The following is a 44,697-nucleotide window of genomic DNA, read 5'->3' on the forward strand; positions in this document are numbered from 1 at the left end:
GTGGGTAACCAGACTAAATCTTCCCAAGAAAACCCCGATAAACGTCACCGTGGCGAACATTCTACAGCCTGTAAATGTCCGTTACCGCTCTACGTGCGTCCGGCGCATTATAAGCCCCTCAGTAAACAGCATGGTCGAGCCTTACGTAACCTTATGAGCCAGGACAAAACTTCTGGTGCCTGGGTTATTCGTCGTCGTGTTTCTGCCGATCCAATCTTCACTTTTTTGCGACCTGTCGCGGACAGAAAAAGAGCTTTCCGTGAAGTACGCCGACGTTTGCTCGATGCGTTGTTTGTGCTTTTCGTCAACAAAGCCGATCTTGCTACCGGTATTGTCACTATCAACATCACTAAGCTGGCTGAAGAACTCAGCCCACGGGAAGAAGATGGCCACATCATTCCGGAAACCGCTGTAACGGTATCCAGGGTGTCACGTCTGATAGACGAACTGGCGAGGTTTGGTATAGTCCTTGCGCCTGAAACTGAGTGGGATTATGTGAACGGGTGCCGTTTTCCTAAGCATATAATCATTACAGAAGAAGGCTGGCGTCTTACCGGTGTGGATATGGACAAGCTACGTGCCGAGCAGGAGGAACGCCTCCGCGCTATTGAGGACGGCATTCTACAACCCGGCGAGGCTATGACAGTAAAAGAAGCCCGTAAGCGCTGGTATGAACGTTGCCGCCATCAGACGATACTTAGCCGCCGTACACGCGCTATTGAGGGCAAACAACGGCGTAAGCTGGCCGAATTACCGTTCGATGAGCGAAAGCGTCAGGTGGCCGAGCGTATTTTCCGCGATATGAATGGTGATATACACCACCTAACCCCTCGCCAATTCCCAAACGAAATGCAACAAAGTGACCCACCGGTCAGGTACGGATAAAATAGCCGTATTGACCCTGTCGGAGACCCTGTTGCATGAAGGGAAAACATTTGACTCAGCATGAGCGCTTTTACATCGAAAAACGAAAAGCTGAAGGCGTTAATCAGTCCTGCATTGCCAGAGAACTGGATGTCTCTCGCTCTACCCTGAGCCGGGAGCTCAGGCGTAATACGGACCCCGCTTTCAACGGACTTTACTCCTCCAGACGCGCTGATGCCTTAGCCAGACAACGGCGGGGCGCCACCTCGGCACACAATGCCTGTGTCCCTCTGGGCCAGCAGACACAAGACTTTCTCCGGCAGGCGCTGGCTGTACATACCTCCCCTGAGGTTATCTGTGGGAGACTGAAAATCCAGTTTGATATCGCCGTCAGCAAAAATACCCTCTACCGCTATATCCGTTCGGACAGACAGGCTGGCGGTAAGCTTTACCTTCAGCTCCCTCACCGGGGTAAACGCTATCGCTATGATACGGGTGAGCCCGGACGCACGCCCATCCCGGACAGGGTTGGCATTGAGCACAGGCCTGCTGAGGCTGAACTCAAACAGGTTCCCGGGCATGTTGAAATCGATACGATTTTTGGCAAAGACCAGAAGTCATTCCTGCTGACGGTCGTGGACAAAGCCACAAAGCAGGTCATTATCCGTAAACTCCCCAATAAGTGCGCTGAGAGCGTCGTGGAAGCGTTCAGGGACATCGTGGCGAATACTTTCTGCGAGTTTAAAACCCTGACGGCAGATAACGGACCCGAGTTTGCGAAACATAAGGACATCACTCAGGTAACGGGCGCAAAGGTTTACTTTGCCCGGCCTTATCATTCCTGGGAGCGGGGGTTGAATGAGCATACCAACGGTCTGATACGGCGGTTTTATCCGAAAGGAACCGATTTTAATGGCGTCAGCGATGAAGATATTGCGAGACTGGAGCACATCCTCAACACTCGGGGGCGCAAATCTCTGGAATACAGCTCACCGAATGAGGTATTTTTAGAGTATCTACTCGCTGCATAACGCATGATGGTTTGTTGCGTTTCGTTCGGGAATGGGGCCCTCAGCAGTTTGAAAAAATGGTCTGGACTCAGCTTTACCAGCTTGAGCTGGTAAATATGGAGCAGCCAGGCACTGCCCCGCCTCACTAACCACCCTCTTTTTACTAATCCGTTTCCCTGCGGAGGCCGTTCTTCGTCCATCGGTTGGAATGGCTTGTTTTTTAACCGCACCTATCGTGATTATCTCAACGGAACATGCAGAAAACCCCCATCAACACTGATGCTATATCTTTTATGCACACTTACCTGCAAATAGATAAATGGGATTATCTGCAATCAACCAATAGTTAGCTGCAAAACAATCAGGTCTTCGCCCCATTCCCGAACGAAACGCAACAAACCATCATGCGTTATGCAGCGAGTAGATACTCTAAAAATACCTCATTCGGTGAGCTGTATTCCAGAGATTTGCGCCCCCGAGTGTTGAGGATGTGCTCCAGTCTCGCAATATCTTCATCGCTGACGCCATTAAAATCGGTTCCTTTCGGGTAAAACCGCCGTATCAGACCGTTGGTATGCTCATTCAACCCCCGCTCCCAGGAATGATAAGGCCGGGCAAAGTAAACCTTTGCGCCCGTTACCTGAGTGATGTCCTTATGTTTCGCAAACTCGGGTCCGTTATCTGCCGTCAGGGTTTTAAACTCGCAGAAAGTATTCGCCACGATGTCCCTGAACGCTTCCACGACGCTCTCAGCGCACTTATTGGGGAGTTTACGGATAATGACCTGCTTTGTGGCTTTGTCCACGACCGTCAGCAGGAATGACTTCTGGTCTTTGCCAAAAATCGTATCGATTTCAACATGCCCGGGAACCTGTTTGAGTTCAGCCTCAGCAGGCCTGTGCTCAATGCCAACCCTGTCCGGGATGGGCGTGCGTCCGGGCTCACCAGTATCATAGCGATAGCGTTTACCCCGGTGAGGGAGCTGAAGGTAAAGCTTACCGCCAGCCTGTCTGTCCGAACGGATATAGCGGTAGAGGGTATTTTTGCTGACGGCGATATCAAACTGGATTTTCAGTCTCCCAGAGATAACCTCAGGGGAGGTATGTACAGCCAGCGCCTGCCGGAGAAAGTCTTGTGTCTGCTGGCCCAGAGGGAAACAGGCATTGTGTGCCGAGGTGGCGCCCCGCCGTTGTCTGGCTAAGGCATCAGCGCGTCTGGAGGAGTAAAGTCCGTTGAAGGCGGGGTCCGTATTACGTCTGAGCTCCCGGCTCAGGGTAGAGCGAGAGACGCCGAGCTCTCTGGCAATGCAGGACTGATTAACGCCTTCAGCTTTTCGTTTTTCGATGTAAAAGCGCTCATGCTGAGTCAAATGTTTTCCCTTCATGCAACAGGGTCTCCGACAGGGTCAATACGGCTATTTTATCCGTACCTGACCGGTGGGTCACTTTGTTGCATTTCGTTTGGGAATTGGCGCTTCAGCTTTTCGTTTTTCGATGTAAAAGCGCTCATGCTGAGTCAAATGTTTTCCCTTCATGCAACAGGGTCTCCGACAGGGTCAATACGGCTATTTTATCCGTACCTGACCGGTGGGTCACTTTGTTGCATTTCGTTTGGGAATTGGCGGATGACGTACTGATTACGAACCTTCAGTAGAGTCGGGCTCGATGATTAATGTGAAATAAATGTAAATTAAATGTGACTCGCAACTCAGAATCATACCGATCTCATGCTGATTTTTCTAAGTAATTCATGTTAAAAAACTATTAGGGGAGTTTTTCATAAAAGCGAATGATCTTAACCGTATAATTAATATGATTTTTTATTTTAATTTTTCTTTTCTGAGTAAAGGAAAACCCATAGAGACCTAAAGTTGTCACCTCCTGTATATACGGGTATATGTTAACAAACGATAATCATAAACTATCAAGTTAACTCATCGGTTATCGCGTTCTCTGACTCAAACTATTGAAGCCGAAGCAGTATCAACTTTGTCGTGTTGCCATTATCCGTATCCGATTAATGAAAAGGACCTTGTTATATGTATAAATCAAACACCTTCGCGCGGTCTCAAGTACAAGCTCTTGGCAGATATAATGCGGGATTGTCGATTGAAAGCGTCCAGGAGCGATATGGCGTTTTACGGGTTGCCAAGCTTGGCAGCAATGAAAATCCATTGGGGGTTTCACCTAAAGCATTAGCCGCATTGGCTGCGGCAGCCCACCAGAGTGCCCTTTATCCGGACCCGTCTTGTAGCCTGTTGCGTAAAGCACTGGCACAAAAACTGGTTATTGATGAAAAAAAACTGGTTTTTGGCAATGGATCTGAAGATTTGCTCAGTATTATTTGCCGGGTATTTCTCGATCACGGCGATCAGGTAGTCACGGTGCTCCCATCATTCGGTTTGCATATTATCTATCCACAAGCAGCAGGTGCTGAAGTCATAGGCGTTCCCATGGGTCAGGACATGCGTATTGATGTTCATGCTCTTATGGCAGCGATGACACCACGTACACGTCTACTCATGTTTTCATCGCCGTCAAACCCCGTCGGTTCGGCGCTTAATGGTGATGAGCTGCAATATGTTATTGATAACTTACCACCACATACTTTGCTGGTATTTGACGAAGCTTATTTCGAATATGCGAACGGTGAAACCGACTATCCAGACTGTCTGGAAATGCTGCAAAAAAGCAAATGTCATTATGTGGTTTTAAGAACGTTTTCCAAAGCCTATGCTTTAGCCGGACTACGCATCGGTTACGGGATCGCCAGCGACTCGGCTTTGGCTGAATCGATTGATCGTCTACGGACACCCTTCAATGTCAACCGCTGTGCACAGGCGGCAGCCGTTGCTGCACTGGCAGACAGTGAACACCTGATTGCCAGTATTGAACATATTCGCACCGAACGGCAGCGGATGGATAAAGTCTTGCGGCAAGATTTAGGGCTGCAGCCAATTCCCTCGGTAGCTAACTTTATTTTTTTCCCCAGCCCACTCGCTGTGGATAGGGTTAATACATCACTATTACAGCAGGGGGTTATTATCAAGCCTTGGGCTGAGGAGGGATATCGTCAATTCATGCGCGTTTCGGTTGGAAGCTATGAGGATAATAATCAGTTTCTTGATGCTCTGGGAAATGCATTACGACAATAAGATATCTGCCGATTAATAAAAATAACGATATACTCGTCATATTTCAAGTTGCATTTGCGTTGGCTTTCCTCACTCAACCCAGCCACTGACTTGAGTAAGCTCCTGGGGATTATGAGTCTCATTAATGATACTCACCCTAGGGGCCAGCGCACGCACTGTTCAAAAACGCGTTGCGTTTTTGTCATGCAACTCGAATGATTTAGAGTATAGATAATATATATAAGCATCCTGTTTTTAATCCCCTTGAAATTAGTGAGGATCGTGATGACTACGCCAAAAATACCACCATTGATCGAAGCTCGGGTCATTGACTTTATTCCAGAAAATGAGAGACATGGCAAACCATTCAGCCAATTCACCCTGTGGTTTGGTGCTAACCTGCAAATTACGGCCATTGTTACGGGGGCGCTTGCCGTTGTTCTGGGTGGAGACGTCTTTTGGTCAATTATAGGCTTAATGATTGGCCAGTTAATCGGTGGGGCCATTATGGCTCTACACGGTATGCAGGGGCCAAAGCTTGGTTTACCGCAAATGGTCACCAGCCGGGCACAATTTGGTGTGCTCGGTGCGTCGATCCCCATTGTATTGGTTTGTACACTCTATATGGGTTTCAATACCACCGGGCTGATCCTGGCTGGCCAAGCGATCTCACAGTTGGCTCATGTCAGCAGTGCCACGGGTATCCTGACCTTTGCCATAATCATAATTATCTCTGCAATGATAGGTTATCGCTTTATTCACCGTTTAGGCCGGGTTGCTACGGTGCTGGGCATACTCGCTTTTACCTATCTTTTTATTCGCTTGCTGACGGTAAATGACATCTCTTTGCTGTTCGAAAATCGTTTTTTTTATTGGGATAAATTCTTAATTGCCGTTTCACTCTCTGCCTCATGGCAAATTTCATTTTCTCCCTATGCGTCTGACTATTCACGCTACTTGCCCAGTAAAACCCCATCAGCAAAAATTTTCTTTTCTATCTGGTCCGGTTCCGTGATTGGTTCACAAATATCTATGGTATTAGGGGTATTTGCGGCAGCGCTTGCCGGTAGCCAGTTTTCTGGTAATGAAGTTGGTTATATTGTCAGTCTGGGAGCCAATGGATTAATGGCTGCGCTCCTCTATTTCAGTATTGCTTTTGGCAAGGTGACGATTTCCACCTTGAACGCCTATGGCAGCTTAATGTGCCTTACCACGATTATCAGTGGTTTCAAGGGAAATATTAAACACAATAAATATCAGCGACTGGCTGTTGTCATTTTTATTGTTGGTGTATCTACCTGCCTGGCTTTCTTGGCTAAAGATGATTTCTTGAGAGCATTTAGAGCATTTCTACTCTTCTTATTGACTTTTTTCACCCCTTGGGCGGCCATTAATATAGCTAGCTTCTATTTTGTCTCAAAGGGGCACTATGATAATGCTTCACTCATGGACCCGAATGGATGTTACGGGCGCTGGAATTTTTTCGGCATCAGTATTTATTTTCTGGGTGTGTTGATCCAAATCCCATTTATTTCGACCACATTATATACCGGGCCAATCTATAATTGGTTGGGTACGGATATTTCATGGGTAGTCGGATTAATCATTCCCGCAATGCTCTACTCTGTGTTCGGTAGTCAGAAGGCTAGGGTGTTTAACTCGCTGGAGAAGAGTAATCAGAGCTGAAACAAGCTTATCGTCAGTGAGGGGTAGAGAAGCTATCAGAGGCTTATTGCTGTGTAACTTGCGAGAAAAGAGAGTGGGTTCGCCAATTCCCAAACGAAATGCAACAAAGTGACCCACCGGTCAGGTACGGATAAAATAGCCGTATTGACCCTGTCGGAGACCCTGTTGCATGAAGGGAAAACATTTGACTCAGCATGAGCGCTTTTACATCGAAAAACGAAAAGCTGAAGGCCCCATTCCCGAACGAAACGCAACAAACCATCATGCGTTATGCAGCGAGTAGATACTCTAAAAATACCTCATTCGGTGAGCTGTATTCCAGAGATTTGCGCCCCCGAGTGTTGAGGATGTGCTCCAGTCTCGCAATATCTTCATCGCTGACGCCATTAAAATCGGTTCCTTTCGGATAAAACCGCCGTATCAGACCGTTGGTATGCTCATTCAACCCCCGCTCCCAGGAATGATAAGGCCGGGCAAAGTAAACCTTTGCGCCCGTTACCTGAGTGATGTCCTTATGTTTCGCAAACTCGGGTCCGTTATCTGCCGTCAGGGTTTTAAACTCACAGAAAGTATTCGCCACGATGTCCCTGAACGCTTCCACGACGCTCTCAGCGCACTTATTGGGGAGTTTACGGATAATGACCTGCTTTGTGGCTTTGTCCACGACCGTCAGCAGGAATGACTTCTGGTCTTTGCCAAAAATCGTATCGATTTCAACATGCCCGGGAACCTGTTTGAGTTCAGCCTCAGCAGGCCTGTGCTCAATGCCAACCCTGTCCGGGATGGGCGTGCGTCCGGGCTCACCCGTATCATAGCGATAGCGTTTACCCCGGTGAGGGAGCTGAAGGTAAAGCTTACCGCCAGCCTGTCTGTCCGAACGGATATAGCGGTAGAGGGTATTTTTGCTGACGGCGATATCAAACTGGATTTTCAGTCTCCCACAGATAACCTCAGGGGAGGTATGTACAGCCAGCGCCTGCCGGAGAAAGTCTTGTGTCTGCTGGCCCAGAGGGAAACAGGCATTGTGTGCCGAGGTGGCGCCCCGCCGTTGTCTGGCTAAGGCATCAGCGCGTCTGGAGGAGTAAAGTCCGTTGAAGGCGGGGTCCGTATTACGTCTGAGCTCCCGGCTCAGGGTAGAGCGAGAGACATCCAGTTCTCTGGCAATGCAGGACTGATTAACGCCTTCAGCTTTTCGTTTTTCGATGTAAAAGCGCTCATGCTGAGTCAAATGTTTTCCCTTCATGCAACAGGGTCTCCGACAGGGTCAATACGGCTATTTTATCCGTACCTGACCGGTGGGTCACTTTGTTGCATTTCGTTTGGGAATTGGCGGTTTGTATAAATTTAGCAGTTTCGATCCGTGCTAAAAAAATCAACCTAACCGTTTCTGGGGTCAGTTTGGATATCGAAAATTATTGTACGTTAAGACTAATTTTTAACCTCTCCTACCCATTCACCTGTGTGTGATAGCATGTGCCATCTGCAACCATCAGGGAAAGGTAATGAGACCCAGTATCCGAGCGAAGATTGTGAAAGTATGTGAAGCTAAGATTGCGGCGAAAGGGGATGATGTTGGCGTGTCATTTTATGCTTTCTTTGCCAACAAGAATGATGACCCGGAATTACTCATGGAAGTAGCCCAATGGTGGATCATGGAAATGAAACTGGACCACTTTGAGAAAGCCAGAAAAATCATATCTCTCGTATAGATCACTCACCCCACTTCTGATTGACTTTCTCGGTGCAGTGCCTGAATTCGACATATTTGAGAGGGACTGTAGCCCGTAGCATCGGCTGTTTCACGGATACTCAGCTTTTTCACCTGGCGGCAGTACAGGGCTCCGTTTGGGAAACGGAAATTATTGTACGTTAAGGTTTATTTTTGGCCACCATAGAAAAGAAGAGCCTTAACTTGAGCAGGCTCTCATATCTTTATGCCCCGAAATGATACATTTATAGGTTAAATTATGTGCTATTTAGCAACATTCATGGAGCTTTTTTGTTGTTACATCAAGAACCTGTTTTAGCAGGCTTTTAGCCATAGATGTGTATTCATTCGTGTTATCTACCTCATTGCTCATAAAGTCGTCATAAATAACTTTGCGAACAGATTGAGGTATCTGAGGGTCACATACTTTTTGAAGTATTAATTGTAATTTTTCAAGTCGTTCAGTTCTGCGTTCAATCAACGCACTTCTATTTAGTTTTAGTATTCTTTGTGTGGAATCACCTTTCATGGTGATTCCAAAGGCAATGGGGCCGGTAAAAATCAATTCATTCTCTGGATCTCCGGAATATGGATCTTGAATATTTTCAGCAAATGGGTCTATGTCGGATTTATTTTGATTGCAAATCTCACAGGATAGCGTTAAATTTTCCCATTCAAATCTTTTAGATTCGTCGAGCGATTTTGGATAAATATGCTCAATATCTCCATGATGTATATGTCGTAGTTTACTTTCACAATAAGCACATTTTCCTGACGTCTCTTTAATCAGTTGTTCTTTAATTTCTTTATGATTATATTTTGATTTTAAATAGTGAGTTGACTCTATCCCCTTAGATATACTCATCAAGTGCAAGTCAGTCCATTGCTTGCTATTTTTAATAAGGACTTTAGGTTCAGGAAATTTAGTCAATTTAATCATAGTATTTCCTCCCCATGACATTATCAATAGCCTCTGGATAAAACTCTGACAGCCCAGAAGACTCTAATTCACTTCTGAGATTTTTTAGAGTTTCAGTTGTTATATTTTCTCTCGTAAACTTTGCGCAGATCCGCTGCAACTCATCATCAGCCCATTGCGGCATGGTAATAGATACACCTAATACATCTCTAAGTATTTTATTTGCTGTTGCTGCTTTTTGCTGTAAATCTAATTTAAATGATATTACTTTTTTGGGGCCTGTTTCTGGAGTTGATATATGTTCATACTTTAAGGCATATACATTAGACTCTTTCATTGAAGAAACCATAAATGGACTATGAGTAACAACAATGAATTGAATTTTCGGAAACGCTTCGGATAGATTATTCAGCAAAGTACGCTGCATGGCTGGATGAAGGTGGTTTTCAGGTTCATCAATTATCACGGTAAATGATTCATTTTCTTGAGAAAATAAGAGAATTTGCCATGCGATATCAATTATTGACATAATCCCACCAGATGTGGAATCCAATATAAAATCTCCTGACTTTGTTTCAAGCACAACATCGGGAATTTCAATTCTTATATTTTCAAAACCAATGTCTACAGGCAATACAATTCTCAATACATCTATAAATGAAAGAAATGTTTTTTCTGACCTTGTGCTTTTTTTCACATATTCGTTGCCAATGCCTAAAGCAGCCATAGATATTAAAGATTCTTTCATTTCTACTGTTGGGCTTGCATTAAAAGACGTATCCTCGATATGCCTCTTATATGCCGCCAAGTGTTTTTTATATGATTCATTTGCGTCGATGATTTTTGTGGGTATTTTGTCAACTTGTTTATAACTATTTGCAACTCTATGCGAGTGTATAAACAACCCTTTTATTTTGTTGTTTTTGTTTTCAATTAATACGTCATAATCAACCTTCGATAGCTCATTTTCTATCAATAAATTTGCCATCACTCCATCTGAATATTGAATAAATCCTATTTTATAATTTCCCTTATTTAAGGGTGTGTTTTCTTCGCAATTTTTGAATAATAATCTCTCTTGAGATTCATCATAATAAGGTACTGCCAAAAACTTATAGTCCCATTGAAAGTGCTTGGCTAATATCCTCAGAATTGTTGATTTACCAGACCCATTAGCTCCAGTTATTATTGTCATCTTGTCATGAATGTCAATATCAACATTTCCGAACTGTCGCCAGTTTGATATGCTTATTTTCTGTAATCTCATACAAATCCCTTATATAATCTAGTGCGTTATAATTGAAATCAATTTCATTTTAAAGCGACATTCTATTTTAAGGCTGCTGTTTATCATATTTTTTATAAATTGATTGTATACGACAAACCTGTGAAACACTGTACCCCGTAGCATCTGCAGTTTCACTGATACTCAGTTTCTTAACCTGTCGGTAGTACAGAACTTTCTGATGCCGTTCATGATCGGCCTGCTTCCCACGGTATTTACCAAGCGTGTGGGCTCGGTCAATTCCCTGTTTTTGCCGCTGGCGACGACTCAGCCAGTCCTTATGCGACATCGCGGCCATCAGGTCGATAAGCATGTTATTGATGGCGGTTATCACGGCACGGGTGATTGGATCAACCTGCGAAGGATCTTTATCTGACAACGCCTGCCATGAGGTGGGGACATCCAAGCTGACAATTCGCAGCTCATGTTGTTCTATCTGCTTTTTCAGCGTCATCCAGTCGCTGTTGCTCAGGCGGGTCAGACGGTCTATCTGCTCGACCAGCAAAATATCATTACGGTGGCTGTCCATCAGCAAGCGTCCCAGCTCCGGGCGGTCAAGTTTTGTCCCGCTGATATTCTCCCGGTAATAGCTAGCGATTTTATGCCCTCGTTCCTGAACGAACTGCTCCAGCATCTCTTTTGCCCGATCGGCGAACTGATCTTCCGTCGATGCCCTCAAATAAGCTCTGATGAACATTTTTCCACCGCATTATCTCATTTAGGTTATTGCATTTACTCTATCGCATATAGGTTATGTCATTCATCGTGTGCCGTCACGTTTTGATTATGGTGTCAGGGTGTACCCTTATGCGATAACCATTTTCGTTAAAAACACCACACTGAATAATTTACGAGGGAAACTATATGGCAAGGAGGCAGATTCTTTCGCTGTCGGAAAGAGAATCATTACGGGCATTACCAGACGATGAGTTAACGCTGACCCGAATGGCGTATTTCAGTGAACATGATCTGGCGCTTATCAGGGCTCACCGTAAACCCGCCAGCCGTTTTGGTTTCGCCGTCCTTCTTTGCTATCTGAAAAATGTCGGCTTTTCCCCAGATAAAAAAACTCCACCATCTGACGCGCTGCTGAAGCATATCGCCAGCAGGCTAAAACTCACCGGGGATCTCTGGCCTGCTTACCTTTCCGGCAGGGATACAACCCGGCGTGAGCATTTAACCGAACTGTACCGATATCTTGACGTAAAAGCGTTCACCAGCAAAATACAACAGGACTGTCTTACACACCTGCTGTCGATGGCGACGCGCACTGATAAAGGTATTCTCCTGGCCGAAGAGTTACTGGTCTATCTCCGGCAGAACAACGTGATAATCCCTGCGATTGATGTTGTGGAGCGTACCTGCGCGGAAGCCATGGCAGGCGGAGATAAAATTGTATTTCAGACCCTGAATGCCCCGTTAACTCCGGCTCACAGGGATGCCCTGGATCGTTTACTTGAGTCATCAGATAATCAGCCTTCCAGGCTGACATGGCTTCTGCAACCGCCGGGTAAAATCAATGGTAAGAACGTGCTGCAACATCTTGATCGGCTCAGTAGCATTGAATCGCTGGCATTACCGGAAGGTATAGATCGTACCATTCACCAGAACCGGTTGCTGAAACTGGCGCGGGAAGGCCGAAAGATGAGCAGCCGGGATTTGACCAGATTTTCAGCAGCCCGGCGTCATGCGATCCTGGTGTGTGTGCTGGAAGAAGCCAGAGCCACACTGACAGACGAAGTGATTGAGCTGCATGAGCGAATGCTGAACAGCCTTTTCAGCAAAGCCAAAAGAACACAGGCTGAGCGCCTTCAGCAGGCTGGAAAGCTGATCCAGTCAAAACTGAGGCAATACATCGATGTCGGTCAGGCTCTGTCTGAAGCCCGTGATTCCGGTGGCGATCCATGGCTCGCAATAGAAAACATACTGCCATGGCCTGAATTTGTCGCCAGTCTGGAGGAAACTCGCCATCTCGCCAGAAAAAATAATTTTGACCCGCTGCATATTATTACCGAGAAATACAGCACATTACGGAAATATGCCCCTCGCATGTTGTCCGCTTTACAGTTAGTCGCAACCCCGGCAGCGCAACCTCTGGCTGATGCGCTGGTTGTGATCAAAGATATGTACCGGAAACAGTCACGTAAAGTACCGGTGACAGCGCCTCTTGAGTTTGTCCCTGAAAGCTGGCGCAAGGTGGTGATTACACCTGCGGGTATTGACCGGCAGTACTATGAATTTTGTGCGCTCAGCGAGCTTAAGGGAGCGTTGCGCTCCGGGGATATCTGGGTTAAAGGCTCACGCCGCTACAAAAACTTTGATGATTACCTCATTCCCGAAAAGGACTTTGACAAACTCACACCGGCGCTGCCACTGCCCGTATCTGCTGATTATCATGAGTACATTACCAGCCGTATGACTCTGCTTCAGTCTAAACTTGAAGAGGTCAATGCCATGGCTGCCCTTGGTGAACTGCCCGATGTGGAAATATCTGACAGGGGCGTAAAAGTCTCTCCGCTGGATAACTGCGTTCCGGTGCAGGTTTCACCGCTGGCAGAGCTGGTTTACAGCATGTTACCGCGCCCTAAAATCACGGAAATTCTCGACGAGGTAAATAGCTGGACGACGTTTACCCGACATTTTTCGCATATAAAAAATGACATTACCCGTCCCGATACCCGCCTGCTTCTCACCACCATTCTTGCGGATGGCATCAATCTTGGTTTGACCAAAATGGCAGAAGCCTGCCCCGGGAGCACCAAATCATCACTCGAAGATATTCAGGCATGGTACATCCGTGACGAAACCTATTCAGCCGCCCTTGCAGAGCTGGTAAATGCGCAGGGGAAACGGCCGTTGGCGGCATTCTGGGGAGACGGGACAACGTCATCATCAGATGGACAGAATTTCAGAACAGGCAGCTCAGGCCGCTACGCAGGGCAGGTTAACCCGAAATATGGGCAGGAGCCTGGACGTCAGTTTTATACCCATATTTCGGATCAATACAGCCCGTTTTACACCTGCATAATTAGTCGGGTCAGGGATTCAACCCATGTGCTCGATGGCTTGCTGTACCACGAAAGTGACCTAGAAATCAGAGAGCATTACACCGATACCGCAGGTTTCACCGATCATGTCTTTGCCCTGATGCATCTGCTGGGATTTGCATTTTGTCCACGAATTAGGGATCTCCACGACAAGAAGCTGTTTATCAAAGGGAAAGCAGATCAATACCCGGCGCTTCAGTCACTGATATCCACGACCAGCCTGAATCTGAAAGAGATCGAAATTCACTGGCATGAAGTACTACGGCTGGCGGCCTCGATAAAGCTGGGAACAGTGACGGCATCCCTGATGCTGAAAAAGCTTGCCAGCTACCCTAAACAGAACGGGCTGGCCAAAGCACTGCGAGAAATTGGTCGCATTGAGCGAACGCTGTTTATGCTCGACTGGTTCCGCGATCCTGCACTACGTCGACGGGTACAGGCGGGGCTGAATAAAGGTGAAGCCCGTAACGCCCTGGCGCGTGCGGTATTTATGCACCGGCTGGGAGAAATCAGGGATCGAAAACCGGAAAATCAGAGCTATCGCGCCAGTGGGCTGACGCTGCTGACGGCGGCGATCTCGCTGTGGAATACCGTGTATATGGAAAGAGCGGTCGATGCCCTCAAGCGTAAAGGGCTGAAGATCAACGAACAACTGTTGTCGCATTTGTCCCCATTAGGCTGGGAGCACATCAATCTGACAGGCGATTATATCTGGAAAAGCAACCGGATACCGGCTTCCGGTAAGTTTCGTCGCCTGAGACCAGCTAAAGTCGAAAGGTCAAAAAACAGCCTTAACGTACAATAATTTTCGATATCCAAACTGACCCCTTTCTAGTCTGTCACAACCTAAATTTTGCCGCGTTCTCTGGAGTGTTTTTTTTACAGCATCCAGTGAAGACTCCGACAGTTTGGCTATATCGACCATATCACCACCTACTACCCAATAGTAAGTTAGTCTAAACTGCTTTTCAGTCAGTTCTGGGAAAAGTATCTTCATTTGAGTAAGACCATGAAGATGTGTAAAATTCAAATCAGCCATTACGGCCTCCTAAACAGGTTGTATGGTTAGCCAGTGACATCGTCTGAACCACGTTGTTGCTGGCGACTGCTCTCACTCGGTTATTTTGTACTCAGTTCAATATCCTTATATTTTCCATTCCATTGATTTACTTTGTCCGTTCTTTTATCTCAGCATTTATTACTTTCATTTGATATTTATCACCAATAATTTCACACCAATGCACCCATTTCTTTAAATCTGATACAGAAATTTTTTCATTAGGATCATAGGCTATAAGTGATTTTTTAAACTCACTCATAATAGAAATACACTTAGAAGCCCACTCCCCTTCCATTGCTGAACCTTTGATAGCTTTGGGTCTTCTAGGTAAGCGCGGTCTAAGTGGTTTACATCCCAGTGAGTTTTTTTCTTCAACATATGAGAATTTTATAGATACAATATTTCGGCCCTGCTTAATGGGTTGCCACAATACTGATATGTCGGTTTTTGCATTAATTACATTGATCGCTGGTTCCAATATGTCTCTCTTGAAAAATTTATACTCTTTATATTTACCTGCTAACCCTGCCCTTTCTTTCATCCACTCAATATCAATTGCATCAGTTGTAATAACTTTTTCACTATTCATACATCTTGAAAGGTTTTTATATTTAATTAGCCAGCTATATAAACGCAAAGCAAATGGTGAGTCTGTAAGTTTTGCTATCACATCAATTTTTAGCTGGGTGAACTCTTTTTTTAACTCATATAAATAAAGGGCTACATCTTGAGAGAAGCGAACGGTGACATCAGCACCGACGCCGGACTCATCATATCTGATAGATGAAAACCAGAAGCGCTCTACTCTATCGATTCGCTTTTTCTTCTCATTATATTCATACGTGTAAATAGGTTTTTTACCTAGCGACGATGCAGCGTTTTTTAAGCTTTGATGGATATGCGCTTTATTCACACCAAACATTTTCTCAAATTCAGCAGGATACAGAGTATATAAGCCATCAGGCTGAGGAATTTTACTATCTATCTTAGTTAATGCCAGAAATAGAAAACGAATCTCATCGCGAGATATGTTGTATGCCCCTTCCAGTAAATCATTTCCTTGGGAAACAATAAGTTTTGAACGGTTTTCCATAACTGAAATATCCTAGAGGTGATTAATTACCTTCAATTTATCACCCTAATAAAATCAAATCAACAAAAGGTGATAAATATTTTATATAATGTCACCTATAATTCATTTCTTTCATATGGTTAAACATTATTTAACAAATAAATTCAACAACATACAGATGAACCTATGTATGTACACATCTTTACTATAGGGTATTAAAAAACCACTAAAAGCATCACTTAAAACCACTAAATAGATCACCCTTAACCACTAAATCAGTCACCTTTTATCCCAGCCAAAACTAGCAAAGCGAGTCAGTTCGCGAAAAAAATATATATTCATATGAGCATCCACATTCTTTTCTAGAAAACTCAATATTTTTCAGATTTTTCATACTATTTGTACAAAAGATCCATTTCAGATCAAAATCATCTGAAGGAACGTTAAATAAAGCAAAGTTATCCACAAATAAAATCATCACCTGTAGCCACTAAACGAGTCACCTATAGCCACTAAATCACTCACCCTTAACCACTAAATAACTCACTTATAGCCACTAAACGAGTCACTAATACAGTTATATCTTTATGATTTAACTGTAGTTAGTTCACCTTTAAACAGGAAACAAAGAAACAAAGAAACAAAGAAACAAAAACAACTAACGCGGCGTTGCCTCGTTTTTATCTTCAAATTTCATAACAGAGTTAATATAATTTAAACACCTGAACATGATTTGGTATAGGTGTTACAACCGCTTTAAAAAGCAGATATTCAGCACCTACAAGCCTAGAGATCCAAGAGATCACCCCCTGACCACAAAAAACGGTTAAACAGCACTACAGCCCCGTAGAGGCTTATATATCCACAGGTATAGTTTCCTCAATAAAGGAAAATTCAGGCTGTTGAGTGGCAGTGCTAAATTCCAGCGCCAATTCCCAAACGAAATGCAACAAAGTGACCCACCGGTCAGGTACGGATAAAATAGCCGTATTGACCCTGTCGGAGACCCTGTTGCATGAAGGGAAAACATTTGACTCAGCATGAGCGCTTTTACATCGAAAAACGAAAAGCTGAAGGCGTTAATCAGTCCTGCATTGCCAGAGAGCTCGGCGTCTCTCGCTCTACGCTGAGCCGGGAGCTCAGACGTAATACGGACCCCGCCTTCAACGGACTTTACTCCTCCAGACGCGCTGATGCCTTAGCCAGACAACGGCGGGGCGCCACCTCGGCACACAATGCCTGTGTCCCTCTGGGCCAGCAGACACAAGACTTTCTCCGGCAGGCGCTGGCTGTACATACCTCCCCTGAGGTTATCTGTGGGAGACTGAAAATCCAGTTTGATATCGCCGTCAGCAAAAATACCCTCTACCGCTATATCCGTTCGGACAGACAGGCTGGCGGTAAGCTTTACCTTCAGCTCCCTCACCGGGGTAAACGCTATCGCTATGATACGGGTGAGCCCGGACGCACGCCCATCCCGGACAGGGTTGGCATTGAGCACAGGCCTGCTGAGGCTGAACTCAAACAGGTTCCCGGGCATGTTGAAATCGATACGATTTTTGGCAAAGACCAGAAGTCATTCCTGCTGACGGTCGTGGACAAAGCCACAAAGCAGGTCATTATCCGTAAACTCCCCAATAAGTGCGCTGAGAGCGTCGTGGAAGCGTTCAGGGACATCGTGGCGAATACTTTCTGCGAGTTTAAAACCCTGACGGCAGATAACGGACCCGAGTTTGCGAAACATAAGGACATCACTCAGGTAACGGGCGCAAAGGTTTACTTTGCCCGGCCTTATCATTCCTGGGAGCGGGGGTTGAATGAGCATACCAACGGTCTGATACGGCGGTTTTATCCGAAAGGAACCGATTTTAATGGCGTCAGCGATGAAGATATTGCGAGACTGGAGCACATCCTCAACACTCGGGGGCGCAAATCTCTGGAATACAGCTCACCGAATGAGGTATTTTTAGAGTATCTACTCGCTGCATAACGCATGATGGTTTGTTGCGTTTCGTTCGGGAATGGGGCCAGCGTCACGGATATTCTGCTTCCTCGACAATACAGACTCGCGTTGCTCACTAATTTTGTCTTTCGGCGAGCAGTGGGAGATAAGTTAACTAGGCGTAAGGATTCGTGCGTAAATGTGTAAGATCGCCTGCAAGCCCTTGCCCATCTGCTCTGTCAGAATTTAACGTCATAGCTTGCAGGTGGACGCCCAAACGGCCCGGAATGCCAGCAAAAAGGCTACAGTGGAACGCCCAGGCACGTTAAGAATGCCAGCACATTACAGTGGTGATTTAAAGCTAATTAACTTATTAGCTTGTTAAGCTAATAAGTTATTGACTTAATCACTTACTAAGCTAAAATACTATTAGCTTAGTAACTTAGTGGCTTAATAACTTAGTGAGGTGTCTATGATAATTGTTATTGGTTCTCAAAAGGGCGGAGTAGGGAAATCAACTCTCGCGGTAAACATCGCGGGATATCTACTGGAAAAAGGGCATAGCGTGATGATTGTCGATGCCGATGATCAACAATCTGTCATGAGCTGGTATAACGACAGGGATGAAACCCGGCAGCGCTTACCCGTTGTGTCGGCGTCCGGCAACATTAAAAATACGTTGTACGAGCTGGATAAACACTATGCTTATGTGATCGCTGATACCGCAGGACGTGACAGTCAGGAACTCCGTTCCGGTCTGTTGGCCGCTAACATTTTTATTACTCCACTGCGTCCTTCACAAATGGATCTCGATACCGTTGCACATATCTCCAAAGTCTTTAATACCGCGCTCGATTACAACGAGAATGCCAAGGGGTATGTCCTTTTAAATATGTGTCCGACAAATATTTTTGTTGATGAAGCGCACCAAGCCGCCGAACTGTTAAACGAGTATCCGCCGCTTACCCTCACCTCCAGTCGTATCTGTGATCGCAAGATTTATCGTGATACTTGGGGGGAGAGTATCTCTGTGCAGGAAAGTCAGAACGAAAAAGCGAAAGAAGAGATTAAAAATCTGGTTGAGGAAGTGATCCTGTGAGAAACCGAAACATCAAATCAGAAGACGATTTTATCAATGGGGCTACCTCATTGCCGAAAACAGAAGGGAAAGGCCGTCAGAGGAATTATAAAGCCATTTCTGCCAGCTTGACGGGATCGCATATCGATGCTTTGGACGCGGTTATTAAACACGCCGCGATGAATGGTCATTTGGGTATAACACGCTCGGATGTGATCAAAGCGGCCATAGAGGTTTTTTCTGGTCTAGGTGAGGCTGAAAAAATCAGTGTGATCTTGAAAAACAAGTCAGGTGAATGATTATACATATTAAGCTAATAGCTTAATTAATTATTAGCTTAATAAGTTATTGGCTTATTTATTTTTTGAGGGGATGATATGGGGAATATCACACTTAGAACAAGTGCCGCCGAGGATGCAGAGATCGCAGTGGTTCAAGGGCTGACGGGCGAGAGAACGGCAAGCAGCGCAATCAAGAAAATTATCGGTGCCTATGAGCAGCAGCAACAAGAATTACAGCGATTGCGTCAAGAACTGAGCCGGGCAACCGCTAAAAATGACAGGTACAGGCAGGCCATCACCGCGCTTCAGGCCGCGCAAACTGCACTCTACCGCCAATTCCCAAACGAAATGCAACAAAGTGACCCACCGGTCAGGTACGGATAAAATAGCCGTATTGACCCTGTCGGAGACCCTGTTGCATGAAGGGAAAACATTTGACTCAGCATGAGCGCTTTTACATCGAAAAACGAAAAGCTGAAGGCGTTAATCAGTCCTGCATTGCCAGAGAGCTCGGCGTCTCTCGCTCTACCCTGAGCCGGGAGCTCAGACGTAATACGGACCCCGCCTTCAACGGACTTTACTCCTCCAGACGCGCTGATGCCTTAGCCAGACAACGGCGGGGCGACACCTCGGCACACAATGCCTGTGTCCCTCTGGGCCAGCAGACACAAGACTTTCTCCGGCAGGCGCTGGCTGTACATACCTCCCCTGAGGTTATCTGTGGGAGACTGAAAATCCAGTTTGATATCGCCGTCAGCAAAAATACCCTCTACCGCTATATCCGTTCGGACAGACAGGCTGGCGGTAAGCTTTACCTTCAGCTCCCTCACCGGGGTAAACGCTATCGCTATGATACGGGTGAGCCCGGACGCACGCCCATCCCGGACAGGGTTGGCATTGAGCACAGGCCTGCTGAGGCTGAACTCAAACAGGTTCCCGGGCATGTTGAAATCGATACGATTTTTGGCAAAGACCAGAAGTCATTCCTGCTGACGGTCGTGGACAAAGCCACAAAGCAGGTCATTATCCGTAAACTCCCCAATAAGTGCGCTGAGAGCGTCGTGGAAGCGTTCAGGGACATCGTGGCGAATACTTTCTGCGAGTTTAAAACCCTGACGGCAGATAACGGACCCGAGTTTGCGAAACATAAGGACATCACTCAGGTAACGGGCGCAAAGGTTTACTTTGCCCGGCCTTATCATTCCTGGGAGCGGGGGTTGAATGAGCATACCAACGGTCTGATACGGCGGTTTTATCCGAAAGGAACCGATTTTAATGGCGTCAGCGATGAAGATATTGCGAGACTGGAGCACATCCTCAACACTCGGGGGCGCAAATCTCTGGAATACAGCTCACCGAATGAGGTATTTTTAGAGTATCTACTCGCTGCATAACGCATGATGGTTTGTTGCGTTTCGTTCGGGAATGGGGCGCTTGCTCGACAATTTAATAAATCAATGACATACAGCGTCAGCAACTTCATATAATGCATCCGGGTCAAACTTCTCCGGTTCAACATAACTCACCACACATTCATTACTATTGGTAGCCTTAACACGTAACGTTGTACCAATTGCTTTGTTTTCCAACATAAAGTTACCATCGCCAATAATGGTTCCCAGGAAATTACCTTTTTCATCAAGCACATTAGCCCCTACCGGTAACATTTCACCGTTACTATCACGAATACTTAGCAATAACTGGCGAGTTTCTGTTGCTTCAAAATTACGGGTAACGACAGTGCCACGAGTCATCTTCAAATCGGCACTGGTACTGTTAAGGCGAATATTCAGTGGCAATGTTTTAGTACTTATTTGTGCTTTTGATGCCGTATAAGGCATCACTGATGGCAATAATGCCGTCCCTGCATAATCGGTAATCGATGTTCCACTACTCGGTGACGAAATACGCAAATTAGACTGACTCGGTATATTCACTACTGCAAAAGTATCACCAATTGCTGACGAAGAAGTGGCAAAAGTGCTATTGGCATAAGCCATTGAACCATTAGCAGAAACATACGCTGAGCGGCTATTGTTGGTTGCCTGAGAAACCCCACCCGCCAGTTGTGTATACGCCGAGTTCATATTCACCGCCCCATTAATACGCCGCTGGCTATCACTGCCAGTTATGCCTACCTGGTAACCTTTGTTGTCTCCCCAGCGACCTTGATAGGTGCTGCCTAAGGTCATATTGCCATTATTACGCTGCATCCGACCACTGAGTGAACCGTTACCCAATGGCAAAGTGATACCCACATATAACGCATTTTGTCCCTGCGAAGTGGATTGAAAACTTAGCGTCGTGGTCACCCGGCCAAATTGTTCGCTTGCTGAGAATGTGTGAGAAACACTATCAGCCGCCTGATAATACATATTATTAGACAAAACATAGGAAAAAGCGCCCCAACGAGGATGCGCCCACGTCATCGCTGCCGACGTTGAATTCTTCAGTTTACCGTACTTCAAGTCATTCAGATTATTGCCACTGCTCAGGGCGCTATCCGGCGACCAATAACTCGATGAGTCATATACTGTCGACAATGAAGCGCTCAGATTTCCGTTAATTGCGACCTGATTTTGTAAGGTGAGCTGGTAACCCTGCCCGACATTTTTAGTATTAGAGTAACTTGCCGCTGCCGAAAACCAGGCATTCTCCAGCCCACTATAAAGATTTTGTACATTGATATTTTGATAATCAGGGGAAAGCAGCCCGGCAGAAGTCATACGCAATGCGCTCATCGGGTTAAAAGACATCTCACCCGATGCCAATAGTGGTGACTTGCTCTCACTGTCATTCAGACTATCGCGATAACGGCCTAATCCCAATTGGTAGGTCGTCGCCTGCTGTTCAAAGTTAGGATCCAGCGCATTCGATACGGTAAAATGCTGCTGGGTACCATCTTCTTCAATAACATCAACATCCGTCACCACGCCACTGGAAAAGTTACTGATATTGGATAACGAAAATGGGCCAGGAGGTACAACGGTGCGGTAAATAACTCGTCCGCGCTGGCGAATCTCAATAGTTGCGTTGGTATTGGCAATGCCTTCAATGGGCACCACCAACTGTGTATTATTCAGTTGAGCATTATCGGAATATATCTGGGCACCAGCGATCGGCAAGCCGGAATAGGTGTCACCGACTAAACCAAACTCACCTAACTGCACCACTGATTTCAATGATTCCACTGCGCGTAATGCGTAGGTTTCCTGATTATCATAATGGCCTACCCCTTGATTATAGGTATAGGATCCCCGGTTACGCAGTACCCAGTTATTAAAGTTAATCCCCGGCTGAAACTGTCCTTGGAATAAATTAAGGTTATCGCCATTGCTCTCAATTCGCTGGCCGAACAGATTATAGTTCAATAATAATGCATGACCGCCACTTTGGTAATCACTGCCTTCCATCTCAGGATCAAATGCCTCTTGGGGCAACGTCATTTCAACCCGGAATTGGCCGGGAAATAGTTTTATAGCCACACCAGGCCACAAGGCTTCAATGTCTTCACAACTGTCGCCGCTATCTTTGTGACGTAACTTCAATGCAATTAATAACTTTCTGTCTACACATAAATTCCCTTCACTGTCGAAGGTAGCTTCAATATGATAGGTTTTATTGGCATTCACAATGATAGTGACATCATGTTGACCGGGTAAAAATTTATCTTTATTGCTGAAAAAATCCGCTAATTCCGCCGAATATCCCAAACCTTCCAGTGTTTTTATGTCAAATGCTACCGCGCCCTCTTTTGTTGCGGAGAAAACCGCTACAGGGAAGAGAGACAAGAGGAATGCTGTAAATGAAAACGCAACACAACGCGCAAACACAATGGTGTCCTAAAACAAGGAAAATGAGTGAATTAATAGACAATATTGCTTTATGCAATAAAAAGTACACCAGGCTATTAAAAATCGAAAACAACCTGATGTATAGGATTTTTATGAATTAAATACCAAAAGAAAAATTCATAGTCGCAGAACCATCGATATTGATATTTTCAGTGATGGCCCCGCCCATGGTAGTTGATCCTGCCCATGTCGGTATTACCGTAAAATCGGCACTGAATACTTTACCTGCTTTTGCTGTCGTCGCATTTTCAGACCAACCAAAGCGGACATTATTGGTTAGCACCTCAAAAGCATGTCCGCCCTGCAGTATGTTATTAGCGTCAATAAAATAGAGTAAACTGCTCACGCCATCGACAGTAGCCTTACTCATCGTGGTTTTATAAAAACCCAGTTTTCCGCTGCCATTCACAAAGCCCAAACCGAAATTGCGAATGTCGGTGTTATCACTAACAGAAGCTTTGCGGTTATCAATCGCGTTTAAACTCAGGTACGTCACGCTATCACAAGTGACTGTCCAAGTTTTGGTGATCGACCCCGATGATATTACTGCTGTACCATTTTTTATCCGGCTTGATGGAATCTCACCAAAATCGTAAACACCGCCATCCGGGGCATTGATGGTACAGGTTGGGATACCCAGATTCCCTTTAACCTTCAATTCAGCAGTAGGGGCTGCGGCATGAGCGGCAACGCCTAATAACAAAGAAGATAAAATGGCAGATTTTATTATCAAGCTTTTCATAATCATTAAATACCAAATGAGAAGTTCATTGTCATTGAGCCATCGATTTCTGCATCTTCAGTGATCGGGCCACCCATCGTCGTGGTACCAGCCAAAATCGGGCTAACCGTAATATCAGCAGTAAATACTTTACCGGTGCTCTGGGTGTTAGCAGCAGATGACCAACCGGTACGCAGACCTGTTGTCAGCGGAGCAGTTGTTGCTACAGCAAAGGTTGAGGTCGCGGATGAGAAGACGTTAGATACTTTACCATCGACAGTGGCACTCTTCATTTGTGCAGTATAATAACCGATTTTGCCGGTGTTATTCACGTTACCCATACCGAAGTTAGTTGTTCCCGCAACACTGGCAGATGCAGTGCGGTTATCTACCGGTGTAAAGTTCAGGTAAGTTTCTGCATCACAGCTTATTGTCCAGGTTTTAGTCATCGGCGTCAGAGCCGTAGTCGCAGTACCTGATTTAACTAAAGATGAAGACAGGTTACCAAAATCGTAAACACCTTCATCCGGAGGAGTAATGGTACAGCTTGGCACAGTCAACGTGCCTATTACTTTTAATTCTGCAGTCGGTGCTTCTGCATTGGCAGCATTAATACCAAAAATCAAAGAAGACAGTACAGTGATTTTAGCCAGTTGCTTTTTCATTTAAATAATCCTGATATTATGTTTATCGCGTTGCGATACCCAAACGTTAATAGGCCTGGTGCCTGGGAGTTGAATTCATTTTTATTTGGCTGACCCAGAACAAAAATATGAATTCAGAATTTATGCGTCTATTAAACGTTTTAAGATATTCCTTGTATATAAGACTGCAAGCTGACTTGGTGTAGGAAAGCTCTTACACAACAGTTAATCATGGCGTGACTTTGCCGATTAGATTCTCTTAATCTACATTTAATCGCGAAAAAACGAGAGAATATCTCGAAGAAATGACTTCAAATAAACATAAAAAAAACAATAAAAATCAATTGAATAAATAAAAATATATTTTTTACGACTCCGCCAATTCCCAAACGAAATGCAACAAAGTGACCCACCGGTCAGGTACGGATAAAATAGCCGTATTGACCCTGTCGGAGACCCTGTTGCATGAAGGGAAAACATTTGACTCAGCATGAGCGCTTTTACATCGAAAAACGAAAAGCTGAAGGCGTTAATCAGTCCTGCATTGCCAGAGAGCTCGGCGTCTCTCGCTCTACGCTGAGCCGGGAGCTCAGACGTAATACGGACCCCGCCTTCAACGGACTTTACTCCTCCAGACGCGCTGATGCCTTAGCCAGACAACGGCGGGGCGCCACCTCGGCACACAATGCCTGTGTCCCTCTGGGCCAGCAGACACAAGACTTTCTCCGGCAGGCGCTGGCTGTACATACCTCCCCTGAGGTTATCTGTGGGAGACTGAAAATCCAGTTTGATATCGCCGTCAGCAAAAATACCCTCTACCGCTATATCCGTTCGGACAGACAGGCTGGCGGTAAGCTTTACCTTCAGCTCCCTCACCGGGGTAAACGCTATCGCTATGATACGGGTGAGCCCGGACGCACGCCCATCCCGGACAGGGTTGGCATTGAGCACAGGCCTGCTGAGGCTGAACTCAAACAGGTTCCCGGGCATGTTGAAATCGATACGATTTTTGGCAAAGACCAGAAGTCATTCCTGCTGACGGTCGTGGACAAAGCCACAAAGCAGGTCATTATCCGTAAACTCCCCAATAAGTGCGCTGAGAGCGTCGTGGAAGCGTTCAGGGACATCGTGGCGAATACTTTCTGCGAGTTTAAAACCCTGACGGCAGATAACGGACCCGAGTTTGCGAAACATAAGGACATCACTCAGGTAACGGGCGCAAAGGTTTACTTTGCCCGGCCTTATCATTCCTGGGAGCGGGGGTTGAATGAGCATACCAACGGTCTGATACGGCGGTTTTATCCGAAAGGAACCGATTTTAATGGCGTCAGCGATGAAGATATTGCGAGACTGGAGCACATCCTCAACACTCGGGGGCGCAAATCTCTGGAATACAGCTCACCGAATGAGGTATTTTTAGAGTATCTACTCGCTGCATAACGCATGATGGTTTGTTGCGTTTCGTTCGGGAATGGGGCCTTGATAAAAAAAAGCGTATTGAAAAAAAGATAGCTCAAAAAAAGATAAAAGAGGCAAGGAAGCGTAGCAAAAAACAGCGTTCACGTTGAGGCTCCTAGATTTTAAATTCGTTTTAGTGTTAGCTACGTCCGCTATTGGCACAAAGCAGACAGTCAAGTCAGGAAGCTTTGGTTCCGCCTTTATAATCCAGAGGGAGCGAGAGCTACAGAATGCGACATTTGCGCTTCGTTGGGGCGCTGATTAACAACAAACCATGATCAGCTCAATGCCTCAAATATCATGTCCATCGAAAACCCCTTGTACTGGAGGTAGCGGATCTGTTTGTTTTTCTCTTTGGCTTCTGACGGCACCTCATCACCGAATTTACTGACTTTCAGCTCCCTTGCCATGGCATACCAGTCCACATCAACTTTCTCCAACGCCTGCTCGACCAATTCCTGAGGAAAACCCTTTTGCCTGATTTCCTGTTTGATTCTGGTCGGGCCATGTTTCTTTCGAACATGTTTTTCAATCAGATGCGTTATCAGGCGGTTATCATCCAGATAACCGCACTCAACCAGACGCGACAACGCCCTGTCGATATCCTCTCTATTTTCCGTAAGATTACCCAGAACCCGCGTCAATTCACCGGATGCGTAATCCCGCTTTGCCAACAGAGACACCGCGTAGTCATACAGTTCCTGTGCTGTCATGAGGCACCTACGTTGTAATGGAGCCCATCTTTTCCTACCGATAACCCTTTGATTTTATCTACCATCAACGGCCAGAGTGCGGTTTTACGTTTGTGTTGTTCGTGGAGCGCATTGAGGTAGGTGAGTGTCCCTGGGAGTTGTTCGCTCTCTTCCAGTCCTTCCCCATAATCGATGGCTTTTTTCATGTCCGAGGCGGCATAGCTGTAATATTTGCTTTTTGATTGCTGAATGTTTTCCTCCACCAAAAAACGCCGCAACAGTGTAGCCGTAAGCGCATAGCCGTGTTTATACAGGTTGCTGGATAATATCCGTAAAAATGAATGTGTGATATAAGCCAGCGAGTCGGCGAAGTTGGCTTTGGGCGTGGAGATAATGGCGGTGTCGATTAAATCATATCGTTCGATGTCTGACGCAAAACAAATATACGGCGCTAACCCAATATCCTTTGCTATGTTCAGGAATACGGGGCTGTGATCGACACCTTTCTCACCGGCTTTTATGTACAGGTGATAAAAACGTGTATCACACTCAAAAGTGAATGCTGTAATACAGTGGGCTTTGGCCTCCTCTTTTCTCCCGTCTTCAATCAGGGCTTGAATAAATAATTCATTCCATATGATATTATCTGTGATCTCCCCGTCGTCATTCTGCTGATTTTTTAGTACGGCAAGCGCTTCATCGGCCCGCAGGTCTTCCATAAGTAATCTGGCATAATCAAAATAGTGGGTGGTGTGGCAAAAATCATCGTTTTTAAACGCCATCGTCATAAAATCGAGGTCTTTTATTATCACACTGAGACCCAAGGCTTCTCGGGGGCGTTTTTTTTGATAATACATATCACGGATGACACGTAAAATATCCGTACCGAGTAACGTGCGGTATTTTTTAAAGATTTCAATTCCAAAATAGAGTTCTCTTTCAAAAACAGTAAATATTTTTTTAGCAATAAATACAGGATCGTTGTTTTTTTGTGCTTCCAGTGATTTCATCCACGCATCCAACAGAAGGGTGTAGTAGCCCATCCAGCTTCCGCTGGAAGTGTCCACGTTTCCGGTGAATTTTTCGAACTCAAGCATCATTTTTATGCTCAGACTTTCCGCTTGCTCGGGAAGCTCGTGGGCGATACCGACAAGAGGGTTCGCTATACTGCGTGCCAGCTCGTCAAAAAAGGCATCGGCATCATAGTAATCATAAAAACGTTTGCTTTTGGCGCGTCGGGCATACTCCTTCTCGACGGCTTTGAGTACCTCCGCTGCTGATAACAGATATCCATTCACCAGTGTGTCCCTGGCCTGTTTATTATCCTGTATCAGGTCATGAATGATATTGAGTAGCACGTCATGACCCATCTCTGAAAGTTGTGTCGTTTGTTTTTTTGTTAACGATGCCATGAAACGCCTCCTAGGGCAGTCTGTATGAAACACCAGAGCGAATTATTTTCCCCTTCAGGTTATAAAATCATTCCGGCCTTTATTCTGTAAATGGTTTGCCGCGTCGTACTGAACTGACGGGCAACAGCACTGATGCTGTCTCCGGCTTTCAGACGAATGATCACCGCCTGCTGTTGTTCTTCATTCAATGCAGGTGGACGCCCGAAGCGTTTTCCTGCCGCCTTTGCCCTGGCAATACCAGAATGAGTGCGTTCAAGAAGCAAGTCACGTTCGAATTCGGCCACCGCCGAAATCACCTGCATGGTCATTTTCCCTGCCGGGCTGGTAAGATCAACACCACCCAGCGCCAGGCAGTGAACCCGAATATCGGACTTTGCCAGCCGTTCCACTGTCTTTCGTACGTCCATCGCATTACGTCCCAGACGGTCCAGTTTGGTCACAATCAGCACATCGCCATTTTCCATGCGGTCAAGCAGCTTGGCAAACCCGGGACGCTCGCTGGCTACCACCGAACCGCTGATTTGCTCCTCAATCAGTCTCTGGGGCCTGACGGCAAAACCGGCGGCTTCAATTTCTCGGCGCTGGTTTTCAGTAGTCTGCTCCAGGGTAGATACGCGACAGTAAGCAAAAACGCGTGACATAGTTTAATTTTCCGTACTAAATGGATGTACGAATCATAGCGCATGTACGAAACTAAATTCACTAAGTTTTGTACAGGGCTGCGGACCAGTGTACTAAAACGGTCGATTTCGGACGGAGAAACGCTACAGCGTTGGTACTCGGGTAGCTACCAACACCTCATTGACTAAAAAACAGTCTTAGCGTAGGATATTTTCCCTTTTCCAAGCGGACCCCGAATACAGCTCACCGAATGAGGTATTTTTAGAGTATCTACTCGCTGCATAACGCATGATGGTTTGTTGCGTTTCGTTCGGGAATGGGGCCCTCAACACTCGGGGGCGCAAATCTCTGGAATACAGCTCACCGAATGAGGTATTTTTAGAGTATCTACTCGCTGCATAACGCATGATGGTTTGTTGCGTTTCGTTCGGGAATGGGGCGTTTAGTTATTGCCCCAGTATTTCTGGCTAATCTGACAATATTGTCATCTTTCTGACAGTTATTTTGATAGGTAATGAGTGTAAAAAAGACGTCGTCATTAACCTTGGGGAATTAAAAATGAAAAAATATTTATCTGCACTGACTCTGGCAGTAATGCTTGCCGCTCCTGCTGCGGTAATGGCCGCTGGGAAAAACCTGTTAAGTGCCCACATATTAAATCAACAAACTGGCAAACCAGCTCAGGGCGTTGAAGTGACACTCGAACAAAAGCAACATGATGGCTGGAAGATGCTGAACACAGCTACTACCGATGCTGATGGCCGTATTAAAGCACTGTATCCAGAGCAAACTCCAGTAATGGGTGATTACCGTGTGGTGTTCAAAACGGCAAAATATTTTGCCGACCAAAAACAGAAAAGTTTTTTCCCAGAAATCCCAGTAGAGTTCAGTATTAGCTCAACAGAGGAGCATTATCATATTCCTCTGTTGCTCAGCCAATATGGTTATTCAACCTATCGCGGTAGCTGATCGGCTCTGTCGAAAATATAAGGCTCTGTCGCATTAGCGTAGAGAAGTTAGCAAAAGTGGCGCTGCCGGTTTTTTAGGCAGCTAACAAATAGAATTGTTCCGCGGGTGACAATCCGTCTCCAGCTGGATGATGAAGCTGCCCTTTGCCCCATTCCCGAACGAAACGCAACAAACCATCATGCGTTATGCAGCGAGTAGATACTCTAAAAATACCTCATTCGGTGAGCTGTATTCCAGAGATTTGCGCCCCCGAGTGTTGAGGATGTGCTCCAGTCTCGCAATATCTTCATCGCTGACGCCATTAAAATCGGTTCCTTTCGGATAAAACCGCCGTATCAGACCGTTGGTATGCTCATTCAACCCCCGCTCCCAGGAATGATAAGGCCGGGCAAAGTAAACCTTTGCGCCCGTTACCTGAGTGATGTCCTTATGTTTCGCAAACTCGGGTCCGTTATCTGCCGTCAGGGTTTTAAACTCGCAGAAAGTATTCGCCACGATGTCCCTGAACGCTTCCACGACGCTCTCAGCGCACTTATTGGGGAGTTTACGGATAATGACCTGCTTTGTGGCTTTGTCCACGACCGTCAGCAGGAATGACTTCTGGTCTTTGCCAAAAATCGTATCGATTTCAACATGCCCGGGAACCTGTTTGAGTTCAGCCTCAGCAGGCCTGTGCTCAATGCCAACCCTGTCCGGGATGGGCGTGCGTCCGGGCTCACCCGTATCATAGCGATAGCGTTTACCCCGGTGAGGGAGCTGAAGGTAAAGCTTACCGCCAGCCTGTCTGTCCGAACGGATATAGCGGTAGAGGGTATTTTTGCTGACGGCGATATCAAACTGGATTTTCAGTCTCCCACAGATAACCTCAGGGGAGGTATGTACAGCCAGCGCCTGCCGGAGAAAGTCTTGTGTCTGCTGGCCCAGAGGGACACAGGCATTGTGTGCCGAGGTGGCGCCCCGCCGTTGTCTGGCTAAGGCATCAGCGCGTCTGGAGGAGTAAAGTCCGTTGAAGGCGGGGTCCGTATTACGTCTGAGCTCCCGGCTCAGGGTAGAGCGAGAGACATCCAGTTCTCTGACAATGCAGGACTGATTAACGCCTTCAGCTTTTCGTTTTTCGATGTAAAAGCGCTCATGCTGAGTCAAATGTTTTCCCTTCATGCAACAGGGTCTCCGACAGGGTCAATACGGCTATTTTATCCGTACCTGACCGGTGGGTCACTTTGTTGCATTTCGTTTGGGAATTGGCGAATACATCGGAGTGCTCTCATGATTTAGGATCTAATTATTCTTAGGGTGCGGAAGTAAGTCTCTCGATCTCTTGAGCTATTGCATAAGACTGCATCGAATTAAGCTCAACCATAGTTCTACGGAAATTAGCTCCCCCCCCGGTTAACTCTTTAAAACGACGGGCAGAGATAGCTTTAAAGCCAGTCTTAAAGTCTTTAAGTGACTTGGCATACTTATCATCAGCAACGCCATAGTGTTCGCTTTTCACCAGCTCACCATCCACAACCCCAGAAGCAATGATGCCAACACCGCTCTGATACAGATAAACCGTATCGCCTTTAGAAAGCTGGCTGATGTACTCCTTCCAGCCTTTGCAAAAGGCTGCGGCCTCTTGGTTTTTCAGCATATCGAAATGTGTTTCTTCATCGTTGTTGTAGTTCGTGTTTAGCATGAAGGTTTTTCTATCCATGAAACTCGCAGCGTTGTCCTCACGCTGATCTACAAACTGCTCTTTCATTTCATCGCTAATCAGAGAGTGCTCTTTTAGCAGCTCATTTGCAGCAGCTATTCCGGCTTTTATAAACTCGCTGATAAGTGAACTCTTGGAGCGATCAAGACTTAAAGATAGTTCGTCTAACTCATTGTTTAAAACTGTTGGAAGACGGATCGATATAGGGGCTGAAACGCTATCATCAACCTGATTAAAAAGGCTATTTTTTAAAAATTCTTTCCTGACTGACATTGTGTTAACCTCAATATAAGCACTACAAAATGTAGTCAAATAAATGTAATACATATTGTATTGCACGTCAACTGTTATAGTAAGGAGACGACAGATACACAGTCGAAAAACAGTCGTGATGCCATCATGGGAATTTAGCGGCAATCCCACCGCCAATTCCCAAACGAAATGCAACAAAGTGACCCACCGGTCAGGTACGGATAAAATAGCCGTATTGACCCTGTCGGAGACCCTGTTGCATGAAGGGAAAACATTTGACTCAGCATGAGCGCTTTTACATCGAAAAACGAAAAGCTGAAGGCGTTAATCAGTCCTGCATTGCCAGAGAGCTCGGCGTCTCTCGCTCTACGCTGAGCCGGGAGCTCAGACGTAATACGGACCCCGCCTTCAACGGACTTTACTCCTCCAGACGCGCTGATGCCTTAGCCAGACAACGGCGGGGCGCCACCTCGGCACACAATGCCTGTGTCCCTCTGGGCCAGCAGACACAAGACTTTCTCCGGCAGGCGCTGGCTGTACATACCTCCCCTGAGGTTATCTGTGGGAGACTGAAAATCCAGTTTGATATCGCCGTCAGCAAAAATACCCTCTACCGCTATATCCGTTCGGACAGACAGGCTGGCGGTAAGCTTTACCTTCAGCTCCCTCACCGGGGTAAACGCTATCGCTATGATACGGGTGAGCCCGGACGCACGCCCATCCCGGACAGGGTTGGCATTGAGCACAGGCCTGCTGAGGCTGAACTCAAACAGGTTCCCGGGCATGTTGAAATCGATACGATTTTTGGCAAAGACCAGAAGTCATTCCTGCTGACGGTCGTGGACAAAGCCACAAAGCAGGTCATTATCCGTAAACTCCCCAATAAGTGCGCTGAGAGCGTCGTGGAAGCGTTCAGGGACATCGTGGCGAATACTTTCTGCGAGTTTAAAACCCTGACGGCAGATAACGGACCCGAGTTTGCGAAACATAAGGACATCACTCAGGTAACGGGCGCAAAGGTTTACTTTGCCCGGCCTTATCATTCCTGGGAGCGGGGGTTGAATGAGCATACCAACGGTCTGATACGGCGGTTTTATCCGAAAGGAACCGATTTTAATGGCGTCAGCGATGAAGATATTGCGAGACTGGAGCACATCCTCAACACTCGGGGGCGCAAATCTCTGGAATACAGCTCACCGAATGAGGTATTTTTAGAGTATCTACTCGCTGCATAACGCATGATGGTTTGTTGCGTTTCGTTCGGGAATGGGGCTATTACTTTCACAAAACACCGCGTGATATTAGTTGTTGGTGAGTAAGAAAAATTCACTATACATCCCTTAACCTATACTACGCGGCGTTGAAATTATCCGTCACTATTTATAAAATAATTTTTCTATTCCATAGTGAATCAACTCTCACCTTGAATTGGATTGGTATTAAAGGTATAGACCACAATTTTCCATTGGCCTTCTTGCTTTTCCAACACAAAAATCTCCCTGTTTTTATCAAGTATTTTTGAACCATCCTTAAGTACAGTTACTGCTGCACCAAGGTGGTGGTGTGTTCTGATATAAGCCATGTCACCATTAACATAAACACTATCGTAACCAAATTCTGTAACAAATTTTTCGTTTTTAAATAGATCAGCATATTGCTGGCGACGTTTTTCCGTTGTATCAGCCGTCACCTTGTCATTCCATTGAGAATAGCTTTTGTCGCCATACAGGGAAAGAATGGTCTCAACATCACCACTATTAAGGGCATCCTGGTAGCGGTTAACTACATCATAAACTGCTTTTTGCTGAGCTGCGACGGCACCATCACTGGAGAAGGTATATCCTTCTTTTGCCATATTATTTTCAGCGGCATAACTTGGGGTAAACAATACTGGCGCAATAATTAATGTAGTAAGCAATAACTTCTTCATTTAATACTCCTTGTTATAGATAATATAATTCTTCCGTACTATTTTTGGCTATCATCTTTAAATTCGATAGAAACATGATAGCCATCATAGAAATGTTTTTTCTGTTAGTTGCCACAGCAGCACAGGTGATATTCAAGGGTTTAAACGGTATTTTGCTGCATAACACCCTATTTACCGAGAAAACTGCCCCATTCCCGAACGAAACGCAACAAACCATCATGCGTTATGCAGCGAGTAGATACTCTAAAAATACCTCATTCGGTGAGCTGTATTCCAGAGATTTGCGCCCCCGAGTGTTGAGGATGTGCTCCAGTCTCGCAATATCTTCATCGCTGACGCCATTAAAATCGGTTCCTTTCGGATAAAACCGCCGTATCAGACCGTTGGTATGCTCATTCAACCCCCGCTCCCAGGAATGATAAGGCCGGGCAAAGTAAACCTTTGCGCCCGTTACCTGAGTGATGTCCTTATGTTTCGCAAACTCGGGTCCGTTATCTGCCGTCAGGGTTTTAAACTCGCAGAAAGTATTCGCCACGATGTCCCTGAACGCTTCCACGACGCTCTCAGCGCACTTATTGGGGAGTTTACGGATAATGACCTGCTTTGTGGCTTTGTCCACGACCGTCAGCAGGAATGACTTCTGGTCTTTGCCAAAAATCGTATCGATTTCAACATGCCCGGGAACCTGTTTGAGTTCAGCCTCAGCAGGCCTGTGCTCAATGCCAACCCTGTCCGGGATGGGCGTGCGCCCGAGCTTACCAGTATCATAGCCCCATTCCCGAACGAAACGCAACAAACCATCATGCGTTATGCAGCGAGTAGATACTCTAAAAATACCTCATTCGGTGAGCTGTATTCCAGAGATTTGCGCCCCCGAGTGTTGAGGATGTGCTCCAGTCTCGCAATATCTTCATCGCTGACGCCATTAAAATCGGTTCCTTTCGGATAAAACCGCCGTATCAGACCGTTGGTATGCTCATTCAACCCCCGCTCCCAGGAATGATAAGGCCGGGCAAAGTAAACCTTTGCGCCCGTTACCTGAGTGATGTCCTTATGTTTCGCAAACTCGGGTCCGTTATCTGCCGTCAGGGTTTTAAACTCACAGAAAGTATTCGCCACGATGTCCCTGAACGCTTCCACGACGCTCTCAGCGCACTTATTGGGGAGTTTACGGATAATGACCTGCTTTGTGGCTTTGTCCACGACCGTCAGCAGGAATGACTTCTGGTCTTTGCCAAAAATCGTATCGATTTCAACATGCCCGGGAACCTGTTTGAGTTCAGCCTCAGCAGGCCTGTGCTCAATGCCAACCCTGTCCGGGATGGGCGTGCGTCCGGGCTCACCCGTATCATAGCGATAGCGTTTACCCCGGTGAGGGAGCTGAAGGTAAAGCTTACCGCCAGCCTGTCTGTCCGAACGGATATAGCGGTAGAGGGTATTTTTGCTGACGGCGATATCAAACTGGATTTTCAGTCTCCCAGAGATAACCTCAGGGGAGGTATGTACAGCCAGCGCCTGCCGGAGAAAGTCTTGTGTCTGCTGGCCCAGAGGGACACAGGCATTGTGTGCCGAGGTGGCGCCCCGCCGTTGTCTGGCTAAGGCATCAGCGCGTCTGGAGGAGTAAAGTCCGTTGAAAGCGGGGTCCGTATTACGCCTGAGCTCCCGGCTCAGGGTAGAGCGAGAGACATCCAGTTCTCTGGCAATGCAGGACTGATTAACGCCTTCAGCTTTTCGTTTTTCGATGTAAAAGCGCTCATGCTGAGTCAAATGTTTTCCCTTCATGCAACAGGGTCTCCGACAGGGTCAATACGGCTATTTTATCCGTACCTGACCGGTGGGTCACTTTGTTGCATTTCGTTTGGGAATTGGCGGCTGATGCCTTAGCCAGACAACGGCGGGGCGCCACCTCGGCACACAATGCCTGTGTCCCTCTGTAGTGGCATAGTGAATTTGGCCACCTGACCAGAGGTGTTATTCTTGCCTCAATAACTTTACAGGTGATCCATGACCAAATATTTCACGGCTGAATTCAAACTCGAAGCGGCAAAGCTGGTTGTTGACCAGAAATACTCTCATTCGGAGGCCGCTAAAGCCATGAATGTCAGTCTTTCCGCCCTTAGCCGATGGGTGGGTAAGCTCAGATTGGAACGTCAGGGTAAAACCCCCGTTGGGCTTCCACTGACGCCTGAACAAATAGAACTTCGGGAAATGAAGAAAAGGATTCAACGTCTTGAAATGGAGAACGAAATTCTAAAAAAGGCCACCGCTCTCTTGATGTCGGACTCGTTGAACAGTTCGCGATAGTCGATAAATTGAGAGCGCTTTATTCGGTAAAAGCACTGTGTAAGGCTTTTGATGTTCAGCGTAGCAGCTATCGGTACTGGCATAACAGAGAACGCGTCCCAGATGTCGAGCGCACCATTAAACGCAGCCTGGTTAACGAAGTCTGGCATGCTAGCGGCGGGTCAGCCGGTGCCCGAAATATCGCCATAATGGTGACGAATAAGGGCGTAAAACTGGGGCGTTGGCTTGCCGGAAAATTGATGGCAGAGCTGAACATGACAAGTTGCCAGCGTCCCACACACAAATATAAACGGGGTGGGCAGGAGCATGTTGATATATCGAATCTATTGGAGCGGCAGTTTGCAGTAACCCAACCGAATGAGGTTTGGTGTGGCGATGTGACCTATATCTGGACAGGTAAGCGCTGGGCTTATCTGGCTGTGGTGTTGGATCTGTTTGCCCGCAAGCCCATAGGCTGGGCGATGTCGTTTTCACCTGACTCAGCGCTAACGGGTAAAGCGTTACAGATGGCATGGGAACTCAGGGGACGCCCAGGCGGAGTGATGTTCCACAGCGATCAGGGCAGTCATTACACCAGTAAAAAATACCGTCAGTTGCTGTGGCGTTACCGGATAAAACAGAGCCTAAGCCGGCGTGGGAACTGTTGGGACAACGCGCCAATGGAGCGATTTTTCAGAAGTCTGAAATCCGAATGGGTACCGACGACAGGTTACCAGAGCTTCGGGGAGGGCAGAAATGCAATCACCCGATATATAACGGGTTACTACAGCGAACTTCGCCCGCACTGGTACAACGGAGGCTTAACGCCCAATGAATCCGAACGGCTGTTCTATGAACAGTCTACTACCGTGGCCAATTTTAGTTGACCACTACACTCTGGGCCAGCAGACACAAGACTTTCTCCGGCAGGCGCTGGCTGTACATACCTCCCCTGAGGTTATCTCTGGGAGACTGAAAATCCAGTTTGATATCGCCGTCAGCAAAAATACCCTCTACCGCTATATCCGTTCGGACAGACAGGCTGGCGGTAAGCTTTACCTTCAGCTCCCTCACCGGGGTAAACGCTATCGCTATGATACGGGTGAGCCCGGACGCACGCCCATCCCGGACAGGGTTGGCATTGAGCACAGGCCTGCTGAGGCTGAACTCAAACAGGTTCCCGGGCATGTTGAAATCGATACGATTTTTGGCAAAGACCAGAAGTCATTCCTGCTGACGGTCGTGGACAAAGCCACAAAGCAGGTCATTATCCGTAAACTCCCCAATAAGTGCGCTGAGAGCGTCGTGGAAGCGTTCAGGGACATCGTGGCGAATACTTTCTGCGAGTTTAAAACCCTGACGGCAGATAACGGACCCGAGTTTGCGAAACATAAGGACATCACTCAGGTAACGGGCGCAAAGGTTTACTTTGCCCAGCCTTATCATTCCTGGGAGCGGGGGTTGAATGAGCATACCAACGGTCTGATACGGCGGTTTTATCCGAAAGGAACCGATTTTAATGGCGTCAGCGATGAAGATATTGCGAGACTGGAGCACATCCTCAACACTCGGGGGCGCAAATCTCTGGAATACAGCTCACCGAATGAGGTATTTTTAGAGTATCTACTCGCTGCATAACGCATGATGGTTTGTTGCGTTTCGTTCGGGAATGGGGCCAATTCTGCATGGAGCCAATTTTGAAGGTGCTATTTTGGATGGAGCTACCTTTGTTCATTCAGCCTATAAAAAAGCTAAAAAACTGAAGCTATCTGAACACCAGTTACTAGAAATAGAAAAAGCAGAGCTGGAAGCTAAAGAAACTGGTCTCGCAAACCGATTAGCACGGAAAGCTATAGATGATAAAACCGTAAACAACAATCCGATTGCTCACAAACAATAATGAAAATATGAGTAATTACACCTTTACTCAAATACACACATATCCTTTTCAAGAACACCGATCGGGTGCATAAATTTTTTATGTGCCAGATCGGTGTTGGCCAAGCAAAGCGCGGCAGTGATTTATCACCCGATTAGAGCCTTAGCCTTTGCTCTGATCTCAGCAAGTTCTCCAGGCAATACAGTGCCTTTTTTTGTTACTTTTCGCGCTCTCCAGTCAACACAGGTAACTTGATCGGCAAGAGCAACACTTTCGCGGCTACTCGACAGTTCTACCTCAAATGGATAGCCTTTAGCTTTAGTGGTACACGGAACGCAAAGCAGCAACCCTACGGGATTATTGTAAGAAAAAGGGCTAAGGACGACGGCAGGGCGATGGCCTCCCTGTTCATGACCTTCTACAGGGTCAAAATCCAGCCAGATCAGATCCCCGGAGTTTGGTACGTAACGTGAAACCATTTAGATCAATTCCTTTCCAACTGGCGAACCAAAATCTATTTTTCCGTGAACGTTATCTGGTGTGATACCTGATAACAGTACATCCAGTGAATACTCTTTAGATTTCAATGGAACTAAAACAATTTGGCCAGCTTCATCAATTTTCAAATCGAGTTTATCTTCGACATTAAGTGCTGCTGCTTGCATTACGCTGGCTGGTATCCTGATCGATGGGCTATTACCCCATTTTTTTAGCGTTACTGTTGTCATTAACATTTCCCCCTCACATTTGTAGATACATTGTAGAGGATAAACAATGTATCTACAACCCCCCCCCCCTTCCTGGCAGACCAGGGTTTTAGCGAACTTTTAGCGATGAAGTAGGTAAGGGCGAAAAGTGCCTTTTCGCTGTAGTGCATTCAGTCGACTCCCTGCCTCCGGGCAAAGACCGGAGGTGCTACTTAAAGTTTGTTGGGGAGCATCGCGACCATGCCGAACCGGCGCGGCCGTCTGGCCGCTGCAAGGGCGGTCATTATCGGTTTTCCCCGTTATCCACAGAACTTATCCAGCGAATAAGTAGATCTTTAATGAAATTAAGTAGGTCGAACGCCAATTCCCAAACGAAATGCAACAAAGTGACCCACCGGTCAGGTACGGATAAAATAGCCGTATTGACCCTGTCGGAGACCCTGTTGCATGAAGGGAAAACATTTGACTCAGCATGAGCGCTTTTACATCGAAAAACGAAAAGCTGAAGGCGTTAATCAGTCCTGCATTGCCAGAGAACTGGATGTCTCTCGCTCTACCCTGAGCCGGGAGCTCAGACGTAATACGGACCCCGCCTTCAACGGACTTTACTCCTCCAGACGCGCTGATGCCTTAGCCAGACAACGGCGGGGCGCCACCTCGGCACACAATGCCTGTTTCCCTCTGGGCCAGCAGACACAAGACTTTCTCCGGCAGGCGCTGGCTGTACATACCTCCCCTGAGGTTATCTGTGGGAGACTGAAAATCCAGTTTGATATCGCCGTCAGCAAAAATACCCTCTACCGCTATATCCGTTCGGACAGACAGGCTGGCGGTAAGCTTTACCTTCAGCTCCCTCACCGGGGTAAACGCTATCGCTATGATACGGGTGAGCCCGGACGCACGCCCATCCCGGACAGGGTTGGCATTGAGCACAGGCCTGCTGAGGCTGAACTCAAACAGGTTCCCGGGCATGTTGAAATCGATACGATTTTTGGCAAAGACCAGAAGTCATTCCTGCTGACGGTCGTGGACAAAGCCACAAAGCAGGTCATTATCCGTAAACTCCCCAATAAGTGCGCTGAGAGCGTCGTGGAAGCGTTCAGGGACATCGTGGCGAATACTTTCTGCGAGTTTAAAACCCTGACGGCAGATAACGGACCCGAGTTTGCGAAACATAAGGACATCACTCAGGTAACGGGCGCAAAGGTTTACTTTGCCCGGCCTTATCATTCCTGGGAGCGGGGGTTGAATGAGCATACCAACGGTCTGATACGGCGGTTTTATCCGAAAGGAACCGATTTTAATGGCGTCAGCGATGAAGATATTGCGAGACTGGAGCACATCCTCAACACTCGGGGGCGCAAATCTCTGGAATACAGCTCACCGAATGAGGTATTTTTAGAGTATCTACTCGCTGCATAACGCATGATGGTTTGTTGCGTTTCGTTCGGGAATGGGGCCTTGACTGTTTCTATAATCAAAATGATGAGTAAAAACACATGGCGTTGCTTTCAACTAAATATGCGATGTGGAATCTATGAATGTTCATTTTTATGTTAATCCAAATGGATTGTACGCCCGCTTGAAAGCAATAACGATTAGGCTGCATCGGTTCCAGAATGATAGCGCGATAGCTTGTGGATCATATCAAGTCCGCTATCTCAAAATATGAAATTCCAAAATTTTCTTATACATATCAAGGTGGCAACTGTGAGCAAGGTTATTAACATCTACTATACCGGCAATACATTTTTGATGACATCAATCTCTGCCGGCGTACGCCTAGCTCTTTGGGGCGTTTTGGCACTCACCGTGACTAGCGTCGTCCGACCCGTCCAAGCTGCTCCGGGAACCTGGACCGGCGGTACCTCTACTGATTGGTCAACGGCCAGCAACTGGGATGTCAATGCGGTCCCTGGTACAACGGATCGCGCCACCATTAATAGCACTGGCCCAACGGCACCTGTTATTAATGGCCAGGCGATTAGCGTCGGCTCATTTTATATCGGAGCCTCCGGTACCGGTTCTTTACTGATCGGCAACGGCGGTACGCTAACAACGCCCAGTAGTAGTAGCACTTATGTAGGATTACTGGGTGTGGATGCCGGTGATACTGGCACGCTAACGGTAACTGGAGCCGGCTCTCAGTTAAACTATGCTGCGGCTATGTCTATTGGTCAACGCGGTATGGGGACGATGAATATTTTAGACGGCGGGTATTTGAGTAACCTTACTAATTTTAGTATTGGTTCCGGTGTTGGGGCAGTAGGTTCGGTGCTGGTTTCCGGTGTTGGCTCGACTCTCGCGACGTCGGGTTTCAGTACCTCACTCGAGGTGGGTCGCCAAGGAACAGGTTATCTGACCATTGAAAATGGTGGTGTAGTGAATGCGGGGGGTAACGTTACAAGTATTGGTTATCAGATAGGGCTGGGCAATGGAACCGTATTGGTCACCGGGGCCGGTTCCGCGCTTAACAACGCGAACTATTTACAAATCGGTGAGGCGGCTACTGGGGTGCTAACCGTGGCTGATGGCGCAGTTGTAACCAGTGGGGTTGGTGTCATCGCTGACTATGGCAGCGCGAATGGCACTGTCACTATAACCGGTGTCAACTCGGCCTGGACCAATACCAACACCATCGACGTTGGTCGAGCTGGGGTAGGGGTATTAAACATCCTCAGTGGCGGCACGGCTCGTGACAATGCAGCTAACATAGGCACGCAGTTCGGTGCTAACGGCACTGCCACGGTTTCGGGCACCGGTTCACAATGGAATACCAGCAGTTTACTGGCGGTTGGCGCTGCGGGTAACGGTACACTCAATGTGTTTGACGGTGGGGTGGTTAATAGCGCCAATGGCACTGTTGGTCAGAACGTTGGCAGCAATGGCTCTGCGCGGGTGTCAGGGGCGAACGCCTTATGGGCCAATACCGGTGTCCTCAGCGTGGCAAATGGTGGCTCCGGTGCTATCACTGTGGCTGACAGTGGCACTATTACGACGCCGTCGGTCAATCTGGCTACACTGGCTAACTCAACGGGTACTGTAAATATCGGTAATGGTGGCCAGTCAGGTAGCTTGGCTACCGGCTCCATAACCGGTGGTTTAGGCAATGCCACTGTGAACTTCAATCACACCGATGATATCGATTTCGTCCCTCTATTGACCGGGAGCGTGGCCGTTAATCAAATTAACAGCGGGACGACCCGTTTAGTCACCGCCAATAATTATACCGGTGCGACCAATGTGAACGTCGGAACACTACAAGCCAGCGGTACCGGAACGTTCAGTGCCGTGTCGGATTATACGGTAGGCGCAGCAGGAACGCTGGACATGGCGGGCTATGATCAGACGCTGGCCAGCTTGAACAATGCAGGTGTGGTGATGTTTAACGGTGTCCCCGGTACGGTCCTGACCGTAAACGGAAATTATACCGGCAACAATGGTGTGCTGAGTTTTAATTCGGTGCTGAATGATGATACCTCTGCGACTGATAAACTGGTGGTACAAGGGAATACTTCGGGTACAACTCTGGTGAGTGTGACCAATGCCGGTGGCAGCGGTGCCGCTACCCTGAACGGTATTGAACTGGTCGAAGTCAACGGTCTTTCTGACGGTATATTCACTAAAAATGGCCGTATCGTCTCGGGGGCTTATGACTACTCGCTGACCCGCGGGACGGGCAGCAATGCAGGTAACTGGTATCTGACCAGTGAATATGTCGCCCCCGCGCCAGAACCAGAACCAGAACCCACTCCCCCCACTCCCCCCACGCCCCCAACCCCTGAACCCTCGGTCACGGCTATACGCCCAGAGGCCAGCGGTTATGCGACCAACCTGGCTGCGGCCAATACGATGTTTGTTACCCGCTTGCATGACCGGTTGGGTGAGACCCAATACATCGATGTGCTGACCGGTGAACAGAAAGTCACCAGCTTGTGGTTGCGGAATGAGGGTGGCCATAACCGCTCCAGAGATAACTCAGGTCAGTTGAGCACGCAGGCAAACCGTTACGTGATGCAACTCGGGGGAGATATCGCCCAATGGAGCAGCAACAATATCAACCGTTTGCATCTGGGGGTTATGGCGGGCTACGCCAACAGTAAAAGCCGAACCAACTCGAGTTTGACCGGCTATAGCAGTAATGCTTCTATCGACGGCTACAGTACTGGCATTTACGGCACCTGGTATGCCAATCAGGCCGATAAATCGGGTTTCTACGTAGACAGTTGGCTGCAATACAGCTGGTTCAACAATACCGTTAATGGGCAGAGCTTGCATGCTGAAGACTATAAATCCAAGGGGTTCACCGCTTCTGTTGAAAGCGGCTACACTTTCAAATTGGGTGAAAGTCAAACCAAGAATGCCACTTACTTTATCCAGCCCCAGGCACAACTCACCTGGATGGGAGTGAAAGCCGATGACCACACTGAAATCAACGGTACTCATGTCTCCGGTGAGGGTAACGGTAATATCCAGACTCGCTTGGGCGTGAAAGCTTTTATGAATGGTTATAGTGAACAGGATAGAGGCAAGGACCGCGTATTCCAGCCGTTTGTTGAAGCTAACTGGATCCACAATAGCAAAGACTTTGGCGTTACTCTGGATAATGTGGCGGTAAAACAGGACGGTGCTGCCAATATCGGTGAATTGAAGCTCGGTGTAGAAGGCCAAATCAGCAAGCAGTTCAATCTGTGGGGTAATATTGGCCAGCAGGTCGGTAACAAAGGGTATAGTGATACGGCGGTGATGCTAGGAGTGAAATATAACTTCTAAGGCTGATGCATTTACTGTTCCTGACTTGGCAGAAGGATCCCCCGGCGTAGTAACGCCGGGGAAAAAGCAGTAAGTTTCAGTTCAGGAAATCTTCACGGGTTTTGTCGCATTAAGCGGCTGATGAGTTAACATGCTGTTTATTTATGATGTTATCTGACTATGCCTCTCATCCGAAAAGCCTTCAAACGACTGCATTACCCCGTGGATATCATCGCGCAATGTGTTCGCTGGTATCTGGCTTATGCCCTGAGCCTACGTAACCTAGAAGAGATGATGGCGGAGCGCGGCGTTGTCGTCGACCATTCCACCTTGTATCGCTGGATTATAACGCCAATTCCCAAACGAAATGCAACAAAGTGACCCACCGGTCAGGTACGGATAAAATAGCCGTATTGACCCTGTCGGAGACCCTGTTGCATGAAGGGAAAACATTTGACTCAGCATGAGCGCTTTTACATCGAAAAACGAAAAGCTGAAGGCGTTAATCAGTCCTGCATTGCCAGAGAGCTCGGCGTCTCTCGCTCTACGCTGAGCCGGGAGCTCAGACGTAATACGGACCCCGCCTTCAACGGACTTTACTCCTCCAGACGCGCTGATGCCTTAGCCAGACAACGGCGGGGCGCCACCTCGGCACACAATGCCTGTTTCCCTCTGGGCCAGCAGACACAAGACTTTCTCCGGCAGGCGCTGGCTGTACATACCTCCCCTGAGGTTATCTCTGGGAGACTGAAAATCCAGTTTGATATCGCCGTCAGCAAAAATACCCTCTACCGCTATATCCGTTCGGACAGACAGGCTGGCGGTAAGCTTTACCTTCAGCTCCCTCACCGGGGTAAACGCTATCGCTATGATACGGGTGAGCCCGGACGCACGCCCATCCCGGACAGGGTTGGCATTGAGCACAGGCCTGCTGAGGCTGAACTCAAACAGGTTCCCGGGCATGTTGAAATCGATACGATTTTTGGCAAAGACCAGAAGTCATTCCTGCTGACGGTCGTGGACAAAGCCACAAAGCAGGTCATTATCCGTAAACTCCCCAATAAGTGCGCTGAGAGCGTCGTGGAAGCGTTCAGGGACATCGTGGCGAATACTTTCTGCGAGTTTAAAACCCTGACGGCAGATAACGGACCCGAGTTTGCGAAACATAAGGACATCACTCAGGTAACGGGCGCAAAGGTTTACTTTGCCCGGCCTTATCATTCCTGGGAGCGGGGGTTGAATGAGCATACCAACGGTCTGATACGGCGGTTTTACCCGAAAGGAACCGATTTTAATGGCGTCAGCGATGAAGATATTGCGAGACTGGAGCACATCCTCAACACTCGGGGGCGCAAATCTCTGGAATACAGCTCACCGAATGAGGTATTTTTAGAGTATCTACTCGCTGCATAACGCATGATGGTTTGTTGCGTTTCGTTCGGGAATGGGGCCTACACATTTCGTTTGGGAATTGGCGGGGGAATTGATCGTTGCTTCACTACGTGGTAATTTACCTGCGTTTACAAGTATTCATACGGGTGGGACGTTCCCGGTAATAGCGTCTAGGGAAAGGGTGATAGGCAAAAGCCACACCCTGAATGCAAAAACCCCCTGAAATCCTGACGAACTTGGCGGAACGAGGGATATTCAGGGGGTCGAAAGCAGGCGCGGCGCCTGAAAAGGATTATAGCAAATGCATAACCTAAAACAACCCCTCTTCCTCGCCATAAGCGCGGGCGGGC

At 47.1% G+C, this 44,697-nt stretch carries 40 protein-coding genes and 2 pseudogenes; 21 read left to right on the plus strand and 21 right to left on the minus strand.

Annotated elements, in window-relative coordinates:
* Together repA and ACWJJO_RS23035 are read left to right on the plus strand one after the other, a co-directional pair.
* Positions 1–885, plus strand: coding sequence for a plasmid replication initiator RepA (gene repA, locus ACWJJO_RS23030; protein WP_481091642.1), 885 nt, complete (start codon positions 1–3; stop codon positions 883–885).
* Positions 886–920: 35 nt separating this feature from the next.
* Positions 921–1,895, plus strand: coding sequence for an IS30 family transposase (locus tag ACWJJO_RS23035; RefSeq protein WP_481090564.1), 975 nt, complete (start codon positions 921–923; stop codon positions 1,893–1,895).
* A gap of 388 nt (positions 1,896–2,283) precedes the next feature.
* On the opposite strand, the gene ACWJJO_RS23040 is transcribed toward ACWJJO_RS23035, so the two are convergent.
* Positions 2,284–3,258, minus strand: a complete 975-nt coding sequence (locus ACWJJO_RS23040; RefSeq protein WP_481090518.1) for an IS30 family transposase — start codon at positions 3,256–3,258, stop codon at positions 2,284–2,286.
* Positions 3,259–3,912: 654 nt separating this feature from the next.
* Here ACWJJO_RS23040 and hisC point away from each other — a divergent pair.
* Positions 3,913–5,028: a histidinol-phosphate transaminase gene (gene hisC / locus ACWJJO_RS23045; RefSeq protein ID WP_481091643.1), complete on the plus strand. Its 1,116-nt coding sequence runs from the start codon at positions 3,913–3,915 to the stop codon at positions 5,026–5,028.
* Positions 5,029–5,292: 264 nt separating this feature from the next.
* Positions 5,293–6,693, plus strand: coding sequence for a purine-cytosine permease family protein (locus ACWJJO_RS23050; protein ID WP_481091644.1), 1,401 nt, complete (start codon positions 5,293–5,295; stop codon positions 6,691–6,693).
* Between the two features lie 268 nt (positions 6,694–6,961).
* Here the strand turns inward: ACWJJO_RS23050 and ACWJJO_RS23055 are convergent, their stop codons facing one another.
* Positions 6,962–7,936 carry an IS30 family transposase gene (locus tag ACWJJO_RS23055; protein WP_481090514.1) on the minus strand — a complete coding sequence of 325 codons (975 nt, stop codon included), beginning with the start codon at positions 7,934–7,936 and terminating at the stop codon, positions 6,962–6,964.
* A gap of 259 nt (positions 7,937–8,195) precedes the next feature.
* On the opposite strand from ACWJJO_RS23055, the gene ACWJJO_RS23060 reads away from it, so the two are divergent.
* Entirely contained in the window at positions 8,196–8,402 is a 207-nt protein-coding gene (locus ACWJJO_RS23060; protein WP_025901656.1) for a DUF6500 family protein, read from the plus strand.
* A 5-nt stretch (positions 8,403–8,407) separates the two neighbouring features.
* Here ACWJJO_RS23060 and ACWJJO_RS23065 read toward each other — a convergent pair.
* The 4 genes and pseudogenes from ACWJJO_RS23065 to ACWJJO_RS23080 form a co-directional block, all read right to left on the minus strand.
* A pseudogene (locus ACWJJO_RS23065) lies at positions 8,408–8,530 on the minus strand (recombinase family protein); the annotation flags it as partial.
* A 139-nt stretch (positions 8,531–8,669) separates the two neighbouring features.
* On the minus strand, positions 8,670–9,341 hold the full coding sequence (locus ACWJJO_RS23070) for an HNH endonuclease (protein WP_481091645.1): 672 nt from the start codon (positions 9,339–9,341) through the stop codon (positions 8,670–8,672).
* Complete coding sequence (locus ACWJJO_RS23075) at positions 9,334–10,587, minus strand: AAA family ATPase (RefSeq protein WP_481091646.1); 1,254 nt, start codon at positions 10,585–10,587, stop codon at positions 9,334–9,336. The genes ACWJJO_RS23070 and ACWJJO_RS23075 overlap by 8 nt, the downstream gene beginning before the upstream one ends.
* A gap of 67 nt (positions 10,588–10,654) precedes the next feature.
* On the minus strand, positions 10,655–11,302 hold the full coding sequence (locus ACWJJO_RS23080) for a recombinase family protein (RefSeq protein ID WP_481091647.1): 648 nt from the start codon (positions 11,300–11,302) through the stop codon (positions 10,655–10,657).
* Positions 11,303–11,469: 167 nt separating this feature from the next.
* Here ACWJJO_RS23080 and ACWJJO_RS23085 point away from each other — a divergent pair, with 167 nt between their 5' ends.
* Positions 11,470–14,457 (plus strand): Tn3 family transposase, encoded by a 2,988-nt coding sequence (locus ACWJJO_RS23085; protein WP_481091648.1) that lies wholly within the window; start codon positions 11,470–11,472, stop codon positions 14,455–14,457.
* Here ACWJJO_RS23085 and ACWJJO_RS23090 read toward each other — a convergent pair.
* Entirely contained in the window at positions 14,431–14,691 is a 261-nt protein-coding gene (locus tag ACWJJO_RS23090) for a hypothetical protein (protein WP_481091649.1), read from the minus strand. The genes ACWJJO_RS23085 and ACWJJO_RS23090 overlap by 27 nt on opposite strands.
* Before the next feature lie 127 nt (positions 14,692–14,818).
* Positions 14,819–15,805 (minus strand): replication initiation protein, encoded by a 987-nt coding sequence (locus ACWJJO_RS23095; RefSeq protein WP_481091650.1) that lies wholly within the window; start codon positions 15,803–15,805, stop codon positions 14,819–14,821.
* A 994-nt stretch (positions 15,806–16,799) separates the two neighbouring features.
* Between ACWJJO_RS23095 and ACWJJO_RS23100 the strand changes: the two genes are divergently transcribed.
* The 5 genes from ACWJJO_RS23100 (at position 16,800) to ACWJJO_RS23120 (ending at position 20,479) form a co-directional block, all read left to right on the plus strand.
* Complete coding sequence (locus tag ACWJJO_RS23100) at positions 16,800–17,774, plus strand: IS30 family transposase (protein ID WP_481090692.1); 975 nt, start codon at positions 16,800–16,802, stop codon at positions 17,772–17,774.
* Positions 17,775–18,198: 424 nt separating this feature from the next.
* Positions 18,199–18,825 (plus strand): division plane positioning ATPase MipZ, encoded by a 627-nt coding sequence (locus ACWJJO_RS23105; RefSeq protein WP_481091651.1) that lies wholly within the window; start codon positions 18,199–18,201, stop codon positions 18,823–18,825.
* The gene (locus ACWJJO_RS23110; protein ID WP_481091652.1) at positions 18,822–19,103 is read left to right on the plus strand and encodes a hypothetical protein; all 282 of its coding nucleotides are present in this window, start codon (positions 18,822–18,824) and stop codon (positions 19,101–19,103) included. Before ACWJJO_RS23105 ends, ACWJJO_RS23110 begins: the two co-directional genes overlap by 4 nt.
* A gap of 78 nt (positions 19,104–19,181) precedes the next feature.
* Positions 19,182–19,469, plus strand: a complete 288-nt coding sequence (locus ACWJJO_RS23115) for a hypothetical protein (protein ID WP_481091653.1) — start codon at positions 19,182–19,184, stop codon at positions 19,467–19,469.
* A gap of 35 nt (positions 19,470–19,504) precedes the next feature.
* Positions 19,505–20,479: an IS30 family transposase gene (locus tag ACWJJO_RS23120; RefSeq protein ID WP_481090619.1), complete on the plus strand. Its 975-nt coding sequence runs from the start codon at positions 19,505–19,507 to the stop codon at positions 20,477–20,479.
* A gap of 60 nt (positions 20,480–20,539) precedes the next feature.
* Here the strand turns inward: ACWJJO_RS23120 and ACWJJO_RS23125 are convergent, their stop codons facing one another.
* The 3 genes from ACWJJO_RS23125 to ACWJJO_RS23135 all read right to left on the minus strand — a co-directional run bounded on the left by ACWJJO_RS23125 (position 20,540) and on the right by ACWJJO_RS23135 (position 24,325).
* The gene (locus ACWJJO_RS23125; protein WP_481091624.1) at positions 20,540–22,918 is read right to left on the minus strand and encodes a fimbria/pilus outer membrane usher protein; all 2,379 of its coding nucleotides are present in this window, start codon (positions 22,916–22,918) and stop codon (positions 20,540–20,542) included.
* Between the two features lie 118 nt (positions 22,919–23,036).
* Positions 23,037–23,687: a DUF1120 domain-containing protein gene (locus ACWJJO_RS23130; protein WP_481091625.1), complete on the minus strand. Its 651-nt coding sequence runs from the start codon at positions 23,685–23,687 to the stop codon at positions 23,037–23,039.
* A complete protein-coding gene (locus ACWJJO_RS23135; protein ID WP_481091626.1) occupies positions 23,687–24,325 on the minus strand; it encodes a DUF1120 domain-containing protein in 639 nt (212 codons plus the stop codon). Before ACWJJO_RS23135 ends, ACWJJO_RS23130 begins: the two co-directional genes overlap by 1 nt.
* Positions 24,326–24,769: 444 nt before the next feature.
* On the opposite strand from ACWJJO_RS23135, the gene ACWJJO_RS23140 reads away from it, so the two are divergent.
* Positions 24,770–25,744, plus strand: a complete 975-nt coding sequence (locus tag ACWJJO_RS23140; RefSeq protein ID WP_481090692.1) for an IS30 family transposase — start codon at positions 24,770–24,772, stop codon at positions 25,742–25,744.
* Positions 25,745–26,040: 296 nt separating this feature from the next.
* Here the strand turns inward: ACWJJO_RS23140 and ACWJJO_RS23145 are convergent, their stop codons facing one another.
* The 3 genes from ACWJJO_RS23145 to ACWJJO_RS23155 are packed head-to-tail and all read right to left on the minus strand — an operon-like array spanning position 26,041 to position 28,507.
* A complete protein-coding gene (locus ACWJJO_RS23145) occupies positions 26,041–26,475 on the minus strand; it encodes a regulatory protein RecX (protein ID WP_481091654.1) in 435 nt (144 codons plus the stop codon).
* Entirely contained in the window at positions 26,472–27,866 is a 1,395-nt protein-coding gene (locus ACWJJO_RS23150) for a DUF6880 family protein (protein ID WP_481091655.1), read from the minus strand. The genes ACWJJO_RS23145 and ACWJJO_RS23150 overlap by 4 nt, the downstream gene beginning before the upstream one ends.
* A 59-nt stretch (positions 27,867–27,925) precedes the next feature.
* Positions 27,926–28,507 carry a recombinase family protein gene (locus ACWJJO_RS23155; protein WP_481091656.1) on the minus strand — a complete coding sequence of 194 codons (582 nt, stop codon included), beginning with the start codon at positions 28,505–28,507 and terminating at the stop codon, positions 27,926–27,928.
* Between the two features lie 538 nt (positions 28,508–29,045).
* On the opposite strand from ACWJJO_RS23155, the gene hiuH reads away from it, so the two are divergent.
* Positions 29,046–29,456 (plus strand): hydroxyisourate hydrolase, encoded by a 411-nt coding sequence (gene hiuH / locus ACWJJO_RS23160; protein WP_481091657.1) that lies wholly within the window; start codon positions 29,046–29,048, stop codon positions 29,454–29,456.
* A 183-nt stretch (positions 29,457–29,639) separates the two neighbouring features.
* Here hiuH and ACWJJO_RS23165 read toward each other — a convergent pair whose 3' ends face one another.
* Together ACWJJO_RS23165 and ACWJJO_RS23170 are read right to left on the minus strand one after the other, a co-directional pair.
* Positions 29,640–30,614, minus strand: coding sequence for an IS30 family transposase (locus tag ACWJJO_RS23165; RefSeq protein ID WP_481091658.1), 975 nt, complete (start codon positions 30,612–30,614; stop codon positions 29,640–29,642).
* A gap of 130 nt (positions 30,615–30,744) precedes the next feature.
* Positions 30,745–31,425: a ribbon-helix-helix domain-containing protein gene (locus ACWJJO_RS23170; RefSeq protein WP_023316389.1), complete on the minus strand. Its 681-nt coding sequence runs from the start codon at positions 31,423–31,425 to the stop codon at positions 30,745–30,747.
* Between the two features lie 239 nt (positions 31,426–31,664).
* Here ACWJJO_RS23170 and ACWJJO_RS23175 point away from each other — a divergent pair, with 239 nt between their 5' ends.
* Entirely contained in the window at positions 31,665–32,639 is a 975-nt protein-coding gene (locus ACWJJO_RS23175; RefSeq protein WP_481090692.1) for an IS30 family transposase, read from the plus strand.
* Between the two features lie 176 nt (positions 32,640–32,815).
* Here ACWJJO_RS23175 and ACWJJO_RS23180 read toward each other — a convergent pair whose 3' ends face one another.
* The 3 genes from ACWJJO_RS23180 to ACWJJO_RS23190 form a co-directional block, all read right to left on the minus strand.
* Positions 32,816–33,334, minus strand: coding sequence for a YybH family protein (locus ACWJJO_RS23180; protein ID WP_481091659.1), 519 nt, complete (start codon positions 33,332–33,334; stop codon positions 32,816–32,818).
* Positions 33,335–33,557: 223 nt separating this feature from the next.
* Complete coding sequence (locus tag ACWJJO_RS23185; RefSeq protein ID WP_481091660.1) at positions 33,558–34,130, minus strand: IS30 family transposase; 573 nt, start codon at positions 34,128–34,130, stop codon at positions 33,558–33,560.
* Positions 34,131–34,141: 11 nt separating this feature from the next.
* Positions 34,142–35,116: an IS30 family transposase gene (locus ACWJJO_RS23190; RefSeq protein WP_481090918.1), complete on the minus strand. Its 975-nt coding sequence runs from the start codon at positions 35,114–35,116 to the stop codon at positions 34,142–34,144.
* A gap of 222 nt (positions 35,117–35,338) precedes the next feature.
* Here ACWJJO_RS23190 and ACWJJO_RS23195 point away from each other — a divergent pair.
* The 3 genes from ACWJJO_RS23195 to ACWJJO_RS23205 all read left to right on the plus strand — a co-directional run bounded on the left by ACWJJO_RS23195 (position 35,339) and on the right by ACWJJO_RS23205 (position 37,517).
* Positions 35,339–36,504, plus strand: a protein-coding gene (locus ACWJJO_RS23195; protein WP_481090614.1) for an IS3 family transposase whose coding sequence is annotated in 2 segments (ribosomal slippage) — positions 35,339–35,594 and positions 35,594–36,504 — 1,167 coding nt in all. Because the reading frame shifts where the segments join, the coding sequence is not laid out codon by codon here.
* Positions 36,470–37,255 (plus strand): IS30 family transposase, encoded by a 786-nt coding sequence (locus tag ACWJJO_RS23200; protein WP_481091661.1) that lies wholly within the window; start codon positions 36,470–36,472, stop codon positions 37,253–37,255. Before ACWJJO_RS23195 ends, ACWJJO_RS23200 begins: the two co-directional genes overlap by 35 nt.
* Positions 37,256–37,286: 31 nt before the next feature.
* Complete coding sequence (locus tag ACWJJO_RS23205; RefSeq protein WP_481091662.1) at positions 37,287–37,517, plus strand: hypothetical protein; 231 nt, start codon at positions 37,287–37,289, stop codon at positions 37,515–37,517.
* Positions 37,518–37,642: 125 nt separating this feature from the next.
* On the opposite strand, the gene mazF is transcribed toward ACWJJO_RS23205, so the two are convergent.
* Positions 37,643–37,975, minus strand: coding sequence for an endoribonuclease MazF (gene mazF, locus ACWJJO_RS23210; protein ID WP_427199894.1), 333 nt, complete (start codon positions 37,973–37,975; stop codon positions 37,643–37,645).
* Positions 37,976–38,224 carry an AbrB/MazE/SpoVT family DNA-binding domain-containing protein gene (locus ACWJJO_RS23215; protein ID WP_041691825.1) on the minus strand — a complete coding sequence of 83 codons (249 nt, stop codon included), beginning with the start codon at positions 38,222–38,224 and terminating at the stop codon, positions 37,976–37,978.
* A 426-nt stretch (positions 38,225–38,650) separates the two neighbouring features.
* On the opposite strand from ACWJJO_RS23215, the gene ACWJJO_RS23220 reads away from it, so the two are divergent.
* The 4 genes and pseudogenes from ACWJJO_RS23220 to ACWJJO_RS23235 all read left to right on the plus strand — a co-directional run bounded on the left by ACWJJO_RS23220 (position 38,651) and on the right by ACWJJO_RS23235 (position 44,368).
* Positions 38,651–39,625, plus strand: a complete 975-nt coding sequence (locus ACWJJO_RS23220) for an IS30 family transposase (protein WP_481090514.1) — start codon at positions 38,651–38,653, stop codon at positions 39,623–39,625.
* 288 nt (positions 39,626–39,913) lie between these two features.
* Positions 39,914–42,976 carry an autotransporter outer membrane beta-barrel domain-containing protein gene (locus ACWJJO_RS23225; RefSeq protein WP_481091663.1) on the plus strand — a complete coding sequence of 1,021 codons (3,063 nt, stop codon included), beginning with the start codon at positions 39,914–39,916 and terminating at the stop codon, positions 42,974–42,976.
* Positions 42,977–43,135: 159 nt separating this feature from the next.
* Positions 43,136–43,315: pseudogene (locus ACWJJO_RS23230) on the plus strand (IS6 family transposase); the annotation flags it as partial.
* Between the two features lie 78 nt (positions 43,316–43,393).
* Positions 43,394–44,368 (plus strand): IS30 family transposase, encoded by a 975-nt coding sequence (locus ACWJJO_RS23235; protein ID WP_481090518.1) that lies wholly within the window; start codon positions 43,394–43,396, stop codon positions 44,366–44,368.
* Positions 44,369–44,697: the final 329 nt, after the last annotated feature.

Source organism: Yersinia antarctica (assembly GCF_056636475.1).

What these genes read in the sequence shown, in the direction of transcription:
- ACWJJO_RS23035 (WP_481090564.1), top strand. Translation starts at nt 921, where the DNA reads ATGAAGGGAAAACATTTGACTCAGCATGAGCGCTTTTACATCGAAAAA.
- ACWJJO_RS23040 (WP_481090518.1), bottom strand. Translation starts at nt 3,258, where the DNA reads ATGAAGGGAAAACATTTGACTCAGCATGAGCGCTTTTACATCGAAAAA.
- hisC (WP_481091643.1), top strand. Translation starts at nt 3,913, where the DNA reads ATGTATAAATCAAACACCTTCGCGCGGTCTCAAGTACAAGCTCTTGGC.
- ACWJJO_RS23050 (WP_481091644.1), top strand. Translation starts at nt 5,293, where the DNA reads ATGACTACGCCAAAAATACCACCATTGATCGAAGCTCGGGTCATTGAC.
- ACWJJO_RS23055 (WP_481090514.1), bottom strand. Translation starts at nt 7,936, where the DNA reads ATGAAGGGAAAACATTTGACTCAGCATGAGCGCTTTTACATCGAAAAA.
- ACWJJO_RS23060 (WP_025901656.1), top strand. Translation starts at nt 8,196, where the DNA reads ATGAGACCCAGTATCCGAGCGAAGATTGTGAAAGTATGTGAAGCTAAG.
- ACWJJO_RS23070 (WP_481091645.1), bottom strand. Translation starts at nt 9,341, where the DNA reads ATGATTAAATTGACTAAATTTCCTGAACCTAAAGTCCTTATTAAAAAT.
- ACWJJO_RS23075 (WP_481091646.1), bottom strand. Translation starts at nt 10,587, where the DNA reads ATGAGATTACAGAAAATAAGCATATCAAACTGGCGACAGTTCGGAAAT.
- ACWJJO_RS23080 (WP_481091647.1), bottom strand. Translation starts at nt 11,302, where the DNA reads ATGTTCATCAGAGCTTATTTGAGGGCATCGACGGAAGATCAGTTCGCC.
- ACWJJO_RS23085 (WP_481091648.1), top strand. Translation starts at nt 11,470, where the DNA reads ATGGCAAGGAGGCAGATTCTTTCGCTGTCGGAAAGAGAATCATTACGG.
- ACWJJO_RS23090 (WP_481091649.1), bottom strand. Translation starts at nt 14,691, where the DNA reads ATGGCTGATTTGAATTTTACACATCTTCATGGTCTTACTCAAATGAAG.
- ACWJJO_RS23095 (WP_481091650.1), bottom strand. Translation starts at nt 15,805, where the DNA reads ATGGAAAACCGTTCAAAACTTATTGTTTCCCAAGGAAATGATTTACTG.
- ACWJJO_RS23100 (WP_481090692.1), top strand. Translation starts at nt 16,800, where the DNA reads ATGAAGGGAAAACATTTGACTCAGCATGAGCGCTTTTACATCGAAAAA.
- ACWJJO_RS23105 (WP_481091651.1), top strand. Translation starts at nt 18,199, where the DNA reads ATGATAATTGTTATTGGTTCTCAAAAGGGCGGAGTAGGGAAATCAACT.
- ACWJJO_RS23115 (WP_481091653.1), top strand. Translation starts at nt 19,182, where the DNA reads ATGGGGAATATCACACTTAGAACAAGTGCCGCCGAGGATGCAGAGATC.
- ACWJJO_RS23120 (WP_481090619.1), top strand. Translation starts at nt 19,505, where the DNA reads ATGAAGGGAAAACATTTGACTCAGCATGAGCGCTTTTACATCGAAAAA.
- ACWJJO_RS23130 (WP_481091625.1), bottom strand. Translation starts at nt 23,687, where the DNA reads ATGATTATGAAAAGCTTGATAATAAAATCTGCCATTTTATCTTCTTTG.
- ACWJJO_RS23135 (WP_481091626.1), bottom strand. Translation starts at nt 24,325, where the DNA reads ATGAAAAAGCAACTGGCTAAAATCACTGTACTGTCTTCTTTGATTTTT.
- ACWJJO_RS23140 (WP_481090692.1), top strand. Translation starts at nt 24,770, where the DNA reads ATGAAGGGAAAACATTTGACTCAGCATGAGCGCTTTTACATCGAAAAA.
- ACWJJO_RS23145 (WP_481091654.1), bottom strand. Translation starts at nt 26,475, where the DNA reads ATGACAGCACAGGAACTGTATGACTACGCGGTGTCTCTGTTGGCAAAG.
- ACWJJO_RS23150 (WP_481091655.1), bottom strand. Translation starts at nt 27,866, where the DNA reads ATGGCATCGTTAACAAAAAAACAAACGACACAACTTTCAGAGATGGGT.
- ACWJJO_RS23155 (WP_481091656.1), bottom strand. Translation starts at nt 28,507, where the DNA reads ATGTCACGCGTTTTTGCTTACTGTCGCGTATCTACCCTGGAGCAGACT.
- hiuH (WP_481091657.1), top strand. Translation starts at nt 29,046, where the DNA reads ATGAAAAAATATTTATCTGCACTGACTCTGGCAGTAATGCTTGCCGCT.
- ACWJJO_RS23165 (WP_481091658.1), bottom strand. Translation starts at nt 30,614, where the DNA reads ATGAAGGGAAAACATTTGACTCAGCATGAGCGCTTTTACATCGAAAAA.
- ACWJJO_RS23170 (WP_023316389.1), bottom strand. Translation starts at nt 31,425, where the DNA reads ATGTCAGTCAGGAAAGAATTTTTAAAAAATAGCCTTTTTAATCAGGTT.
- ACWJJO_RS23175 (WP_481090692.1), top strand. Translation starts at nt 31,665, where the DNA reads ATGAAGGGAAAACATTTGACTCAGCATGAGCGCTTTTACATCGAAAAA.
- ACWJJO_RS23180 (WP_481091659.1), bottom strand. Translation starts at nt 33,334, where the DNA reads ATGAAGAAGTTATTGCTTACTACATTAATTATTGCGCCAGTATTGTTT.
- ACWJJO_RS23190 (WP_481090918.1), bottom strand. Translation starts at nt 35,116, where the DNA reads ATGAAGGGAAAACATTTGACTCAGCATGAGCGCTTTTACATCGAAAAA.
- ACWJJO_RS23200 (WP_481091661.1), top strand. Translation starts at nt 36,470, where the DNA reads ATGAACAGTCTACTACCGTGGCCAATTTTAGTTGACCACTACACTCTG.
- ACWJJO_RS23205 (WP_481091662.1), top strand. Translation starts at nt 37,287, where the DNA reads ATGGGGCCAATTCTGCATGGAGCCAATTTTGAAGGTGCTATTTTGGAT.
- mazF (WP_427199894.1), bottom strand. Translation starts at nt 37,975, where the DNA reads ATGGTTTCACGTTACGTACCAAACTCCGGGGATCTGATCTGGCTGGAT.
- ACWJJO_RS23215 (WP_041691825.1), bottom strand. Translation starts at nt 38,224, where the DNA reads ATGACAACAGTAACGCTAAAAAAATGGGGTAATAGCCCATCGATCAGG.
- ACWJJO_RS23220 (WP_481090514.1), top strand. Translation starts at nt 38,651, where the DNA reads ATGAAGGGAAAACATTTGACTCAGCATGAGCGCTTTTACATCGAAAAA.
- ACWJJO_RS23235 (WP_481090518.1), top strand. Translation starts at nt 43,394, where the DNA reads ATGAAGGGAAAACATTTGACTCAGCATGAGCGCTTTTACATCGAAAAA.